The sequence below is a fragment of the Corynebacterium macginleyi genome (assembly GCF_003688935.1).
In the GTDB taxonomy this organism is placed as follows: Bacteria; Actinomycetota; Actinomycetes; order Mycobacteriales; family Mycobacteriaceae; genus Corynebacterium; species Corynebacterium macginleyi.
Genome location: NZ_REGE01000003.1, coordinates 57672 through 115342 on the forward strand (window position 1 = coordinate 57672; position 57671 = coordinate 115342).

The 57671-nt window shown below is 58.2% G+C and carries 50 protein-coding genes and 3 pseudogenes (1 of these 53 only partly in view); 21 read left to right on the plus strand and 32 right to left on the minus strand.

Going from position 1 to position 57671, the window contains the following annotated elements:
• Positions 1–320 precede the first annotated feature (320 nt).
• Positions 321–644, minus strand: coding sequence for a hypothetical protein (locus D9V82_RS03585; protein WP_121911030.1), 324 nt, complete (start codon positions 642–644; stop codon positions 321–323).
• Positions 645–730: 86 nt separating this feature from the next.
• Positions 731–1023 (minus strand): annotated as a pseudogene (locus tag D9V82_RS03590) (transposase); the annotation flags it as partial.
• 233 nt (positions 1024–1256) lie between these two features.
• On the opposite strand from D9V82_RS03590, the gene D9V82_RS03595 reads away from it, so the two are divergent.
• On the plus strand, positions 1257–2156 hold the full coding sequence (locus D9V82_RS03595; protein ID WP_121911031.1) for an ABC transporter ATP-binding protein: 900 nt from the start codon (positions 1257–1259) through the stop codon (positions 2154–2156).
• Positions 2157–2159: 3 nt separating this feature from the next.
• Positions 2160–3329 carry an ABC transporter permease gene (locus D9V82_RS03600; RefSeq protein ID WP_121911032.1) on the plus strand — a complete coding sequence of 390 codons (1170 nt, stop codon included), beginning with the start codon at positions 2160–2162 and terminating at the stop codon, positions 3327–3329.
• 54 nt (positions 3330–3383) lie between these two features.
• Here D9V82_RS03600 and D9V82_RS03605 read toward each other — a convergent pair whose 3' ends face one another.
• The 7 genes from D9V82_RS03605 to D9V82_RS03635 all read right to left on the minus strand — a co-directional run bounded on the left by D9V82_RS03605 (position 3384) and on the right by D9V82_RS03635 (position 12031).
• Complete coding sequence (locus D9V82_RS03605; protein WP_121911033.1) at positions 3384–3587, minus strand: hypothetical protein; 204 nt, start codon at positions 3585–3587, stop codon at positions 3384–3386.
• Between the two features lie 72 nt (positions 3588–3659).
• A complete protein-coding gene (locus D9V82_RS03610; protein ID WP_121911034.1) occupies positions 3660–3980 on the minus strand; it encodes a molecular chaperone GrpE in 321 nt (106 codons plus the stop codon).
• Complete coding sequence (locus D9V82_RS03615) at positions 3967–4473, minus strand: MarR family winged helix-turn-helix transcriptional regulator (RefSeq protein WP_121911035.1); 507 nt, start codon at positions 4471–4473, stop codon at positions 3967–3969. Before D9V82_RS03615 ends, D9V82_RS03610 begins: the two co-directional genes overlap by 14 nt.
• Positions 4474–4478: 5 nt before the next feature.
• Positions 4479–7067, minus strand: coding sequence for an AAA family ATPase (locus D9V82_RS03620; protein WP_121911036.1), 2589 nt, complete (start codon positions 7065–7067; stop codon positions 4479–4481).
• 5 nt (positions 7068–7072) lie between these two features.
• Positions 7073–8188 (minus strand): metallophosphoesterase family protein, encoded by a 1116-nt coding sequence (locus D9V82_RS03625; protein WP_121911037.1) that lies wholly within the window; start codon positions 8186–8188, stop codon positions 7073–7075.
• 2 nt (positions 8189–8190) lie between these two features.
• Complete coding sequence (locus D9V82_RS03630) at positions 8191–9012, minus strand: SWIM zinc finger family protein (RefSeq protein ID WP_121911038.1); 822 nt, start codon at positions 9010–9012, stop codon at positions 8191–8193.
• Between the two features lie 4 nt (positions 9013–9016).
• The gene (locus tag D9V82_RS03635; RefSeq protein ID WP_121911039.1) at positions 9017–12031 is read right to left on the minus strand and encodes an SNF2-related protein; all 3015 of its coding nucleotides are present in this window, start codon (positions 12029–12031) and stop codon (positions 9017–9019) included.
• Between the two features lie 168 nt (positions 12032–12199).
• Between D9V82_RS03635 and putP the strand changes: the two genes are divergently transcribed.
• The 3 genes from putP to D9V82_RS03650 are packed head-to-tail and all read left to right on the plus strand — an operon-like array spanning position 12200 to position 14872.
• A complete protein-coding gene (putP, locus tag D9V82_RS03640) occupies positions 12200–13771 on the plus strand; it encodes a sodium/proline symporter PutP (protein WP_121911040.1) in 1572 nt (523 codons plus the stop codon).
• A 34-nt stretch (positions 13772–13805) separates the two neighbouring features.
• On the plus strand, positions 13806–14372 hold the full coding sequence (locus tag D9V82_RS03645) for an HNH endonuclease family protein (RefSeq protein WP_121911041.1): 567 nt from the start codon (positions 13806–13808) through the stop codon (positions 14370–14372).
• Between the two features lie 56 nt (positions 14373–14428).
• Positions 14429–14872 carry a DUF2269 domain-containing protein gene (locus D9V82_RS03650; protein ID WP_121911042.1) on the plus strand — a complete coding sequence of 148 codons (444 nt, stop codon included), beginning with the start codon at positions 14429–14431 and terminating at the stop codon, positions 14870–14872.
• An 8-nt stretch (positions 14873–14880) separates the two neighbouring features.
• On the opposite strand, the gene D9V82_RS03655 is transcribed toward D9V82_RS03650, so the two are convergent.
• The 4 genes from D9V82_RS03655 to hutU form a co-directional block, all read right to left on the minus strand.
• Complete coding sequence (locus D9V82_RS03655; RefSeq protein WP_121911043.1) at positions 14881–16119, minus strand: HNH endonuclease signature motif containing protein; 1239 nt, start codon at positions 16117–16119, stop codon at positions 14881–14883.
• Positions 16120–16265: 146 nt separating this feature from the next.
• The gene (locus tag D9V82_RS03660) at positions 16266–18134 is read right to left on the minus strand and encodes a DEAD/DEAH box helicase (protein ID WP_121911044.1); all 1869 of its coding nucleotides are present in this window, start codon (positions 18132–18134) and stop codon (positions 16266–16268) included.
• 46 nt (positions 18135–18180) lie between these two features.
• Positions 18181–19350, minus strand: coding sequence for an imidazolonepropionase (hutI, locus tag D9V82_RS03665; RefSeq protein WP_121911045.1), 1170 nt, complete (start codon positions 19348–19350; stop codon positions 18181–18183).
• Entirely contained in the window at positions 19351–21027 is a 1677-nt protein-coding gene (hutU, locus tag D9V82_RS03670; RefSeq protein WP_121911046.1) for a urocanate hydratase, read from the minus strand.
• A 181-nt stretch (positions 21028–21208) separates the two neighbouring features.
• On the opposite strand from hutU, the gene D9V82_RS03675 reads away from it, so the two are divergent.
• Complete coding sequence (locus tag D9V82_RS03675; RefSeq protein WP_239088587.1) at positions 21209–22009, plus strand: SGNH/GDSL hydrolase family protein; 801 nt, start codon at positions 21209–21211, stop codon at positions 22007–22009.
• On the opposite strand, the gene hutH is transcribed toward D9V82_RS03675, so the two are convergent.
• Complete coding sequence (hutH, locus tag D9V82_RS03680) at positions 21990–23540, minus strand: histidine ammonia-lyase (RefSeq protein WP_121911048.1); 1551 nt, start codon at positions 23538–23540, stop codon at positions 21990–21992. The two genes, D9V82_RS03675 and hutH, sit on opposite strands and share 20 nt — an antisense overlap.
• 75 nt (positions 23541–23615) lie before the next feature.
• Complete coding sequence (locus D9V82_RS03685; protein WP_121911049.1) at positions 23616–24359, minus strand: IclR family transcriptional regulator; 744 nt, start codon at positions 24357–24359, stop codon at positions 23616–23618.
• Between the two features lie 62 nt (positions 24360–24421).
• Here D9V82_RS03685 and hutG point away from each other — a divergent pair, with 62 nt between their 5' ends.
• A complete protein-coding gene (hutG, locus tag D9V82_RS03690; RefSeq protein ID WP_121911050.1) occupies positions 24422–25360 on the plus strand; it encodes a formimidoylglutamase in 939 nt (312 codons plus the stop codon).
• Positions 25361–25363: 3 nt separating this feature from the next.
• Here hutG and D9V82_RS03695 read toward each other — a convergent pair whose 3' ends face one another.
• Positions 25364–26710, minus strand: a complete 1347-nt coding sequence (locus D9V82_RS03695) for a YjiH family protein (RefSeq protein WP_121911051.1) — start codon at positions 26708–26710, stop codon at positions 25364–25366.
• Between the two features lie 127 nt (positions 26711–26837).
• Here D9V82_RS03695 and D9V82_RS03700 point away from each other — a divergent pair.
• Positions 26838–27014: pseudogene (locus tag D9V82_RS03700) on the plus strand (NUDIX domain-containing protein); the annotation flags it as partial.
• Positions 27015–27488: 474 nt separating this feature from the next.
• Here D9V82_RS03700 and D9V82_RS03705 read toward each other — a convergent pair.
• Entirely contained in the window at positions 27489–28508 is a 1020-nt protein-coding gene (locus D9V82_RS03705; protein ID WP_121911052.1) for a DUF4928 family protein, read from the minus strand.
• Positions 28492–29700 (minus strand): DNA cytosine methyltransferase, encoded by a 1209-nt coding sequence (locus tag D9V82_RS03710; protein WP_234462014.1) that lies wholly within the window; start codon positions 29698–29700, stop codon positions 28492–28494. Before D9V82_RS03710 ends, D9V82_RS03705 begins: the two co-directional genes overlap by 17 nt.
• A gap of 272 nt (positions 29701–29972) precedes the next feature.
• Here D9V82_RS03710 and D9V82_RS03715 point away from each other — a divergent pair, with 272 nt between their 5' ends.
• Positions 29973–31265, plus strand: coding sequence for an Nramp family divalent metal transporter (locus D9V82_RS03715; protein WP_121911053.1), 1293 nt, complete (start codon positions 29973–29975; stop codon positions 31263–31265).
• A gap of 111 nt (positions 31266–31376) precedes the next feature.
• Here the strand turns inward: D9V82_RS03715 and D9V82_RS03720 are convergent.
• Positions 31377–32615, minus strand: a pseudogene (locus D9V82_RS03720) (MFS transporter).
• 112 nt (positions 32616–32727) lie between these two features.
• On the opposite strand from D9V82_RS03720, the gene D9V82_RS03725 reads away from it, so the two are divergent.
• The gene (locus D9V82_RS03725; RefSeq protein ID WP_121911054.1) at positions 32728–33240 is read left to right on the plus strand and encodes a hypothetical protein; all 513 of its coding nucleotides are present in this window, start codon (positions 32728–32730) and stop codon (positions 33238–33240) included.
• 3 nt (positions 33241–33243) lie between these two features.
• On the opposite strand, the gene D9V82_RS03730 is transcribed toward D9V82_RS03725, so the two are convergent.
• Together D9V82_RS03730 and D9V82_RS03735 are read right to left on the minus strand one after the other, a co-directional pair.
• Complete coding sequence (locus D9V82_RS03730) at positions 33244–34098, minus strand: DNA primase (RefSeq protein WP_121911055.1); 855 nt, start codon at positions 34096–34098, stop codon at positions 33244–33246.
• Positions 34099–34180: 82 nt separating this feature from the next.
• Positions 34181–35884, minus strand: a complete 1704-nt coding sequence (locus D9V82_RS03735) for a carboxylesterase/lipase family protein (RefSeq protein ID WP_121911056.1) — start codon at positions 35882–35884, stop codon at positions 34181–34183.
• A 144-nt stretch (positions 35885–36028) separates the two neighbouring features.
• On the opposite strand from D9V82_RS03735, the gene D9V82_RS03740 reads away from it, so the two are divergent.
• Positions 36029–36766, plus strand: coding sequence for a hypothetical protein (locus D9V82_RS03740; RefSeq protein WP_234458159.1), 738 nt, complete (start codon positions 36029–36031; stop codon positions 36764–36766).
• Between the two features lie 162 nt (positions 36767–36928).
• Positions 36929–40678: a multifunctional oxoglutarate decarboxylase/oxoglutarate dehydrogenase thiamine pyrophosphate-binding subunit/dihydrolipoyllysine-residue succinyltransferase subunit gene (locus tag D9V82_RS03745; RefSeq protein ID WP_411763101.1), complete on the plus strand. Its 3750-nt coding sequence runs from the start codon at positions 36929–36931 to the stop codon at positions 40676–40678.
• 351 nt (positions 40679–41029) lie between these two features.
• Here D9V82_RS03745 and D9V82_RS03750 read toward each other — a convergent pair whose 3' ends face one another.
• Complete coding sequence (locus tag D9V82_RS03750) at positions 41030–41770, minus strand: hypothetical protein (protein ID WP_121911059.1); 741 nt, start codon at positions 41768–41770, stop codon at positions 41030–41032.
• A 100-nt stretch (positions 41771–41870) separates the two neighbouring features.
• On the opposite strand from D9V82_RS03750, the gene D9V82_RS03755 reads away from it, so the two are divergent.
• Entirely contained in the window at positions 41871–43001 is a 1131-nt protein-coding gene (locus D9V82_RS03755; protein ID WP_121911060.1) for an Mrp/NBP35 family ATP-binding protein, read from the plus strand.
• Between the two features lie 12 nt (positions 43002–43013).
• Here D9V82_RS03755 and D9V82_RS03760 read toward each other — a convergent pair whose 3' ends face one another.
• From D9V82_RS03760 to sigE, 3 genes are all read right to left on the minus strand, one after another.
• Positions 43014–43550 carry a twin-arginine translocase TatA/TatE family subunit gene (locus D9V82_RS03760; RefSeq protein WP_121911142.1) on the minus strand — a complete coding sequence of 179 codons (537 nt, stop codon included), beginning with the start codon at positions 43548–43550 and terminating at the stop codon, positions 43014–43016.
• Positions 43551–43571: 21 nt separating this feature from the next.
• The gene (locus D9V82_RS03765) at positions 43572–44027 is read right to left on the minus strand and encodes an anti-sigma factor family protein (protein WP_167449722.1); all 456 of its coding nucleotides are present in this window, start codon (positions 44025–44027) and stop codon (positions 43572–43574) included.
• A gap of 82 nt (positions 44028–44109) precedes the next feature.
• A complete protein-coding gene (sigE, locus tag D9V82_RS03770; RefSeq protein WP_121911062.1) occupies positions 44110–44739 on the minus strand; it encodes an RNA polymerase sigma factor SigE in 630 nt (209 codons plus the stop codon).
• A 151-nt stretch (positions 44740–44890) separates the two neighbouring features.
• Between sigE and D9V82_RS03775 the strand changes: the two genes are divergently transcribed.
• Together D9V82_RS03775 and D9V82_RS03780 are read left to right on the plus strand one after the other, a co-directional pair.
• Positions 44891–45538 (plus strand): O-methyltransferase, encoded by a 648-nt coding sequence (locus D9V82_RS03775; protein WP_121911063.1) that lies wholly within the window; start codon positions 44891–44893, stop codon positions 45536–45538.
• Positions 45539–45741: 203 nt separating this feature from the next.
• On the plus strand, positions 45742–47184 hold the full coding sequence (locus tag D9V82_RS03780; RefSeq protein ID WP_121911143.1) for a GH32 C-terminal domain-containing protein: 1443 nt from the start codon (positions 45742–45744) through the stop codon (positions 47182–47184).
• A gap of 148 nt (positions 47185–47332) precedes the next feature.
• Here D9V82_RS03780 and D9V82_RS03785 read toward each other — a convergent pair whose 3' ends face one another.
• From D9V82_RS03785 to dapE, 7 genes are read right to left on the minus strand one after another with little or no spacing between them, the layout of a single operon-like run.
• Entirely contained in the window at positions 47333–48199 is an 867-nt protein-coding gene (locus D9V82_RS03785; RefSeq protein WP_121911064.1) for a methyltransferase domain-containing protein, read from the minus strand.
• A 9-nt stretch (positions 48200–48208) separates the two neighbouring features.
• Positions 48209–48376 (minus strand): DUF3117 domain-containing protein, encoded by a 168-nt coding sequence (locus D9V82_RS03790; RefSeq protein WP_121911065.1) that lies wholly within the window; start codon positions 48374–48376, stop codon positions 48209–48211.
• Positions 48377–48388: 12 nt separating this feature from the next.
• A complete protein-coding gene (locus D9V82_RS03795) occupies positions 48389–48694 on the minus strand; it encodes a DivIVA domain-containing protein (RefSeq protein ID WP_121911066.1) in 306 nt (101 codons plus the stop codon).
• A 3-nt stretch (positions 48695–48697) separates the two neighbouring features.
• Complete coding sequence (locus D9V82_RS03800; RefSeq protein ID WP_121911067.1) at positions 48698–49420, minus strand: glucosyl-3-phosphoglycerate synthase; 723 nt, start codon at positions 49418–49420, stop codon at positions 48698–48700.
• Positions 49417–50229 carry a dihydropteroate synthase gene (folP, locus tag D9V82_RS03805; RefSeq protein WP_121911068.1) on the minus strand — a complete coding sequence of 271 codons (813 nt, stop codon included), beginning with the start codon at positions 50227–50229 and terminating at the stop codon, positions 49417–49419. Before folP ends, D9V82_RS03800 begins: the two co-directional genes overlap by 4 nt.
• Positions 50230–50243: 14 nt before the next feature.
• Entirely contained in the window at positions 50244–51008 is a 765-nt protein-coding gene (locus D9V82_RS03810; protein WP_121911069.1) for an LOG family protein, read from the minus strand.
• A gap of 2 nt (positions 51009–51010) precedes the next feature.
• A complete protein-coding gene (gene dapE, locus D9V82_RS03815) occupies positions 51011–52099 on the minus strand; it encodes a succinyl-diaminopimelate desuccinylase (protein ID WP_121911070.1) in 1089 nt (362 codons plus the stop codon).
• A gap of 87 nt (positions 52100–52186) precedes the next feature.
• Here dapE and D9V82_RS03820 point away from each other — a divergent pair, with 87 nt between their 5' ends.
• The 6 genes from D9V82_RS03820 to D9V82_RS03845 all read left to right on the plus strand — a co-directional run.
• Positions 52187–53545 (plus strand): amino acid permease, encoded by a 1359-nt coding sequence (locus D9V82_RS03820; RefSeq protein ID WP_121911071.1) that lies wholly within the window; start codon positions 52187–52189, stop codon positions 53543–53545.
• Positions 53546–53562: 17 nt separating this feature from the next.
• Positions 53563–54534 carry a 2,3,4,5-tetrahydropyridine-2,6-dicarboxylate N-succinyltransferase gene (dapD, locus tag D9V82_RS03825; RefSeq protein WP_121911072.1) on the plus strand — a complete coding sequence of 324 codons (972 nt, stop codon included), beginning with the start codon at positions 53563–53565 and terminating at the stop codon, positions 54532–54534.
• Positions 54535–54581: 47 nt separating this feature from the next.
• On the plus strand, positions 54582–55967 hold the full coding sequence (locus tag D9V82_RS03830) for an amino acid permease (RefSeq protein WP_121911073.1): 1386 nt from the start codon (positions 54582–54584) through the stop codon (positions 55965–55967).
• 476 nt (positions 55968–56443) lie between these two features.
• Entirely contained in the window at positions 56444–57289 is an 846-nt protein-coding gene (locus D9V82_RS03835) for a type IV toxin-antitoxin system AbiEi family antitoxin domain-containing protein (RefSeq protein WP_121911074.1), read from the plus strand.
• Positions 57290–57354: 65 nt separating this feature from the next.
• Positions 57355–57564: a helix-turn-helix transcriptional regulator gene (locus D9V82_RS03840; protein WP_121911075.1), complete on the plus strand. Its 210-nt coding sequence runs from the start codon at positions 57355–57357 to the stop codon at positions 57562–57564.
• Positions 57557–57671, plus strand: partial view of a transcriptional regulator gene (locus D9V82_RS03845; RefSeq protein ID WP_121911076.1) — the start only. Its footprint extends 359 nt past the window's final position; 115 of the gene's 474 nt are visible here — the first part of the coding sequence; its start codon is at positions 57557–57559; the stop codon falls past the right edge of the window. Before D9V82_RS03840 ends, D9V82_RS03845 begins: the two co-directional genes overlap by 8 nt.

Below are 57671 nucleotides of genomic sequence, written 5' to 3' on the forward strand. Positions count from 1 at the left end.
TGGCATGTCGGGTTGGGTTTATAGGTATTTTTGGGAGCGGTCAGCTAAGGCCATGTGGTTGATGGCTTGTATCCATCCGAATACTGGACCTGACCCCCACCTGGTGGACACCTGATATCTGACCCGATCAAGTTGGGAAGAAGGTAATATACCAAACAGGGGTTAGGCCCCGCTTCGCGAAATAGAGCCTAACCTAAGAATTAGACAACGGTGGAGCACTGTTCGAACAAACAATCTAGAAGAACAGAAAAGGAACGAAGGTACCCACCTGTTTGAGGTCAATCATTGGCTGCCAGCATTTTGCATTAGAGTCGACAGCTCTATCGTTTCTGCGGCTGTTTTTTGAGTATTGAAAATTCTCCGGCCATGAGATCTATTATCCCTGAGAATATTGCGATGATACCTATCCAAGAACCTGTTATATAGATGAAAAGTGTGCCGAGGAGTATGGCTGAGCAGCTAACTACCTTCAACTGTTTAGCTCTTCTGTCATTGGATTCGTCAGGCTGATAGATCACGGCAACTATGAGATCAACGGCGGCAAAGGCTAGAAAAATATACGAGATGTTTGTGTGACCGATTAAAGCAAAGACTCCCGAAATCACCAGCACGGCAATCCCAGCAAGGCCAATCGAACGGCTCATCAGAAAATCACTCCAAACCTTAGTTTGATAGTAAACGTCTCCTTAACTCTAGGACCCTAACCCCGGAAAATGGACACGTCGGGGGTCGGGCCCGATGTGCCGTTTCTATCTCGTGGAACATCAGTGCTTACTGGCCCGTAGTGAGAATCTACGGTTTTCGGATACGCGCTATTGCGATAATTATCCGTTCCAGCAGTAGCTTTAGCTGGTCTATCACCGGATACATAGCCCAAATGGGTATCCATTTCCGCATTAAGCCTGCGGGTAATTGAAGCGTGCAGCATCCCGCGAACCAAATCATTGGCACCCGTGGTGGAAGTGCCTAGCTCGTCAATAAGCTTCGCCATCTCAGGGTGAACAAGAAGCTCCCTTATTCAATCGCATCAAATTGTGGCTTTACTAGCTTAGGTCTCGTCGTACCACACTAGCCATTCTGGCTTATCGCCTTAAGCAGGCTGGTAACCTATACACAAACCATTAGACACTCTAGGAGAAATTTCATTCTCCCTCATTTTCTGTGACTTTTATGGCTAAACTACTCCATCTATGAAATGCTTGACTACATAGAGCCACGAAAGTTATGCAATATAGGCGAGCCATGGAGGATGCCCCTTGCCCACCTTAGAAATCGACCATCTCAATAAAACATTTGGCAGCGTCCGCGCGCTGCGAGATATGACCTTTAGCGTGCAAGAGGGCGAGATCTTCGGTTTCGTCGGTTCCAATGGTGCGGGAAAATCCACCACCATGCGCATAGCGCTGGGCGTGCTCGCGAAAGACTCTGGTGAGGTTTATTTCGATGGATCACCCATTAATGACGATAACCGCCGCCGCATTGGCTATATGCCAGAAGAACGCGGTCTCTACGGCAAGGAACCGCTGCTCAGTCAGCTCACATTTCTGGGCACCCTGCACGGCATGAGCAAGCAGGCCGCCCAGAAATCTGGCACGGAGCTGCTGGAGCAGCTGGGGTTGGCAGAGCGTCGAGACGATAAACTGGACGATTTGTCCTTGGGTAACCAGCAGCGTGTGCAGCTAGCCGCGTCCCTGATCCACGACCCCGACATGCTGATTTTGGATGAGCCCTTTTCCGGCTTGGACCCAGTCGCGGTCAATGTCATGTCAGACCTGCTGCGCGAGCGCGCCGCCCGCGGCGTACCGGTCATATTCTCCTCCCACCAACTGGACCTGGTGCAGCGCCTGTGCGATCAGGTGGGCATCGTCACGCAAGGCCGCATGGTGGCAGAGGGCACGGTAGATGAGCTACGCACCCAGGGAGCTTCGCGCTATGCGGTGGAAACCCCTGCGCGCGGTTGGTACCCGGAGGGCACTCACTTGGTTGAGGAAACAGATAAGGGCGTTGTGCTTGAAGCCGATGACGGCACCGAGGACCAAGCCATCTTGCGTGCTGCCATGGTAGCTGGCCCCGTTCACTCTTTCGGCCTTAAGGTCCCCGATCTCACCGAGCTTTTCCAAGACGTCGTCACCAGCACCACCACCGAGGAGGCCTAGCCCGTGCAGTATTCGGCAATGAAGACCATAGGGACCGTCGCCAAGCGCGAAATGGCGGTTGCCCTCAAGACCAAATCCGTTGTCATCATGATGCTGCTGCTTTTCATTGGTGCCATCGCCACCCCCATTATCATTGACTTGATTGCCGGTGGTGACGATGAATCAGATTCCGTCGCCGTGGTGGGCATGGAGGAAGACGCATTCGCTGATTCCGGACTGGAGACGCAGGCCGCAGATGACAGGGATAGCGCGGTGCAGCTTATCGATGATGGCGACGTCGACGCCGCGCTCGTGCCCGCCGACGACGAGGGGTGGGAGCTTTTGGCCAACGGCACCGTCTCCGCCACGATCTCCACCACAGTCAATCAAGTGGTCGCGGCGCAGGCGCAGGCAGAAGCCTTGAATACGCTGAATATTGATGCCCAAGACCTTGCCACCGCCACCCCATCAACCAAGGTGACCGCGGTTGATCTGGAAACGGGTGAAGCCTCCGAAGAACAGATGGGCAATGTTGGCATCGTCCTTATCGCCGCCTTCGTGGTGGTCTTTTCCATCATGACCTTCGCCGGGCTCATCGGTGGCCGCGTTACAGAAGAAAAATCCTCGCGCGTGGTGGAAATCATCCTTTCCACGGTGCGCCCAGTGGATTTCTTGGCCGGCAAGGTCATTGGCAATACCATCATCGGGCTGCTCGGCACCTTTCTCGTCCTGGCCGGCGGCGTGGCTTCCCTGGCATTTACTGGCGCAGCAAGCGAAATCCAGCTCGACTATGGCCTAATCGCTGCCCTGTTCGTCGGAGAAATCCTCGGCCTCTTGTTCTTCGGCAGCCTCTATGCCGCAGCCGGCTCCATGGTACAGCGCACCGAGGATCTGCAATCGACGCAGATGCCCATCCTGCTCCTCGTCATTGCCACCATGTATGTCCCCATGTTTGGCTGGATGCACTTGGACGCCACCTGGATGCAGGTCATGGGTTGGGTGCCGCCGGTCTCCATGTTGGTCGCTCCCCTCCAAGTCGCGAGCGGCAATATGAGCTGGCTGGGCTTGGCAGGAAGCTATGCGGTCCTCGCTGTAGTCACCGCGCTGATCCTCATCGTTGTCGCGCGCATCTACCGCCGCGCCATCTTAAATAATGGCAAGAAAATGACCTGGCGCCAGGTACTCAAGAAATAAAAATAATTCCGGCCTCCCACTATCCAAGGGAGGCCGGTTTTCTACTGCGCTGAATTACTCAACAATAAATTCGTTGATGATCGGCTGGGTGATATCCAGGGTGCCGTGCTCGATGTAGTACATGCCAAAGAACATAGCTACGATCGGTACAAGGACCACCAGCATGCAGGGAATCCACTGGACAAAAACAGGAACCCAACCCTCGGATTGCTGCCGGGCCGCCGCCTCGCGTTGTTCTTGAGCCTCACGCTCGTTCATAAAGATCAAACCTCTCGCTTCACCGAAGATTAACTAGAATTATCTTAACAGTTTATGATCTCTGCGGTGGCATTAGATCCCTGGATCTTCGTCGTTTAATAAAGCGTCGAGGAATGCCTCGCGATCTGCGAACATTTTCTCGATGTCCTCTTCCGCGCCCACGATCCAGGTATCGGCATCCTCATCAAAGGTCAACGCGGAATCGGGGTAGGTTTCCAGGGCTTCTTCCATCGCGGCAAGCTGATCGGCGTCGGCGCGATCCTCAGCGAAGGCCTCTGGGTCACCAATGCGCTGGCTCAGCTCCCCCAAAGCCGTTAAACCATACTGTTTGTGCTGCTTTTTGGGGTGCTCGAATAGTTCTTGTCCCATCATGGCAACGTTATTTTCCTCCATTCAATAAAGAATCCGGGACGAATCCCGAATATCCGGGGACATTATTGACCTGCAATACCCCATGGAAAAAACGCTTGAGTGCGGGAACATCGTCCTCGTGGAGATGATCAAAGACCAAACGGCGGACGGATTCCACGTGCTCAGGAGCAGCACGCTCGAGATGATGGAGCCCAGCCTCAGTGATGTGCACGTTGACCCCGCGGCCATCATCAGTGGTCTTTTCCTTGACCAAAAGCCCGCGTTTCTCCATGCGGGTGACCTGGTGGGAGGCACGCGACCGGTCCCAGGCCAGCTCAGTGCACAGGTCGCGCAGGCGCAGGTGCTGATTAGGAGCCTCCGAAAGCGATACCAAGACCGCGAATTCGGAAACGGAGATCTCCCCGCCCGCCTTGAGCGTCTCGTCCATGCCCCTATCTATCTTGCGGGTCGCAGCCAATAAGAGGCGCCATAGCTCCTGTTCATCATCGGTTAACCAGCGGGTTTGTTCAGACATAAGGACTAGATTACCCCCTTCAGCATGGCGATGTCGCGCTCGCTGCGTCCAATTACCCGCGAATAGCGTTGCGGCATGCAGGTAAAGACCAAAACCTGATTCTCGCGGCCCACCTGTGAGAACAAGGTGGACATCAATTGCAGGCGGTGGGCATCGGTAGAGCCCAACGCGTCATCGACGATGACCGGCACGGATTCTTCCCCCGCCACCAAGCGCGCGATGGCAAAGCGGGTAAGGATAGCCAGCTGTTCGCGCGCTCCGCCAGACAGGCTGGTCATGGCCACCGTTTCATCATCGCGGGTGCGTGCGGTGACGGACAAATCTTCTGCCAACTCAAAGCTGATATCCCCGCCGTAAATGGTGTGGGCGAGCTGGGCCAGCGCCGCCATGAAGGGCTCGGCGTAGCGCTGGCGCGCGGCATCGCGATGTTTGAGCAGCAGCTCGCGCAGGTAACGCGCCGCCAGCGCGCGCTTTTCCACGCTTTCTAATACCGCCTGCGCCATCTCTGCAGCTGCTTGGGCCTGCTGCTCGCGTTCGGCCGCACCCGAATGATAGTTAATCTCGCTAGACAGCTTGCCCAGCTCCACCTTGGAATTTTGTACCTGCTTTTGCAGGTACTCTAGGTGCGATCGCGCGCCCTTTACCAAGTCTTGGGCGGTAGCCAGGTCCACGGCCTCCATCTCAGATAGCTGTTCTTCCAGCGTAGTCACCCGCATATCCAGCCGCTTTGTTTCCTCTTCCAACCCAGCATCGGAGGTCTTCTCCCGCGCTTCGGCCAACTCGCGCTGGGCACGCTCGGACTTCTCAGTCGCGGCGTCGAGCTCAGCTTCCAGGCGCACCGCGTCGTGGGCAATGCGGCTTTCGCGAAAGGGAATGAGCTCGCGGTCGAGGGCATCGACAAGCTCACGTGCTTTTTCCTCCGCGTCCTCGGCAGCGGATAAATTCATGGTCGGTGCGTCATCGAGCCCGGAGACTTTCTTCTTGAGCGCCGCGTGCTGGGCACGCAACTCACCCAAATCATCCGGCCCCAGCTCACCTTCGAGTTTGCGCGCGGCCGCATCCAATCCGGCATTTTGCTCGCTGTGCACCTTGTGCAGGGCCTCGGCGGCGGCGATGGACTCCACGCCGGTGGTATCGAAAAGCTCCTGCAAGCGCGCCTCGGCCTGGTCCACCTCGCGCTGGGTTTTATCGGAAGAGTACGCGCCAGCCACGAAGCGGGCGGTGATATTGCCGATGGTGATCTCGCGGCCATCGACAAGCTCAATTGCGGGCTGCTTGGCGATGTCCACCTGCTTTCCATCCACCCCAATCTCCGCACCCTCAGGCCCGGAAAACTCCACCTTGGCGGCAGTAGCATCATGCAGGCGCTTGGCCAGTGACAGATTCGCATCCGCCTTGCGGAGTTCCTCGACATCCGCGGCGGTTATCGCGCGCCCACGCTGGGCGATCTCCGCTTGCGCCTTCTCCACGCCCTGCGCCAAGTCCTCTACCTTGAGCAGACGCTTATCCAAGCGCTGGAAGATCTCCTTGTCCTGATACAGCCGCGCCTGTTTCAGCGCGGCGCGCGCGGTGGCGTAGTCCTTTTTGGCGGTGGCCAGCTTCTTTTCCGCGGCCTCTTTCTTCTCGTTCTCCTCTGCAGCTTTTTCACGAGCGGCCGCGAGATTTTCCGCGGCGGTTTCCTTTGCGGTGCCGGCGGCCTCGAGTGCCTCGGTCATCTCCTGGCGCTTAGACTGCGCATCTTTCGCGCGTTGAAAGTCCTCTTTGGCGCGAGCGAGCTCGGCTTTGTGCGCATCCACCTGGTGCTGGGCCTTCACGGCTTCATCTGCGGCGGACTGTTTCTCGGCGAGATCCTGGCGGGCCGCGGGAAGCTGTTCCTCGGCTACTTCCTGTTGACGTTCCAAGTGCTCATAGCGCTCCACCACAGAATCGAGCCCGTGCACCGCAGCAGTTGCTTCTTCCAGCTCTCGTGTGGCACGCTCCAGGGTCTCCTGGGCCTTCTTATATTCGCCAGTCGCCTTGGCCGCCTTTCCAGTGAAGTAGCGCTTATATTCCCTATCTACCTTGGCCAAAAGCTGGGAATCATCGCCGGATACCTCGTCATCCGCTAGGCCGGTCTCCTGCTCAAGGGCCCGGGTTAACGAGGGAATGCCTGCCGCGGAGATGGCGTCTTTGGAGTCATCCTGGCGCATGAAGAGGACATCCAGAAGCTGGCGATCCATGTTCCGGCTTAAGATCTGTTCCAGCTCGTCATCGGCCTGGCGCTCGGTAAATTGCGCGTGGCGCGGGGACGAAATAACCAGCTCACTGTACTTCTTCTTCAGCCAGCGCTTGGCAATACGAAAGCGGTACTCCCCCACGGAAATATCAGCGATGACCTCCGGCGAGACGTCCTTGCCTACCGGCTGCAGTTCCCGGATGCCGCTAGAACCAGCCGTGTGTTTTTCCGTCAGCACCACATCGAGGGCCTCCACGATGGTGGATTTACCCGCCTCGTTCTCGCCGTGGATGACCACCACCCCAGTTTCTGGAAGTTCATCTAAAACCAAGTGCTCGATGCCGCGAACATTTTTAATCTCTAAGCTGTGGATGCGCATGTGATTTATCCCTCCAAGCGAAATAACAGGTTGGCGGCGTCGCGGGCCACCGGATCCGCGCGGTTATCCAGCATCTCCTGCAGGGCGTCGGCGGCATAGCCAGAAATATCCAGGTTAGCTAGTTCATCGTCGCTAGGCTCCAGAAACAGGTCCATGGTCCGCTCGCGTGGGCGCAGCGAGGCAAAAACCGCCTCCAACTCATCCAACCCACGCTGCAGCCGAGCATGCGCCGCAATGCCGAGGGTCCCCTGCAGGCCGTATTTAATCGCCGTGCGCACCTTATCCGGGTACTCCTCCAGGCTGCGTAAGAAGCGCTCGACATCCTCGGCGGAATTGACGGAGGCATCGAGGGCTTCAAACGTCCAGCGCCCGATGCTGCGCTTATTGATGTCTATATCATCCCCCGCAATCCTTACCACCAGCACATTCCCGGAATCGACCTCGCCGCCACCGGTGGAGCATTCCTTAAAGTCCGTGGTCTCCGGGCTGCCGGAGAACCAGACACGGCCAGTCTTGCCCAGGCTGGCCGTCGAGTGAGTATCACCCAGTGCCAAGTAATCAATCACCCCGCGGTCCAAACACTCCTCTACGAATTCCAAGTCAATGGTATCGGCATCTCCCCCGCTAGTACGCGAATCCACCTGGCCATGGCCCACGGCAATCCGGATTCCCTCCGTAGGCTCGAGCGGCTCCAAGGCCTGGCGTACCAAATCGTGGTTGGCGCGCTTGGACAGGTATGGCGCCCCCACCAATTCCACGCCCTTGCCCACCGCGATCGGCTCTGAATCCGCGATGACGTGCACATTATCCGCGCCGGTGCGATAAAACACCGAGTCCGCGACCAGCGGATCGTGGTTTCCTGGCAGCACATATACCGGAACGGGCAAGCGCTTGAACATTTCGGTGGCACGTGCCAGAATCTCCCGGGAGAGCGCATTGTGTTCAAATACATCGCCAGCCACGACGATGAACTGCGCGCCAACTTCCTCCGCCAGCTGGCCTAGATGCATGATGGCGGACTCGCGGTCATCGTTAAAACGACCTTGCGCCTCCCCTTTCAAGAACCAGCGGGTCATTCCCAGTTGGAAATCGGACGTGTGGATAAAGGTCGTTGCAGTCATAATCAATGCGTTAAATGGTAGTAGAGATCTTCAATATCGGACACGGCACGCAAAAGGTCAATATTAGTATGCGATACGGCCCGCAGGGCCTTACGCAAGAGGTCCGGATCGGAATCTTCTAATGCTGGGGCAACCTTGGGGTGCGGCAGCTTAGGCATTCCACGCCCATTCCAGAACACATCGTTTTTTTCTTCCACAGATAAATCGCTGGCCCCAAAGCTTTCGCGGGAGACCTGCTGCGATTGCTCCATGACGGCCTTTTCCAGGCGCACAAAGTCCAGCCCGCGCATATTAAAAATCACGGCCGGATCCGCATCAGCGCGGGTGGCGAGCCTATCTCCCACCGCGACAACGTGTTTGCACGTATACGCGGAATCCGGACACGTGCAGGATAAACGCAGTTCCTCGGCGTCGCTGGCAAAAAGGGTATCCAGCGCGTCTTCAGATAACAGGCCCTTCCGCGCATTCGCTACAGAATTAGGCGTGCGTGCAAAGTGCCCTGCGAGTGCGGCAATATCGTCATTATCGCGGTACGGCAGCTGAATGAGCACCGAAAACGGCTCGTTCTGGGAACCGGCCACGCGCCCATGAATGGCACCATTGCGAATCTCCAGGCCCACCACGTGCCCGCCTTCGGCATATTGGCGCCCACGACTCAGCCGCCCCCTATCCGCATCGTGGCTAGTGAAAGAGGAAATTCGAGCAGCGGTCCTAGAAAGCAGGCGTCCGCTGCGGTCAACATGGTTGACCTCGTCAGGAGTGCTCACCCGCTTGCGGGTGCCAAAGTTTGCGTAGATGACATTGTCATCGCCCTTGACGGCCATCCGCTTACTCCTTTCCCCGGTAACTCATAAGCTCTGCCAGCTGGTCCGGCTCCAATTCCGTGAGCCAGCCCTCGCCTTCACCCACAACCGCACCAGCCAGCTGCGTCTTGCCATCCAAGATATCTTGAATGGATTCTTCCAACGTGCCAGCGGTAATCATCTTATACACCTGCACATTGCGGCGCTGACCAATGCGGAAAGCGCGGTCCGTAGCCTGGTTTTCCACCGCGGGGTTCCACCAGCGGTCCATGTGTACCACGATGGACGCAGCGGTCAGGTTGAGACCCGTACCGCCCGCCTTCAGCGAAAGGATCATCGCCTGCGGGCCATCCTCGGACTGGAACCCTTCCACCATCCGATCGCGCTTGTTTTTCGTCAGCCCGCCGTGTAGGAAGGGAATTTCGTGGCCCAGCTGCTGGCGCAGGTACGGCTGCAAGATGTCCCCAAAGGCCTTGTACTGGGTGAAGATGAGCAAGCGCTCGCCGGATTCAGTTGCGGCATCAATAATCCGCATCAGTTCTTTTACCTTGCCCGAGCGATGCTTGCCCTTCATAACCACCGGCGAATCATCTCCCAAGTAATGTGCGGGGTGATTGCAAATCTGCTTAATCCGGGTAAGCGAGGCCAAAACGATGCCGCGCTTGCTCATACCCGTAGCATCCTCCAAGCTCTTCTTCACCTCATTGACCAGCGCCTTGTACAGGGCGGCCTGCTCGGTGGTCATGGATACCGTCAAAATCTGCTCAGATTTTTCCGGCAGATCATCGATGATATTGGGATCGGTCTTAACACGGCGCAAGATAAGAGGTGCGGTCAGCGCGCGCAGCCGCTTAGACATCTCCTCATCATTATTGCGCTCGATAGGCTTAGCAAAGTGGTTACGGAAAAAGGACGCCGTGCCTAAAATCCCCGGATTGCAGAAGTCCAAGATAGACCGCATCTCGGACAGGCGGTTTTCCACCGGCGTACCGGTGAGCGCCACGCGGTGTTCAGACGGCAGCGATCGCACCGCCTTAGCGGAACGCGTGGCCGAGTTCTTAATGGCCTGCGCCTCATCGAGGACCACACGCTGCCAAGGCACCTCACCCAAGAGATTGAAATCCCGGCTGACAGTGCCATAGGTCGTAATAACGAGATCTGCTTTACCTGCGGCCTCGAGGAATTTCTCCCCTCCCGGCCGCCCCGCGCCGTGCTGCACCATGACCTCGAAATCCGGCACGAACCGGCGCGCCTCGCGAGCCCAGTTGCCCACCACTGAGGTGGGTGCCACCACCATAGTGGGCCCAGTTTGTTTGCCGCGTTCTTTCTCCACCGCCACAAGGGACAGTAGCTGGAGGGTTTTGCCGAGCCCCATGTCATCGGCAAGCACGGCGCCAATATTGTTACGCGACATCCAATACAGCCAGTCGACGCCCGTGCGCTGGTACTCGCGCAGCTCCGCGTGTACGGTCGCCGGAATCTCCACGCGTTTAGGTGCTACCGTATCCATCCCGCCGAGCAAGGCGGTATGCCACGTAGTACCGGTAAATTCGATGGGTTCTTTGGCCATCGACTCGAGCGCTAGTTCCCGCAGCTCCGCCACCGTAACCTGCTGCTCAATTTTCTCGTTGAACTCTGCACGGCGCCGCTCAACCTCCGCCATGAGCTGCTGCCAGCCAGGTTCGTTAAGTTTCTTGGACATCTCTGCCGCGGCAGCCAAGTGTTCAAGCTCTTTTTTGGCGCGCTCACGGGACTTTTCTGCCAGCTCTTCCATATAGGACGAGACCTTGGATACAACCTGGGTATCGGCCATCACCCATTTTCCACGCAGCTGAATGAGCCCGGACTTGGAATTAACCAGCTCATCCATCTCAGCCTCAGTAAGTTCCACATCACCCACGGACATGCGCCAGTTATAGTCCACCAGCTGATTCATGCCGATGTGCTTCTTCGTCGCTGCCTCCGCGGGGTCTCGCGCGGCGCGGGTTTCCAGCTTGGCCTTCGTATCCATCTGGGCCCACGATTTGGGCAGCATGACGGTAATTCCCCGCTTCTTCAGCTCGGGCACCTCGTGCGCAATAAACTGGGTAAGCTGCTCCGTATCCAGGTAGACATCCCAATCGCCGTCGCCAGGCTGAGACATTTGCGTACTCTGACCCAGACTAGGCGCCGCACGCACGGCCTTGCGGTGATTCTCGCGGAGCTTCTCGATGCTCGCCCTATCCCACTCATCCGCCAACACCGGCCGCGGTGAATCTGTTCCAGAGCGCACCCGCACCCGGATCGGCCACGCCGCGTCTTCCGGCTCCTCTACAATATAGACAAGCTGAAGTTCTACCTGGTAAATGGAATTTTTCCATTCATTAAGTCCACGCAGCAATTGCGCACGACCACGACGGATAGGAGCCGTCGTCAGTAATGCACGGGCGAAGTCGTGCCAGGGCATAGGCCGGGGCTCATTGAGCAGCGGCTGCAATTCCCGGTTGGCAATCCAGTGCGTTAGTTCATCGGCCAGGTCATCCGAAAGGGCCCTATTATTAATATGGAGTATCCCGGGTGCCGCCGCCATCATCTCTGCCAGCCAACCACGCTCGCCCAAACCAGAGGCCAGCTGCCACATGGGGAACCATTCATTGGCCTGGTACGCCAGCCGAAATGTCACTCTGCCTGCGCGGACAAACTTGCTCAGACCGCTATATGCGTGGATAAGCCAGTGTAGATCCGGCGCAACCGATGCCGGCGGCTGGTGATCCAAATACTCCAACTGAGCTAGGGTCTCTACCGCTTCTTCCGGCGCAAACATGGCCATGGGCACCATGAGTGAGACATCTTTGCCCTTTGGGGTTCGTAGTGATACGCGCGCCCGATTCCGGAAAGATTTCTTAGCCAATATGGCTTCGACTGCCTGCGGAAACGTCTTCTCCGGCACAGCCGAAGGCATGACGATCTTGTGCCCTTCTACCTGCTCAATCCATAGACCAAGCCCCGAGACCGGCAGCCACAGGCCATGCACAAGGTAAGAAGCCATAACCGCCAGCATAGCAGCCCGCTATAGTTTTGTTACAAGCTCGTTATATTCACGTCTTTGTCCAGTTAAATGGTGAAAAACATCACTAGAGATTTAAGACACAGCTGAATTTTAGCTTGGGCGAAACTTAAGTCACCGTTAGCGTGTACATAACCGAAAAATCACTAAAAGGAGTGAAACGTGCAAGAATCAACTTGGTACGTCATTGCGATGATCGTGTACTTCCTCGTAATGGCAGCCATTGGCTACTGGAGCTATAAACAAACCGATGAATATGACGATTATGTTTTGGGCGGCCGTGGCCTGCACCCGTTCGTAGCGGCTCTCTCCGCCGGCGCATCCGATATGTCCGGCTGGCTGCTTATGGGTCTGCCTGGCGCACTCTTCCTTTCTGGCTTTTCCGAACTGTGGATGCCTATCGGTCTTATTATCGGCGCATGGGCAAACTGGAAATGGATTGCTCCCCGTTTGCGGGCTTACTCGGAGGTTGCGGGCGATTCGATAACGGTCCCGTCTTTCTTCGAGAACCGTCTACGCGATAAGTCGCGCATGCTGCGTATTATCTCCGCAGTTATCATTATCTTCTTCTTCACCTTCTATGTTTCTTCCGGCATGGTCTCTGGTGGTCGTTACTTCGAGTCCACTTTCGGTGGTGACTACATCACCGGCATGTTGGTCATCGCCTCAGTAACCATTTTCTACACTTTCATCGGTGGCTTCTTGGCAGTGTCCTATACCGACGCTATGCAGGGCATGCTGATGTTCGTCGCCCTGCTGATCGTGCCAATCATGGCACTTTTCGCGCTTGACGATGCCGGCGCGATCTTCTCCTTCGCCACCAACAACGATTACGCCACCGACGGCGTCCTGCCTGCAAACGATAACTACTTATCTCTCTTCGCTGGTGTTTCCGCTGGTGTTATTGTCGGCAACGCCGCTTGGGGCCTTGGCTACTTCGGCCAGCCCCACATCATTGTGCGCTTCATGGCGATGCGTAAGCCTTCTGACGCCAAGCAGGGCCGTTTCTACGGCATCACCTGGATGAGTCTTTCCGTTATTGGTGCTGTCTTCGTTGCGCTTACCGGTACTGTGTACTTCACCCAGTTCGGCGAAACCATCACTGACCAAAAGAACTTCGAGACTATTTTCCTAGACATGGCTCAGGCCATGATGCACCCCTTGCCTGCTGGTTTCGTCTTGACCGCGGTCTTGGCCGCGATCATGTCCACCATGTCCTCCCAGATGCTCGTGGTTTCCTCCTCCCTGATCGAGGACCTCTACCTCATCATCGCAAAGCGCAAGCCTGCCGAGAGCATCCTGATTAACCTATCCCGTACCGCCGTTGTGGCCATCGCGATTATCGCCGCAATCCTGGCTATCAACCCGTCTGACTCCATTCTCGGCCTGGTCGGCTTCGCATGGGCTGGCTTCGGTTCTGCTTTCGGTCCGCTCGTCATCCTGGCCTTGTACTGGAAGCGCCTCAACGCAGCCGGTGCGATCGCCGGCATGGTTACCGGTGCAGTCGTCGCCATCGGCTGGGGCATGTCCCCGCTAAGCGATTCCCTTTACGAGATGGTTCCCGGCTTCTTCTCCGCACTCATCGTTACCGTTCTAGTCACCGTGGCTACCAAAGGTCCGAAACAGGAGGTTCTCGACGAGTTCGAGGAAGCCGAGAAACTTGCCAAGCTCGTTGAGAAGGACGAGTCCTTGGACTTCGAGGAAGCAGCAGAAAAGGTTTCCGATAACAAGTAGGAACCTTCCCGCGCCCCGTGGAGTCCAATAGGACATGAAATCCTATTACTTGGCCGCGCTTTCATGCATAACCATTCTCGTTATCGCATGGTACGCGTGGCCTTTTCCGCGTTTCGAAGTCTCCACGGTGTCAGATCGCACAAAAATGCAGGGCTACAACCGCGACGAATTCGGCGGCTGGCAGCCCAATGGCGCGTGCACCACGCGTGAGGCCATCATAAAGAATCAGGCCAGTGAAGCCCTTTCTGACTGCCGTCCGCAGTCCGGCATGATCTATGACCCCTATGCGGGCGAGATGATTTCAGCCACCTCTCCCATCGAAGTCGACCACATTTTCCCCCTTTCTGCCGCCTTTGACATGGGTGCCGCGGATTGGGACCGAAACACTAAGATTCGCTTTGCCAATGATCCGCTTAATCTGGTGGCCACAAGCCGGAAACTCAACCAGGAAAAGTCCGATTCCCTCCCCTCCGAGTGGTTGCCGCCAGCCAACCGCTGTGATTACTCGCGGCGCTTAGCAGAGATCGCGCAAAAGTATAAGCTATCATTGTCCCGCGCGGACGTTCGGGCCATGAGAAGACAATGTCGGTTCGATTTCTAAAAGGGAAATTTATTAGGGTGAACAAGGCAACTTTTCTTAACTGAAGGGCATCCTCCATGACTACTTTGTTCATCTTCCTGCACGTGGCCGCAGCCATTATCCTACTCGGCCCGGTATGCATTTCTACCTCTATCTACCAGACCCAACTGCAGCGCGCAGCACAGGGCGATAGCACGGCTCTAGGCGCCGCCCGTAACTTGCACAACATCACCAATACTTACGGCTACATTTCCGCTCTCGTGCCAATCCTTGGTCTTGCTGTATTCCTCTCTGATATTGAGACCTTCAAGAGCCAGGTTAACTTCCACATCGCCATCCTCGTGGCCATCATTGCGTGGTGCCTTCTCTTCTTCCTTATCCTTCCTAAGCAGCGCACGGCGCAGGCAGCCTTGGAGTCCGGCGATACCGCCAACCTGGGCTCCATTAAGAAGTCTCTGTCCGCTTTCGGCGGCATCTTCAACCTCCTGTGGGTCATCTGCCTTATCCTGATGTACATCTAGGAAGCTATTTACTTCTCCGGGACAGTGTCATCGCTGTCCCCTTTTTCATCCTTAGAATCCTCCCGAAGTTTTTCTTTTAACTGTTGCGCATCTGCATGCGCATTCTCCCTGCGCTTCTGCGTTGCTTGCGCTACTGTCTGCGCCCACCTGCGGTGCTTGGGCGCTAGTGGTCCGCTCGCGGAGTCATAGACCCACGTAGAGTCCTCAAAAAGCCAGACGATGTCCCCGGTTATCGGGTCCTTGATATAAAAGGCCCTTCCATCGGTCTTTATGTTGTGATGATGCTGGCATAGGCACGTAAGGTTCGCCGCCGACGTCGGCCCGCCGTCTGCGAAATCATGCCGGTGGTCCATCTGGGAAGCCACCGCAGGTCGCGTACAGCCCGGCCACCGACACGTTCCATCCAGTCCCTCCACAAACGCCCTAATATCCGGCGGGGTCACATAGCTGGGGCTCTCCTCCTGACCGGCCTGGTCCATATCCCGTATTGTGGTTGCCCGTGCCTGCAAGTCATCCGCGGTCTGCGGCGATACCCATCCCAGATTCTGTACAAACGCGGGTGCATCTGGCAGGTCGCAACGATACATATTTAACACCACCTTGGCTTTCGGCTGTGCTTTTCCGGTCAGCAGCTCCACTGCGGCCTCGGCCATGGTGAGGTCCTTATCTGCGGCGATATCCCGGATCTTGCGATCAATTATCTCCGCGGTTTCTAGCCCAACGTCTAGACAAACCGCAGCCCACTCCCCGCCGGTAGGTTCCACGCTATAGGATTGCTTTCGGTGGGGATCACGCGCGGCGATGGAGGGATCGAGGCGCACGATGAGCTCACGCAACTTGCGGCGGAGGTTTCGGTGCGAGGGCAGTTTCTGATTGGGACGGGTGGGGGTCAAATAGTTGACCAGTGCATCGTCGATAGTTAATTTCTTCTCCGTATCAATGGCGCCGAGTTTCGCTAGAGTCTGGTCGATCGTGATGAGTCGGTCTAGATCTAAATGGAAGTGCTGTTCTTGCCGGGCCCGCAGCCGCGGCAGCTCCTTTAGTCGTTCGAAGGCAAAGATAATATTTCTAATGCGGGATTGGCGCACCCCGGTTAAATCTGCGAGAGATTGGCTAATAATTTCGATATCCACATCCGGGGCAGGATGGAGCTTCTCCCAGAACTGATATTCCGCCTTCCTAAGCTCCGTAGCAGTACGGGAGGTGAAATTTTCCGGATTGGTATTGGCATAATATGACGAATTCATGAGCTTTCTTTCGACCGATCTACTAGAACATATTTTCGTCATACATCATACAAAACCACTTCGACACGCTACCCCCATTTATAGTAAAAGCGCAGTTCAGAGGGTATGAAAAAAGGGCCTCTAAAGAGAGGCCCTTTGGGGTTTAATTAGTCGTGGAACCTACCACCGTGTTTGCGGCGACCGCCACCATCACGGCGAGGCGGGCGACCAGTATCCTTCTGGATCTTAATAAGTTGACCAGAAATCCTGGTGTCCTTCAGACGCTCCAACACCGCCGGGTCCATGTTCTTCGGCAGATCCACAAGGGTGTGACCCACCGCAATGGTGATGCGACCAAAGTCCTTAGCAGACAAGCCACCTTCGTTGGCGATTGCACCGACAATGGCACCGGGGCGGACATTCTGGCGTTTGCCGACGTCCAACCGGTACGTCTCAAAGTCACCATCCGAGCGCCGGGAGCCGCCGCGGCTCTTGCCGCCACCCCGGAAGTCGCGGTCACGCTTGCGGTCATCGCGATCGCGGCGTTCCTTCTTCGGCTTGGGCAGAGGCTTGTCTTCCAACAGGAATTTCTTGCCACCCTGGTGCATGACGGCCAATGCAGCGGCGATGTCATCCATCGCAACATTGTTGTCTTCCGAATACTTGCGCACCAAATTGCGGAATAAATCAGCCTGCTTGTTGTCCATGGCTTGAGTAATGGCCTGCGCAAACTTTTCCTTGCGCTTCTCATTGACCTCATCGACAGACGGCAGGTCCATCTCTTCGAGGCGTGCGTTGGTCACACGCTCGATGGAGCGCAGCATGCGGCGCTCGCGCGGCGTGACGAACAAAATTGCCTCGCCGGAGCGCCCCGCACGGCCAGTACGGCCGATGCGGTGCACGTAAGACTCGGTATCGTTCGGAATATCGAAGTTCACCACATGGGTGATGCGCTCGACATCAAGGCCACGCGCGGCCACGTCAGTAGCCACGAGGATGTCGAGGCGACCATCCTTTAGTTGGTCAACGGTACGCTCGCGCTGCGCCTGGGCGATGTCACCATTAATGGCACCAGCACTATAACCGCGATCGCGCAGTGCCTCGGCCACCTCTTCGGTCTCATGCTTGGTGCGACAGAAGACGATAATGGCGTCGTAGGTGGTGACCTCGAGGATGCGAGTGAAAGCATCCATCTTTGCGCGGTGCGGAATCAAGAGAAAGCGCTGCTTAATGTTGTCGTTGGTGCGGCGCTCGGACTTAACGGTTACTTCCGCCGGGTTGTGCAGGTATTGCTTGGACAGGCGGCGGATCGCGTTGGGCATGGTGGCTGAGAAAAGCGCCACCTGCTTGCGGTCCGGGGTGCTTTCCAGGATGCGCTCGACGTCTTCCTGGAAGCCCATGTTCAGCATCTCATCGGCTTCATCGAGGACGAGGAACTGCAGTTGGGACAGATCGAGCGAGCCCTTTTCCAGATGGTCGATGACGCGGCCGGGGGTACCCACGATGACCTGGGCACCACGGCGCAGACCAGACAGCTGGATGCCATAAGCCTGGCCACCGTAGATAGGAAGAACTTCGATGCCTTTCAGGGTTTCCGCGAAGGACTGGAAGGCATCTGCAACCTGCAGAGCCAGCTCGCGGGTAGGCGCAAGAACAAGTGCCTGCGGGTGGCGTGCCTGCGGGTCAAGCTGGGACAAAACCGGCAGCGCAAAGGCAGCGGTTTTTCCGGTACCGGTCTGCGCCAGGCCCACGACATCGCGGCCTGCCATCAGGATAGGGATGGTTTCTTTTTGGATGGGGGACGGCTTCGTAAAGCCTACCTTCGCAACGGCTTGCAGAATTTTATCTGGCAGGTCGAGGTGCTCGAACCCCTGGGAGTCGTCGTTGGCCGAGTCCTGAGACTCAGCGCCGGTACCCTCAGAAGTATTCGCAGCCCTGGTCTCCTTATTGACACCTTGCGAGTTGTCCTGAGATTCCGACTTTTTAACATCTTCCGGCTCGTTTACGCCGCCGGTGGCGTTATCGGTAATGCTCATTGCCCGTCCAACCCTACGCGATACCGGCGGCAAACTCCATTCCTGGCTATACCCCCGCCACGAATGTGCGGTAGCTCAGCGGCATGCCCGGCCGGTAGGCCAGGTGCACCGCGCTGGGAGCGTCGAGTACGTGCAAGTCAGCGGCGGCGCCTTCCACCAGGGTGCCCTTCGCGGGACGACCCTGTGGGTCGAGACCATTGCCCACGTTATGGCGGCGCAACGCCGTGGCACCGCCGGTGGTAGCGGCGTAGATGGCCTCATCGACAGATAGATGCTGCTGCAGGACAGCCGTGGTCACGCAGTAGTTCATCGACGAGGTATAGGACGTCCCGGGGTTGAGGTTGGAGGCAATGGCGAGGGTGACGCCGGCATCAAGAAGCGCACGACCAGGTGCCAGGGGCTCGCGGGTGGAAAGATCACACGCTGGGAGCATAGTGGCCACGGTTTCGGACGACGCGAGCTTTTCGATATCGCTATCGCTCAGGTAGTTCACGTGGTCCACCGAAGCGGCGCCGAGCTCTACCGCAAGGCTCACGCCCGGTCCCTCACCCAGCTGATTACCATGCACTCGTAGGCCAAGGCCCAACTTCTTACCGGCTTCAAGAACCCGGCGCGACTGCTCTTCGTTGAATGCGCCGCGCTCACAAAAGACGTCGATCCACTGGACGTATTCGGCAACGCCGTCCAGCATCGGGCCGACGACCTCATCGAGGTAGTCTTCCGCATCCGCTCCTGGCGGCACGAGGTGGGCGCCTAAGAAGGTGACATCATCAACGTGCTGGGCTGCCACGCGCGCGGCTTCTACCTCGGAGTCCGTGTCAAGGCCGTAGCCGGTCTTGGTCTCGAAGGTAGTGGTGCCACCGCGGCGGCCGGCGGCCACGCGCTCGGCGACGAGCTTATCCAAACGGTCTGCCCCCGCCTGCCGCGTGGCATCCATGGTCACCGCAATGCCGCCGGCCTCGTAGGAACCGCCAGACATGCGAGCTTCAAACTCGGCGGAGCGGTCGCCGTCGAAGACCATGTGGGTGTGCGAATCGACCCAGCCGGGCAGCACCGCGCGCCCGCCTAAGTCCACCTGATCATCGGCAGCAGGTGCCTGACTGGCGGGACCAATCCAGGCGATGGTGCCGTGGTCGGCGATAAGGGCGGCATCGTTAAGCGTGCCGTGCCCACTCACCGTGCGCAGTTCAGAAATTCCGGTAAAAAGTGTGCTCATTTAATCCCTGGCCTTAAATTCCATAGGTACGCGAACGCCGCGCTCTGTGGCAACTTCTTTTGCGCGTGTATATCCAGCATCGACGTGGCGGATAACACCCATTCCTGGATCATTAGTGAGCACGGCACGCAGCTTGGCGGCGGCAAGATCAGTGCCATCAGCAACCGAGACCTGGCCCGCGTGAATAGACCGGCCCATGCCAACACCGCCGCCGTGGTGAAGGGAGACCCAGGTGGCACCGGAGGATACGGCAGTCATGGCGTTGAGCAGCGGCCAGTCAGCGACGGCGTCGGTGCCATCGAGCATGGCTTCGGTCTCGCGGTACGGCGAAGCGACTGAGCCGGAATCGAGGTGGTCACGGCCGATGACGATGGGGGCCTTGAGCTTGCCTTCGCGTACCAGGTCATTGAAGAGCAGGCCGGCCTTGTGCCGCTCGTTGTAGCCGAGCCAGCAGATACGAGCGGGCAGGCCCTCGAATTCAACGTATTCCTCGGCGGCGTCCAGCCAGTTGTGCAGGTGCTCGTTCTCCGGGAATAGCTCCTTGAGGGCTTGATCGGTAACCTTGATATCTTCCGGGTCGCCAGACAGCGCTGCCCAGCGGAATGGTCCCATTCCCTCGCAGAATAGCGGGCGGATATAAGCGGGAACGAAGCCTGGGAACTCGAATGCGCGCTGGTAGCCGGCGTGACGAGCCTCGTCACGGATGGAATTACCGTAGTCAAAAACCTCGGCACCTTCGTCCTGGAATTCCACCATCGCTTGGACCTGCGCGGCCATGGATTCCCGTGCCTTTTTAGTAAAGGTCGTGGGATCGGCCTTTGCCTCGGACTGCCAGTCATCCACGGTAATTTCGGCGGGCAGGTAGGACAGTGGATCGTGCGCGGAGGTCTGGTCGGTGACGATGTCTACCTTGAATTCCCCGGCACGCTGGCGGCGCAATACCTCTGGGAAGACCTCAGCGGCGTTTCCTACCAGGCCGACGGAAAGCGCCTTCTTGTCTTCCTTGGCAGCGAGGGCCAAGCGCAGGGCCTCGTCTAAGTCGGTGACTACTTCATCGAGGTAGCGCTTGTGCTGACGGCGGCGCAGGCGGGATTCTTCCACGTCCACGATAATTACCGCTCCACCGTTGAGCGTAACGGCGAGCGGTTGAGCGCCGCCCATGCCGCCACATCCACCGGTCAGGGTCAGGGTGCCGGCCAGGCTGCCTTCGAAGCGCTTCTTAGCCACGGCCGCGAAGGTCTCGTAGGTGCCCTGCAGGATGCCCTGGGTGGCGATGTAGATCCAGGAGCCGGCCGTCATTTGGCCGTACATCATCAGGCCTTCGTCCTCAAGCTTGCGGAAATGTTCCCAGTTGGCCCAGTCGCCCACCAGGTTAGAGTTGGCGATGAGTACACGCGGTGCCCATTCATTGGTCTTCCAGATGCCCACCGGCTTGCCGGATTGGACGAGGAGGGTTTCGTCGCCTTCCAGGTCTTTTAGTGATTCCACAATGGCATCGAAGGCTTCCCAGCTGCGGGCTGCGCGGCCAGTGCCCCCGTAGACCACGAGGTCATCGGGGCGCTCCGCTACCTCTGGGTCGAGGTTATTCATCAGCATGCGCAGTGGCGCTTCGGTTTGCCAGGATTTTGCGTTGAGTTCGGTGCCGCGGGGTGCGCGGACTTCGCGTGGTTCAGACATGGCTTCCTTTCGCTCGTGCTTATTGACGCCGTACCCTACCCCAAGGCCGGTTTCCCGGGGCTGTCTCCCGGGGGTTTGGCGAGCATCACACATAACAATCTAGTGTGATACACAACGTATTCAAGACTTGTGCATTCACCAACTGTCTGGCATTTCAGACTCAGCGGCTACTATGACATCCATGCGCCACGTATTGCCCGCCCTCGCCGCCGCCTGCCTGCTTGCAGGCTGCTCCTTGCAGCCGCAAGAAGCCACAGAAGACCCAGAAAACTATGTGGCCCTCGGCGATTCCTACGCGGCAATGGGCTCGACGACGCTCCCCCTCGATCCGCCCGATTCCTGCGCCAGGGCGCAAGATTCCTACCCAGAACTCGCCGCGCATCAGATAAATACGATTTCTTTCCGCAACGTGGCCTGCCAGGGCGCGAGCACACTGGATGTTTTATCCTCCGCAGGCGAACATCCCGCCCAGGTGGACGCGCTGGCCGCGGATACGTCCCTTGTCTCCTTGAGCATCGGCGGCAACGACGTAAGCTTTGTGCGCTTGACTCGCTGTGCAACGGACGACATATGCCAGGAGGAATCGGGCCCGCAGATAGAACTGGAGCTCCATGATCTGCCGCAAAGGCTGGACAAAGTCTACGAGGAGATCACCCACCGCTCACCTAAGGCAGAGGTCATTGCCACCGGCTATATCCCCCTCATCAACCCCGGCGAGACCTGCCCTTTTATAGAAAAAATCCCGGCCGACGACCGGGAGTGGTTGGCAGATACCATCCAGCGCATCAACAAAGCGGTGCGCGAAGCCGCCGAACGCAACGGCGCCGTCTACGTGCTGCCTGAGGATGCCCCGCAGCACTCCGCCTGCTCGGATGAGCCGTGGGTAGACTTTACTGGGCAGGGTACCGAGTCCTTCCCCATGCACCCCACCCACGCCGGCCAGGTGGCGATGGCGCAGGCAGTTAGCGCAGCTCGCTCGTAGCGGCCTCAACGGCATCGATCAGCGCACCAGACTTGACAAGGCGCACGGTCTCCTCGATTTCCGGTGAAAGGTAGCGGTCGGTCCCTGGGCCCGGAACAGTCGCGCGCAGGGCGTTGATGACCGCACCGGTGCCATTAGCAGGCGTTTCCTCGCGCATGTCGATGGCACGCGCCGCGGTGAGGATCTCTACGGCCAAGACGCGCTGTAGACCATCGACGGCCTTGCGTAACTTGCGGGCGGCGGACCAACCCATAGACACGTGGTCTTCCTGCATGGCAGAAGAAGGAATGGAATCGGCCGAGGACGGGGTAGCCAGGCGCTTTAATTCGCTGACGATACCGGCCTGGGCGTACTGCGCGATCATGTGGCCGGAGTCGACACCGGGGTCACCGGCAAGAAAGGCATTCAATCCACGGTTGCGGGCCGGATCGAGGAAGCGGTCGGTACGGCGCTCAGAAATGGACGCCAGGTCCGCAGCGACGATGGCGAGGAAATCGAGGGCATAGGCCACCGGCGCCCCGTGAAAATTGCCGTTAGAAACCACGCGGCCGTCCTTGGCCACGACTGGGTTATCTACGGCGGCAGCGAGTTCACGCTCAGCTACCTGCGCCGTGTGAGCCAACGTATCGCGAAAACCGCCCGCTACCTGCGGCGCGCAACGCACCGAGTAGGCGTCTTGGACCTGATTCTTCTTGAACTCCTCCAGCGCCGCGGCAAGGATCTCGGAACCGTTCGCAACCTGGCGGATATTGGCTGCGGAGTCGGCCTGGCCCGGGTGCGGGCGCAGCTGCTGCAGGTCATCGGCAAAGACCACGAGGGTGCCGAGTAGGCCTTCTACCGTCATGGCGGTGGCAATATCGGCGGTCTTGGCGGCCGCGCGCAAGTCAGTAATGGCGAGGCAAAGCTGGCCGAGCATGCCATCGGTGCCGTTAATCAGCGCCAGGCCTTCCTTCTCGCGCAGCTGCAGCGGTTCGATGCCGGCTGCAGCAAGGGCCGAACCTGCATCCTGCAACTCGCCGCCCACGCGGACCTCACCCTCCCCTAAGAGCGCCAGGGCGCAATGGGCCAGCGGCGCCAAGTCGCCGGAGCATCCCAGCGAACCGTATTCGCGCACCACCGGCACGATGCCGGCATTAAGTGCCTTGGCGTAAGTCTCTACCACCACGGGGCGCACGCCGGTGCGTCCGGTGCACAGAGTGGACAAACGCAGCAACATAAGCGCGCGGATAACTTCTTCTTCCACCTCAGGGCCGGTACCAGCCGCGTGGGAGCGCACCAGAGATAATTGCAGCTGCGCGCGCATCTCTGCTGGAATGTGGCGCCGGGCAAGCGCGCCGAAACCAGTAGAGATTCCGTAGACAGGCGTGGGGTCCTGGGCCAATTCTTCAACCCGGTCGCGCGTAGAGGCAACCTCATCGAGGGCCTCGGCGGAGATTCCTACCGTGGCGCCGTAACGGGCCACTGCCACGACTTCTTCAATGGTCAGCGCTCCGACGCCGACGGTAACACTGGATGGGTATGCATTAGGCATGATAACTCCTGTTGTCTTTGGGTGCAGCAAAATATAGCTCACGTCACAGCCTAACGCGCTAGCCCGCATGCTACCTCACTTTTCGCGCTGGCGATACATTGTCCCCGCGCATTTCTCCGCGGCCCGGCGCAGCGCCGCGATGAGCTCCTCCACGCTGCCACTCGGTGTGGAGATGGGATAGGTTACCGCGAGTGCCGCCGCGGGTCGCTCCAGGTGGTCCACGATGGGCACCGCCACCGAGGCCTGTCCCCGCGAGATTTCTTCCACCTCTTTTTCCCATCCGCGCGCAAAGGCCCGGTCCAGCTGCTTTTTAAGGACGCCAAAATTTTCCCCGCCCGCGGTATCGAATGCAGCCTTGACCTCTGTTTCCGGCAGATGCGCAAGCATTACCCTGCCCGATGCCGTCTTATGCGCCTGCAGGCGCACCCCCACCTCCGTCACCAAAGAGGTCGCACCCGGCGCGCGGACTTCCTGCAGGTATAAAATCTCCGAGCCCGCCATGCGCGAAATGTGCCCAGATCCGCCAACCAGCCGTGCACAGTGTTCCAGGTCCCGGGTGGCCATGCGCACCAACGGCTGCTGGGTTACATAAGCAGAGGCCATCGAGTACGCCGCCAGCCCAAGGCCGTAGGTTTTGTGCTCAGGTAGGTGGGCAACGAAGCCGGCATCGACCATCTCCGCGAGCAGGTGGTACGTGGTCGAGCGCGGTAGACCGAGCTCGCCTCGGATGCGGGCAGCGGAAATTGGGACATCTATAGTTGATAGCAGCTTGAGGATGTCTAGCGCATGGCGCGCGGCGGGGACCCGGTGAGTACTCACAGCGGTCAATTATATTCCGTCATTGACGGACAAATTCAGCGCACGCTCCTACTATCGGCAGTATGAATACCGAATCAGCCCCACTTTTTACTCCCGCTCCCGAGTGGTCCGGCCGCTCAGATGGTCCCGGCGCCGAGCACGCGCGCTGGCATAGCGTTATCAACCAGGCCGAATCCGCACCCGTGACCCTGCTGGGCTTTGCCTCCGATGAGGGTGTACTGCGCAATGGCGGCCGCCAAGGTGCCGCAGCCGGCCCCGCTGCCTTGCGCGCCGCCCTCGGATCCCTCGCGGTCCACCATGGCCACGCGCTTGCCGATGCCGGAACGATTACTACCCAAGCCGACGATCTCGACGGCGCGCACGAGGCACTGTCCAGAAAAGTCGAAGAACTTGTCCGTGGCGATACCCTGCCCATCATCTTGGGCGGCGGACATGAAACCGCTTTCGGCTCCCACCGCGGCCTGTTCCGCGCCCGCGGTGCTACCCCGATCATCAACGTGGACGCCCACTTCGATCTCCGCCACGCGAAACACGCCACCTCAGGTACACCCTTTACCCAGATTTCCCAGCTCACCGACGACTTTGACTACTGTGTCTTTGGTATCTCGCGGCCCAATAACACGGCGGTGTTATTCAATGATGCCGACAAGCTCGGCGTCAACTACACCCTAGATGAGGAGCTAGTTAACCTGACCCCCGCCGAATGCGGCGTGCTCGCCACCCAGGCCACCACCGCTGCGGAGAACATCCACCTATCCATCGACTTAGACGTGCTTCCCGCCTCCACCGCCCCGGGTGTATCCGCCCCGGCCAGCCTCGGCGTTTCCTACGAGCGCATCCGCGCCCTGGTGGTAGCCATTGCCGCGACGGGCAAGCTGGCGCTTGTCGATGTCGTCGAACTCAACCCCACCTTCGACATAGATAACCGCACCGCCAAGGCAGCGGCGCGGCTTATCGATGACATCGTTACTGCTCACCTCACTGCGATAAGCGGGCAGTAATACTCAAAACAGGAGGTGCGCAATCGGAGTCGCAATTACGATAGTAAGAGCGACCCGCTCAAACCAGATGATGACCAGGTGGGACAGCTTCACCGGAATCTTGGTAGCCAGAATACAAGGCACCAAGGCCGAGAAGAAGATGATGGCGGAAACTGCCACGACCCCGATAACAAATTTCAGTACCATGCTGTCGCTGCCTGCCACTGCGGTGGCGGGCAGAAACATTTCCGCAATACCCATGGCTGCGGCCTTGCCCCCAAGTTCCGGCTCCGGCAGCTGCACTATCCGGGCAAAGGGATAAAACAGGTAGCCAATCCATTCAAAGACCGGGGTAAACCGCGCCAGCAGCAAACCAATAAGCCCCACCGACATGATGGACGGCACGATGGCCGCGGCCATGCGCACGCCATCGCGGAGGTTATCCCAAACGGCCTGCGGCAACGACGGCGCGCGCTGCAAGGCCAGCATCGCCTCCCGCCACGCATTCTTAAACCGCGATCCTTCCACCGGCTTTTCCGGGTCTGGTTCTGCATCCTCGCAGTATTCATCCGGAATCATCCGCAGTGGCGGAATGCGCACGGTAATGGCCGTAACCAAAAATGTCACCACCAGCGTGACGGCGAAGTACGTACCCCAGATATTCATCAAATCCAGCTGCTTGGCCACGATAACCATAAACGCCGCCGATACCGTGGAGAACCCGGTCGCGATAACGGCAGCTTCCCTGCCGGTATAACCGCCCTTTTGATATACGCGGTCCGTGACCAAAATGCCCAGCGAGTACGAACCGACGAAGGAGGCCACCGCATCGATCGCGGAACGCCCCGGCGTCTTCCACAGCGGGCGCATAATCGGTTGCATCAGTACCCCAACAAACTCTAAGAGCCCAAAGCCAATAAGAAATGCCAGGAAGGTACCCCCAATGGGTACGATCAGACCCACCGGCGTGGCAATGGAGTTCCATAAGAAAGGAACCAAGTCTTCATCGCCTAAAAACCACGGCAGTGCGTCAATGACCATGAGGAAGGAAATGACCGCACCGGCGATGTTGAGGACTGCAAAAACCGCCTGCAGCGCGCTCTGCTTGAACGCCCCAGTGCTAAAACTGCGCACCGTTCCATACACGGATAGCGCAAAAATGAGCCACGGCACCACCGCCGGAATGCTATCGCGCACGATGGTGACTATGTGGTCCAAAGGAATGGAGTTCTTTCCCTTGTAGGTCACAGGAAAGAAGAACACGAACGCGCCGATAGCGCTATAAACAAAAAGTTTCCACCGACCCCCAGGCCGCGGGACTTCCCCGTCATGGCTCTGGAGGGAGGAATTAACTGATTCAGTAGAAGTCACGACAGACCGCCCCTCAAGCTTTCATGATTATCAAGCCCGCGCGACAGCCTAACGCGAACATTGCGATTATGTTACCCAAATAACATATTGTTGTCTAGTGTTCCCTAGCTCAAGGCACAATAGAACTATGTCTAACCCCATCCGCGTCGTCGGTGCTGTCTTCCACGATGGCGACCGATTCCTCGCCTGCCGCAAGAAACCCGGAAAACCCCTGGAAGGCCATTGGGAATTTCCGGGCGGAAAAATCGAACCGGGAGAATCACCCGAGCAGGCGTTAGCCCGCGAAATTCGCGAGGAGCTCAACTTCACCTAACCAGGCGCTCCACCGTAAACTTACAGACGAACGAAAGGTTCGAACCTAAACATCACTCCCAGGGCAAACTCGATCCACACCCAAATTGCAAGGTTCGGCTTTCCAGACTGTCAAAATCTCTATAGTTTCCATCCTTGCCACCCGTTTACCAGTATTAGTAAAAAATACATTTTGACTTTCATTAAAGATACTCGATTTAATTAATTAACGTAAATTATCAACCCTCTAAATTGGACCAGTAATATTAAAATTACGTCACAGGTAAACAGATTTAAAAGCGATAATCTTACAATCCAAAGGACTTAATGTTAATTTTTTATGCTAAAATATTTATTGTCGTTTTTTAAAATTGTTATCCATCTTATCATCGTTAAACTTTCACGTCATTTCACAGCTTTTCGACTCGACAAAGCCAAGAATAGCGTCAATCAACCTTCACTCTGCTACACTTTTAGCCCCATCGGTTTAGCCTTCAAACTTAACTCCAGCCATCCATTCGGGTTCTTCAATCTGTAGCGAGACATCAGTCTCCGAACTTCGAATCCGCTGATTGTAGGAACGAATTAATTCTGTTAAAACTACGCGAATATTTTCAGTGTCATAATGAGAAATCTCCTCAATATTTGTGCCAATATATGTTTCGGCGTCTATTACTGAAACCAACTCACCTATTCCAGCCATTTCGGCATTGTCTCTAGCGCCAGCAACCCGCCTTAAAGGAACAATCAACACTGGACGGTACCCTTCACGAAGGTTTTCTTTACACCGTTCAATTACCTTTTCACTCGGTGCCATTGTTACATGAAAAGCGGTAGTTTTTACTTGGAAGTCCCCTTGCCTTCCGGTTTGTTCATCGGCAGCATTTGAATGATCAGTACCAATTGCAAAATCAGGAAATCGTAACTGAAGCTTTGCACCGACGAGGTGCTGAAGCACTGAGCCTGCTGGTCTATCTGGTCTAGCACTAGCAGCGCTAATAATTTCTCGAACTGTAACCGCAACAGGTTTTAAGGGGTCCAACGTCACAGAGATCCGCTGCTTATTAAAATAATCTTCACGGACTTTCTTAACGAAAAATTTTTCTAACTCGTGCGAAAGTTGTCGCATGTCCGCATTGCCAACATCAACTCTGTTCCATCGCTCAGCTAGGTCCCGCGCCTTGGGCAACGTTGCCCGAGATGTTCTTCCACCCTCTGAAGTAAAGCGTCGATCTTCATTATGATCATGGAGAATCTTTTTTACCCTAGCTCCAGAGAGTCCTTTCACCTGACTCTTATTAGGAGAAACGAGCCGTTCCTCGGTAATCGGCAACCCTTCTACAACCATTCGCGAAACTACTAGTCCTGCGTTCATAGTGTTGGTACGCGGGGATTTGTCAATCTTTCTATGGTGCTCATACCATGCCTTAGCTTGACCCAAAAGTTCTTCGAGAGCTCTCTCAGTCGAACTTTCACTTGAATTCCTGTTTTCATTTTGTTGGTCCATAGCGCTCGTCCTCCCTAGCTTTTAGAGCTAATGGTACAAGACACTCACGAGCCAACCATGAGACCACAGGAACAGCGACTGCGTCGCCGAAACCATATTGGATTTGGGACTCAGATAAACCACCGAGCTTATACCAGCCCGCTCCCATCAATCGGGCATATTCAAGTCCAGTCATCCAGCGGACTTGAAATTTTCCCTGTCCCATAACAGCTACAGCTTGTTTGGAAGAGCCTCCACGAGCTGTACGCAAACATCCCGCAATATCCTCGGCTCGCATTTCCCACATAGGGATACCTTTACGTGTTCGCCGATATGCGGTTCTTGCAGTGACTGTATCCGATAGGATAAAGGTTTGAGCGCGGTCCCTCTGCGTTGATGACATAGATTGCAAAAACGCGTCTGTTCGAGCCTGTTCCCACCATCGAGAATCCTCTGAACTTAATTTTTCCACGGAGGCAGTGAAACCATTAGCGAGCAAATCTGGGACTTTCGGAAAAGGAAAACTAAATGTGCGCAGCCCTTTTTCCTTGTGGACCCATGCCAACCAATCGGGACGCAGTAAGGTGTCATGCGTGCCGCCATCGATGGGATCACTTGACGCTATTAGGAACAACCGCGGGCGTGATTGTGGTATAAATCGTCGAGCATCAATAGTTACCGCATCTACTGCATATCCGAGACTATTGAATTCTCTAATTGCCGCGCGCAGGTCGTCTCCACTATGCGACGATGCCAAACCATTGACATTTTCTAATACAACCACCTTAGGTTGTCGATCCTTCATATCGCGCAAGGTTTGGATAAACCCGAAAAAAGCGGAAGACTCCTTACCTGCAATTCCAGTACGTTTCCCTGCGAGTGACAGGTCTGTACACGGAGACGAAGACCATGCGATATCAACTTCGGGCACTGCACTGGCATTGATCGCAAACACATCTCCCAAGTGAAAATGGTCATTTCCCCACTGTCCAGTGTACATAGACTGCTTTTTCACGTCATAGTCATTTGCCCAAACCGTACTGATTCCAGCTTTGGACAATCCAGCTCGTGCTAAGCCAATTCCTGCAAAAAACTCAATAGCGGTCAACGGCTGGGCTAAAGACACTAATTTTTGCTGAGACACTTCTGAAATCTTACACATCGAGGTTTGAAAAAAATCCAGTATAGCAACAACACTTGTCCTGACCATCATTAATGACAATATTTCATTTTACCTCTTGGACCGATAATTGATATTTAGAAATTATCTTGTATAGCACTTAATGTGTTGTCACAATTTCAGGGCCCGCTCGCGTTCGATCTCTGCATATTTCATTTAATCAGCACACCATGCCAAAGGCGTTGCACACTGCTGGTCGGACCGTCGCTTAGCACGCATAGTTGAATAATTGGACTGCATTTTACCCGTCAAGAGTGATACATTTCCCTTAAGTGATTCACACCACAGCAACTTAAGGAAGTGTCATGAGCCAATCCGATAAGCACACCGGCGCACCATCCGCCGAAGGCCAACAGACACACAACTCTGAGCCACAAGCCAAGGTGAAATGGACCCTCGTTGGCCCGGGTTTGGTCGCCGCAGCCACCGGTGTCGGTGCCGCTGACTTGGTGGCAACCATGATTGCCGGCCAGCGCTACGGCTATGCACTATTGTGGGCTGTCATCGTCGGTACGATTATGAAAATCGTGCTGGTGGAGGGCGTCGGCCGCTATAGCTTGGCCACTGGAAACACCATGTTCCACGGCTGGCGGGAACTAGGACGCTGGACCTCTTGGTACTTCGCGCCCTACATCGTCATCTGGGGATTAGTCTATGGCGCCGCGGCAATGTCCGGCACCGGCTTGGCGTTAAGCGCACTCTTCCCCGGTACTAGCTTGACCATGTGGGCCATCCTGACCGGCGTGTTGTGCTTTGCACTTACGTGGCTGGGTCAATATCAACTGTTTGAAAAGCTTTCCGCCATCTTGGTTGGCATCATGTTCGTCACTGTGGTGGGCATCGCCGCAATTACCGCGCCTAATCTGCCAGAGATTCTGCGCGGCCTAGTGCCCACCATCCCGGATGGGTCTTTCCTTTACGTTCTCTCCATCGCCGGCGGTGTCGGCGGCACCATTACCCTAGCAGCCTACGGCTACTGGCTGCGCGAGAAGAAATGGTTCACGCCCAAGTGGATGAAAGTTATGTGCATGGATAACTCGGTGGCCTACGCCGTCACCGGTATTTTCGTAGTGGCTACGCTCATCCTTGGTGCCGAGCTTTTATACAGTGCCAATGTCGCGGTATCCAATAATGATCGAGGCCTGGTGGATATGGCCGACGTGTTAGAAGCACGCTATGGAGCCTTTATTTCCAAGTGGTTCATCGTCGGATTCTTTTCTGCCGCTTTCTCTTCCGGCTTGGGTGTGTGGAACGGTGTATCCCTCATGTTCGCTGACTACGTTGGCCACCTGAAGGACCTTCCACAAGGCCACCCCAGCACCAGCACGGGCGGTAAGTACTACCGCGCTTACCTCATCTGGTTGACCTTCCCGCCAATGTTGCTCCTGCTGCTGGGCAAGCCCACCGGGTTAATCATTGGGTACGGCATCTTGGGTGCATTCTTCATGCCCTTCTTGGGACTCACACTCTTGGTGCTGCTTAATACCAAGCACACCCCAAAGGAATGGCGCAATGGCTGGTTCATCAATACCCTGATGGGCATCATTTCGGCGGCCTTTGTTTACCTGTGCGTGTCCCAGGTCGCCGGGCTCTTCTAGCCCTGCTGTTCGTAGTCTTCAAGGTACGCGCCAATTATCCGTAAGCTCTCCACCTCCTGGGAAAGGATACGCCGGCGCGTACCATCCTCGAGGCGGCGCGGAGTAATTTCATTAGCTATTTTTCGGCATGCGCTCTACTTCCACCGTGCCCTCCTCACGGGGCTCACGGCCGAAGAGCCAGGCGATGATGCCGAAAAAGGCAATGGCGCCGCAGACGGTGAAGGCGGTGGGAAAGCCATAGACATCGGCAAGCAGCCCGATGAGCATGGGGCCCACGATCTGGCCGAAGTCTCCTGCCATCTGGAACGCGGACAATACCTTACCGCCAGAGCGCTCGTTACCCACGACGTCTGCCACCGCGGCGGTTTGGGAGGGATTAATAAGGCCAGACGCTGCGCCGGCAAGCGCGGATACAAGCAAGAGGAACCACACGCTGGTAGCCAGGCCCATCAGCACCATGAAGATGGCGGAGCCTACCAAGCCAATAAGGATAAGAGGCTTGCGGCCGTGGAAATCGGACCACTGTCCGGAGAATTGGAGAACAACCGCATTGCCTGCTGCAAACGTCGCGAGCGCCAGGCCCGAGGCCGCAGCGCCGTTATGGAAAATGGCGGCGGCGAAAAGCGGCAGGACGGACACGCGTACGCCCATATTGATCCAACCGTGGGCGAAGTTAGATGTCAGCACCGCGCGGAAAGCAGTATCACCCCAAGCCTCCTGCAGGCGCATGGGCGGCAGATCCGAGGTAGTGGCGTGGGAATGGTTGACCCGCGGCATCTGCCACCACACAACGAAAGCGGCAAGCATCACGCCGATGCCTTAGATGAAAAATGGCCAGCGAAACCCCAGGAAGGAAAGGCCGGCACCGAGGACTGGGCCGACAACATTGCCCAGCAGGAAAGCCGTGGCATAGGTAGCAGAACACTTACCGCGAATTGCCGGTGGGGACAAGCGCACGATAAGACCCATCGCGGAGACAGTAAACATGGTCGAACCAAGTCCTGCCAGGGCGCGCAGCACCACAATGTGCCAATACTCCTGGGCAATAGCAACCAAGCCTGTAGTCACGGCAACAGCCATCAGGCCCACCAGGTAAACACGGCGTGAGCCCACGCGATCCACTAGCGAACCAGACACCGGGGCGAAAATGAGCCGGGAGGCAGCGAAGATGGATACCACGAGGCCGGCGGCGGCCATCGATACATCGAAGCTGACCACGAACTGCGGTAAAAGCGGGGCGATCAGGCCATAACCTAAGGCGATAATAAACGCCGCCGTTACCATGACCCAGATTTCCCGCGGCACCGTGGGCTTTTCATAGGAAGCCGGTTCCGCATTAGCACTTTTCATAGCACGTGCAACCTTATGCCTTTGAAGGCCTGAAAGCTATTTAACCCATACGTTCGAATATGTGTTTGACTTATTCGGACCTGTGTCCGCCTTACCGTTTAAGGTGTGTGCCATGCACAATGTAAATAGCAGCTTTTCGCACACAGTACCCAATGAGCCCAGCGCCAAGGCGGCGGAAATCGCCGCCGCCTTGGCCTACTACCATCATGAAACCGTCAGCTCCATTTCCGCCATCATCCACCACCCGCGGTCCTTGGCTCGCCCCACCCCAACGTGGCGCCCGCCCATACAGCAACTGCCACCTACACCTAACGGCGGGGACTACAGCATGAGCATTACCCGCCACCGCGTGGGAGCGCGTGTAAAGGCGCGGATTCGCGGGTTCGGCGAAAGCCGCATCCCTGCCTACCTCATCACGATTCGCATCACCGGTAATTTTGGGCAGGTCGTCGATCCCGCCACGTCAGAAGGGTGGATACGCACGCTTATTCCCGCTGAAGAAGCTGGCGCAGTCCATGAGATCTCCCGCGGGCCAAATGCCACGTACGTGTGGCTGGTAGACAGCGCCTTCCAACCCGTGCACTCGCCGGAATCCCTTTTCGCTGGATTCCAGCAAGCGGCTTAGGGCTTAGTTGTTGTCGCTCTCGTCGTCAGCGTCAGTATCATCGTCTTCGGTGAAAGTGTCGAAGAATTCAAGGTCCTCGTCGTCATCATCGTCGGCATCTTCGGAAAAGATGTCGTAGACGTCTGGTTCCTCGAAGTCATCCTCATCAAAGTTGACGAGCTGAGCCTCCCAATCCAGGGCCTGTTCCGAGACCAAACCGAGCACGTCAAAGAGGCGGTCAAAATCGGTGTAGGTGCCCAGTTCTAGGGCCTCAGCGGGGACTTCCACGATGGGAATGTCATCGGAGCCGGTGTTGCCAAAGAGGGCGAGGCGCTCGTCTTCATCGAGGTCGTCGCCTTCTTCATCCACTCGCCATAGCTCCGTGACGGCCTCGTCTTCGAGCTCTTCAATGTCTTCTTCGTCGAAATCAAAAGCGAGAAAACGCACGATGGCAGAGGGCACACCGTCGATTGTTTCTACCAATACGCGCAGTTCAGAATCATTGCCAACGTCCGCCACCACAAGGTGCGGGTTAAATTCATCCTGATCAAACTCCAATTCCGCGATGCGCTCATCGGTGCCTTCCAAGAGATCCCGCAAGACGGTGACGACCTGGTCGGTGGCGATGTGGCGGGAGACGGCTTCTACAGCGTCTTCGACAGAAAAGGCAACAGAGACCAAGACGGCCTCAAATTCTTCATCGTCTTCATCCACATCCGCGGCAGCGATGTACACGTTAGCGGCCGGCAAAAGAGGATCGATTTCGACAAACTGGATTTCCAAATCAGAGGTGATTGGAACGAACATGACGTCTTCGTTGACGCGGGACTCGATGCCCTCAGCGTCCAACGCGGAAGCGATATCTTCGAAAAAGCTCATGGTGGTGTAAAAATCCATCCTTCGGAAGCAGAGGTCCCCGCGGTGGGCAAGACGCCACCCGCGGTCACTGTGGAGTCTACCGCTAATCTTGCCGAAGTGGTTCAAAACCAAGAGAACGCAACAACTCTGGGCGCCCACTTCCCCACTCCACCATGCGGTAATTCTCCCATGCCCTGCGGCGCTCGTCGTTGGGGGCGTCGAGGATATAAGCCTGCTCATCAAAGATCATGGTCGCACGCTCACCGCTGTCATAGCGCGGCCACTGCGCCTTGGGGCTGCCGCCGTGGATGAACGCGGCCCAGTGATCCTGCATAGTAGAGGTCAATTCCTCCATCTCAGAGCGCGCGCCCCAGCCGGTTAGCAAAGAGGCGCGCGAAGACTGGGGATCGCCAAAAATGTTGCCCAATTCCATTGAGTGCATGGCACCTAACCCCAACCACTTCAAGACGGCGGAGGCGAAGTCGAAGCGGTACATCCACGTATCGTTGTCTTGAGAATGGGCACTGGCGATGCGGGTAGAGGGCGCCCAAAAGAGGGCATCGGCAAGCAAATGTGCAAAATCCTGCCTGCGAATCGCGCCCCCGTAAGCGGCGACGACCTCAGCGGCATGGTGGGGATCGTAGGAGGCCAAGAGCCGCAAGGCGGCGCGCTCGCGGGTGCTTTGGCGCTGAAAGAGGAATTTACCAAAGCTCGCTTCATCCGAATTCGTGCCAATCAGCAGCGGTATTTTGTGCTGGTGGCCTTGTTCAAAGGCGGTGATGGGGTGCTCCGGCAAAAGCTCACCATCAACCGTGGGCGCATAGCAGGAGTTAAGGTGCAGTAGCTCGCCGGCGCGCCACATCATCGATTGGCCCGAGCGCACCACATCCGCACAGTCTTCCTGGCGCAGGTCATCCACGCTCACCCGGCGTGGAAGGCCGACACGGCGCGCAAGTTCGCGGGCCCACAAGGTGGATTGAGCGCGGGAATGAACCAGTGCAATGGGCGGGGATTGGGCAATCGCGCGGTGGAAAAGCCCCTCGGCCGGTGGGCTGGTCATTAACGCTAGCACCGCGGCGCCGCCGGCGGATTCGCCCATGAGGGTGACCGAATCTGGGTTCCCGCCGAAAGCGGCGATATTATCTCGCACCCATGTAAGAGCCAGAATCTGATCGGCCACGGCGGGATTGGCGCTGCACTCGCCGCCGAGGCTTCGCAAGTCGAGATACCCCAGGGCGTTGAGGCGGAAGTTGATGGATACATAAACCACGTTCATGCGGGTGGCGAGCTCAAACCCGCGCAGCATGAGCATGTGGGACGAGCCCAAGATGAAGCTGCCGCCATGCAGATACACCACGACGGGCAGCTTGTCCTCCGTGCGTGGGCGCACGATGTCGAGGTACAAGCAATCCTCAGAGCCGACGATACGGTCGGTCCAGGAATACGTTGGCTGTGGAGCAATCGGCCCGAATTGGCTACAATCGCGCACCCCCTCCCAATGCGGTGCAGGCTGTGGGGCGCAAAAGCGACGGTCCCCCGCAGTGGAGGCACCGAAGGGAATGCCGCGCCAGGTGCGCACCGGCCCGGCGCTAATGGGGCGATCGACCCGCAGGTCTTCTTCGATGACCCCGCGCACCCAACCGGACGCGGTGCGCACGGTGAGTTCATCCGCGTAAGCATTCTGCGCCCGCTCATGGGCCTGGCGGGCACGCTCGTGAGCGCGCAGGGCTCGCAAACGCGCGGCAGCAGTAGGCTCTTCGGAATACGAGTCCTCCCTGTCGCGTTGTGTACTTTGCGGGTAAGGCATACCCCCTAGCTTAGGTAGGTTGCACGCTGGTCGCGATTCGAATCGCACCGGGCTACCTCCCTCCTTCCAAGGTCAGGACTATGCTAGATAAAAATTCCATCGATACCACTGCCCCAACGAACAAAGATTGGTGTGGGAAAAGGCATGTCCATATTTAAAAAGTCCACCCCGGATGAAACAGCTAATAACACATACGACATCGATCCGGAGCACAGCGGACGCTTTACCAAGGCGTTGCTGAGCTCTCTGGACCGCGCCGTGTCCGTGCAATCCGGAGTTATTTCCAAGTACGTCGAGAATCTAAAGAAGCGCCACCCAGATGCCACTGACCAGGAGTTGCAGGGCTTTATTGATAAGCACTTCATCTCTATCACTACCGGCACGGGCGCGGCCGCCGGCGCTTCTGCTTCTATCCCCGGCATCGGTCTCATTACGGGTGCGGCCGCCATCGGTGCGGAATCCGTGGTTTTCCTTGAGGCCGCGGTGTGGTACATCCTGGCCTCCGCTTACCTGCGCGGTGATGACATCTCCTCGCCCGAGCGCCGCCGCGCGCTAGTACTGGTGGTATTGACAGGCTCTAAGGGGTCCGCAGTGGTCGATACCTTCGTTGGTGACCTCGGCACGGTCACGGGGGCGCGCTCCGTTGCCTCACTCTCCCGATTTTCCGGGCCCACCCTGTCAGGCATCAACGGCCGCCTAACCAAGGTATTTACCAAGCAGATTACCAAGCGCATGAAGTGGGCCTGGGTGGGCAAACTCATGCCCATGGGCATCGGGGCTGTCATTGGCACGAAGGCCAATCGCAAACTGGCCAATCAGGTCATCGAACACGCCCGCCAGCAACTCTCCCCTCTTTCTCACACAAATGCGGGCACCCCATGACCGTTTAGAGCGGATCCACTACCCCTGACGTAGTGAAGGGGAGGGCTTAGTCCGTATCATATAGGCAGACACTTTGGCGGATGAGATATGCGCTCGTGCAAAGTCCGGACTAAAGTCGAATAAACGACCATTTAAAGCAGAGAAATGAGGCGAATACCTGCCGTGAGCACATCGAGCATCTTCGGCCCGAATGCGTGGCTGATAGACGAGCAGTTCCAGCAGTACTCCAAGGATCCTAGCTCCGTAGACAAGGAATGGCGCGACTATTTCGAAGCAAACGGTGCGCCTAAGGCACAGCCAGAAGCTAAGTCTCCTTCGAAAGCATCTCAGCCACAGAAGGCGAAGGCAGAGTCCACGTCCTCAGCCAAGAAGACCGAAGGTACCACCACCGCCCGCAAGCAAGAGGCCCGCGATACCAATGTGAAAGAATCGGTATCGAAGACCGCGGAAAAGACCGCGAAGGCTAAGCGTTTTGCCGGCACCAATACGCAGTCTCCGCTGGATGACCTAGCAGATTATAAGGGCGGCGAAGAGCGCCAGCTCAAGGGCATGTTCAAGGCGATTGCTAAGAACATGGAAGAATCCCTCGAAATTCCTACCGCTACCACCGTGCGCGATATGCCGGTCAAGCTCATGTGGGAAAACCGCTCTATGATCAATGACCACCTCAAGCGTACCCGCGGTGGCAAGATATCCTTTACCCACATTATTGGCTATGCCATGGTCAAGGCCGTGCAGCTGCACCCGGGTATGAACGTGCGTTACGAGGAAAAGGACGGCAAGCCCTTCGTCGTCGAGCCAGAGCACATTAACCTGGGCCTAGCCATCGACCTCCCGCAAAAGGATGGTTCTCGCGCACTCGTAGTCGCCGCCATCAAGAAGTGCGAGACCAAGTCCTTCGCCGAATTCATTGAGGCTTACGAGGACATCGTTACCCGTTCCCGTAAGAACAAGCTCACCATGGATGACTTCTCTGGGGTCACCATTAACTTGACCAACCCGGGCGGCATCGGCACCCGCCACTCCGTAGCCCGCCTGACCAAGGGCGCCGGCTCCATTATCGGCGTTGGTTCCATGGACTACCCGGCAGAATTCGCCGGCGCCTCCGCCGACCGTCTGGCTGACTTGGGCGTCGGCCGCCTGGTCACCTTGACCTCCACCTATGACCACCGCGTCATCCAGGGCGCAGAGTCCGGCGAGTTCCTGCGCACCATCGGGCAGCTTATTGTTGATGACGCCTTCTGGGACGAGCTCTTCGAATCCATGGGCGTTCCCTATGAGCCCTTCCGCTGGGCACAGGACATACCCAACTCTGGCGTGGACAAGAACACCCGCGTCATGCAGCTCATCGAGTCTTACCGCTCTCGCGGGCACTTGCTTGCCGATGTCAACCCGCTCGGCTGGAGCCAGCCTGGCCTGCCCAGCCCGGATCACCGCGATCTCGACATCGCTACGCACGGCCTGACCATCTGGGATCTAGACCGCGTCTTCAATGTCGGTGGATTTGGTGGCAAGGAACAAATGACCTTGCGCGAAGTGCTTTCCCGACTACGCGCTGCCTATACGCTGAAAGTGGGCTCCGAGTACACCCACATCCTTGACCGCGACGAGCGCAGCTGGATGCAGGACCGCCTCGAAGCCGGCATGCCAAAGCCTTCCAATGCCGAGCAGAAGTACATCCTGCAGAAGGTCAACGCCGCCGAGGCATTCGAGAACTTCCTGCAAACCAAGTACGTAGGCCAGAAGCGCTTCTCCCTCGAGGGCGCCGAGACCCTTATTCCTTTGCTGGATTCCATCATCGACACTGCTGCGGGCCAGGGCCTCGATGAGGTCGTTATGGGCATGCCACACCGCGGCCGCCTGAACGTGCTGTTCAATATCGTAGGCAAGCCGCTGGCAGATATCTTCGGAGAGTTCGACGGAAACTACAAGGGCGGCCAGCTCGGCGGCTCCGGTGATGTCAAGTACCACTTGGGCGCCGAGGGCGAGCACCTGCAGATGTTCGGCGACGGCGAAATCAAAGTCACCCTTGCTGCCAACCCATCCCACCTCGAGGCAGTCGACCCAGTTATGGAGGGCATTGCCCGCGCCAAGCAGGACATCTTGGACAAAGGCAAAGACGGCTACTCCGTAGTTCCCGTCATGCTGCACGGCGATGCGTCCTTCACCGGCCTTGGCGTTGTGCAAGAGACCATCAACCTATCCCAGCTACGCGGCTATACTAACGGCGGTACCATCCACATCGTGGTCAACAACCAGGTCGGCTTTACCACCACCCCGGATTCTGGCCGTTCTACTTACTACGTCACCGACCTGGCCAAGGGCTTTGACTGCCCGGTCTTCCATGTCAATGGTGATGACCCCGAAGCCGTTGTTTGGGTAGGACAGATGGCCGCCGAGTACCGCCGCCAGTTTGGCAAGGATGTCTTCATTGACCTCGTGGTCTACCGCCTGCGCGGCCACAACGAGGCCGACGACCCATCCATGACCCAGCCTCAGCTGTACTCGGTCATCGAAAACCACAAACCAGTGCGAGAGCACTACACCAACGAACTCATTGGCCGTGGCGATCTCTCCGCCGAAGACGCCGAGGCAGCGGCACGCGACTTCCACGACCAGATGGAGTCCGTATTCACCGAACACAAAGAGGCGGAAAAGGCAGGCCCCAAGGAACAGACCGGTATTACCTCTTCGCAAGAGCTTACCCGTGGTCTGGATACCTCCATCACGGCTGAAGAATTAGCCGAGCTTGGTGATGCCTATGCCAACCCGCCCGAAGACTTTGAGTATCACAAGCGCGTGGCCAAGGTGGCTATGGACCGCGCGAAGTCAGTCCGCGAAGGCGGCATCGACTGGGGCTGGGGCGAGCTGCTCGCCTTCGGTTCCCTGGCTAACCAGGGCAAGGTCGTACGCCTAGCCGGCGAGGATTCCCGCCGCGGTACCTTCACCCAGCGCCATGCCGTTACTTTCGACCCCCGCAATAGCAACGAGTACAACCCGCTCAACTCCTTGGCCGTGTCCAAAAACAACGGCGGTAAGTTCATGGTCTATAACTCCGCGCTGACCGAGTTCGCCGGCATGGGCTTTGAATACGGCTACACCGTGGGTAACCCCGATGCCCTCGTGGCGTGGGAGGCTCAGTTCGGTGACTTTGCTAACGGCGCCCAAACCATCATTGATGAGTACCTGTCTTCTGGTGAGGCTAAGTGGGGCCAGCTATCCAGCCTAGTTCTCCTTCTGCCGCACGGCTACGAGGGCCAAGGCCCGGACCACTCCTCCGCCCGCATCGAACGCTACCTGCAGCTATGTGCGGAAGGTTCTATGACCGTGGCCCAGCCCTCCACCCCGGCTAACCACTTCCACTTGCTGCGCCGCCAGGCTCTCGGTGAAATGAAGCGCCCGCTGGTCGTCTTCACCCCGAAGTCTATGCTGCGGAACAAGGCCGCTACCTCCTCCGTTGAGGAGTTTACTGAGGTCAAAAAGTTCCGCTCCGTTATCAATGACCCACGCTTCGTGGATGTCAATAACCAGAGGGTCAGCGACACGGACAAGGTAAAGACCATCATGCTAGTCTCCGGCAAACTCTATTGGGACCTGGAGAAAAAGCGCGAGGCTGATGGCCGCGATGACATCGCCATCGTTCGCGTGGAAATGCTCCACCCGATTCCGTTCAACCGCCTGAGCGAGGCATTCGGTATGTACCCGAATGCCACCCAGGTCCGGTTCGTGCAGGACGAGCCCGCCAACCAGGGACCGTGGCCCTTCTACAACGAGCATCTGCGCGACCTTATTCCGGACATGCCGGAAATGGTCCGCGTTTCTCGCCGCGCCCAGTCCTCCACGGCTACAGGTAACGCCAAGGTTCACCAGATTGAGCAAAAGAACCTACTTGAAGAGGCCTTCGACGTTTAATCGCAGAAACGGCACCTAGCGCGCTGCAGTGCTGAATGCCCCGGTGAGGTAAATTCCTCACCGGGGCATTTTCAGGCTCTGTCGACTTTCTCCTCGCATGACTCTTCTTGCCCCGCTGCTGTCGCCTCACACCGGCCATCTCCCCGCCCGTCGCGCTCACCGGCGAGGTGTTGGAGCATCGGCAAGCAGCGCGGGTGAGCGCCAAGGGCAAGGTACCGAGGAAGTTGCACCACGGCGTAGACTCCCGCTCTACTCCACCTGCCCTTCGCGCTCACGGGAATGACGATCGCGTGCTAGGGGGCGCCTTCCGGTGAGCGCGACGGGCGGCGGGGCTAAAGCGCGAGGTAAACCTTAGGAGCTCGTCAGGTCCGAACCCCCGGTGGAAGCGGAATCGCCCTCGCCCTCGACGACGGTGCCGCCGGGGGATTTCATCCATTCGCGGACGGCCTTTTCCACACTGCCTGTATCCTTGGCATCTTCAGCCAAGTCAGAGAGGTCTTTTTGCGTGATGAACTTGGTAAGGGAAGCAAAGGCATTTTCTTCTTCACGATCGAAAAGCCCCTTCCGATAAAGCACCACGAAGTTTTCGGGCAGCTCCGGCTGCGCGTCTTCGCACCCATAGGCCCCGGAAGGTTCTACTGTGGCAAGATCCGTAGGTAACGCGGACATCAATGCGATGTGGGTACGAGCCAGGAAGTCTTCCCCACCTACCTGGCTGTCACTTACGGATTTTTTATACTCCCGCGAAATGTCGCGGGCCTCACTCGGGTTTAGGTAGTTGAGGAAATCGCCTGTACAGCCAACATAGAAGTTGCCCGCCGGAGTGAAGCTGCGGCCTTTGTCCCCGTGAGTCTGGTATAGGTCCTCTTTCACCACGGTGGCCTCACGACCTTCCCGCGCGAGGATCTGGCGGTAGATCTCGCCCAGTACCACTTGGTCGGTTTCATCTGAGTCGATCACGATGTCGACGGGTTCGCGGTCGCTTGACTCCGCGGAGGGCTCGATAACGACGTGATCAGTACACCCTGCCAACAACGTGGCACTGAGGACAGCTCCGACACTGGCAGAGATAGGACGGGCGAGGCTGCGCATGGTTGTAGACGTTCTCCTTTACTAAAGCAACGACGTTGAATGAGTCTACCGTGGCAGCATGTTTACCTCAGGTTGCGCCGTGACTAAGATAGGAGAAGTTATGTCTAGCTCCATCACTGAATCAGCCGTACGCGAGGCATTATCCCACGTCCAAGATCCAGAAATCGGCCGCCCCATCACCGAACTCAATATGGTGAAATCGGTCGATATCGAAGGAAACGACGTCACCGTTGGCATTTATTTGACCATCGCGGGCTGCCCCATGAAGTCCACCATTGAGACCAATACCCGCGCCGCAGTCGAGGATATCGAGGGCGTTGGTAAGGTCACCGTGACCATGGACGCGATGAGCGATGAACAGCGCCGCGAGCTGAAGCAAAAGCTGCGCGGCGGCCAGGCCGAGCCCGAGATTCCTTTTGCCAAGCCCGATTCGACTACGCGCGTATTCGCAGTAGCCTCGGGTAAGGGTGGTGTCGGAAAGTCCTCGATGACCGTCAACCTCGCCGCCGCGCTGGTGGATAAGGGCTTGAAGGTAGGCGTTGTCGATGCCGATATTTACGGCCACTCCGTGCCCAGCTTGCTCGGCTCAGCCGACGGCCCAACTATGCTTGATGATGAAATGCTGCTGCCGCCTATCTCCCACGGCATTAAGCACATCTCGATTGGGCAGTTTGTAAAGGGTAACGCGCCCATCGTCTGGCGCGGGCCCATGCTACACCGCGCGCTGCAGCAGTTCCTGGCGGATGTCTTCTGGGGCGATCTCGATGTCCTGTTGCTTGATCTACCTCCGGGCACCGGCGATGTGGCGCTGTCCGTCGCGCAGCTCATCCCGAATGCGGAGTTGCTCATTGTCACCACGCCGCAGGCTGCCGCAGCGGAGGTGGCCGAACGTGCCGGTTCGATTTCCCAGCAAACGCGCCAACGCGTAGCCGGCGTAATTGAGAACATGAGCGCCATGGTCATGCCGGATGGTTCCACCATGGATGTCTTTGGTGAGGGCGGCGGCCAGTTTGTCGCAGACCGCCTCGGCGTCATTTTGGGCCACAAAGTGCCACTGCTAGCCTCCGTGCCCCTAGATCCAGCCTTGAACTCGAATAGCGATGCAGGCACGCCCATCGTGCTTGAATCCCCCGACTCCCCTGCCGCCAAGGAAATCAGGGCGGTTGCTGATAAGCTCGCCATTCGCTCCGATTCCCTCGTGGGCAAAAGCCTCAACTTGGGCGTGAACTAATAGCGTGTTGTATTAGGTAACATCGCTCCACGCAGAGCCGCCGGTGGAATTTTCCCCACTGAGCTGCAGTTTTTGTTGTTTTTGCGGTGGCTGGTTCGTGGTTTCGACGACTTTGGTCGTGTCGCCATATACCTCGGCATAGTTAAAGGTGGGCCGGGCAGAGCCTTCTTTGTCTGGCACGGATTTCACGCGTTGCTCGGGCTCCTTGGGCGCGGTGCTGGATTTGATGTCTTCCGCCATCTTCTTGGGGTTGAAGTCATCCCAAGCGGAATCATCGCCATCAAAAAGTGCTTTTGTAATGGCGCCCTTAGGCCCCAGCCGCGTCCACTGCGCCGCTTGATTGATCGGGCCGCGGATATCGTCGAATTCGGCAGAAAAGGAACCCATCTCGCCGTTAAGTTCCGCCTTCGCATTATTGATGGCCTTGCGGGCAGCATAGACCGCCGCGCGGACATCCTTTATGACCTCCGGCATGCGCTCCGGGCCGATGATGACGATGCCGAGTAGGACAATGACAATAATCTCGGGCCAGCCTATGGAAGAAAACACGGTTAGATTCACCCCCTCCGTTTAGCGCTGCCCGCGCTGATTGTGTTTGATCGCGCGTACCACCGTCTCGATTTTATCCAGAAAATCTTGCTCCGGTCGGTGCGCCGGAGTCGACGCATCGGGGCCTGGCGCCACGCCCTCCGTGGCCATTCCAGCGAGCTTGGCTAATAAAGATTGCGGGGCCTTTACCGCGGAATCATCACTGCAGTGCCGCACCCACTCGGAGGCATGACGTTGGTGATGCACATCAGCGCGGCACTCCGCACAATGGACAAGATGGATGCGCACCCGGTGCATGGCTTTGGGTTCCATCTCCCCGTCTACGAAGGCGACGACGGCTTCAGGACCGAGGTGGCCGATAGAATCGCTGCGCCGCGCCCGTGCCTTTGCCTTATCCCGTGCCTTCGCCTGGTCTGGGGTAAAGTCGCAGCGCTCACTGAGACTGGAGAAAGTGCGGCGCCGTCGTATTGAGTCCATCGACACTCTCCTCACGTTCAAGCCACCGTTGGTTTACTCACGCTTAAGCCTCCTGCCGCGCGGCAGGGGCGACGATTCGATTCTAGCGCGTGCGCAGCAATATGCGCGCTTCCGCATTAGTTTGTGCCTCTTTCTCTAACGCCGTACGCAATTGAGAGCGGCCGCGGTGGATGCGCGAGCGCACCGTACCCATCTTCACGCCGAGAGTTTCAGCGATTTCGTCGTAGCTCATACCCTCGACATCACAAAGAACCACTGCAACACGGAAATCCAGTCCCAAGCTATCTAGTGCAGACTGCAGCACGGGATCCAGATTAGACACGTTGTAGGCCTGCTCTGGGGTCATATCCGTGCCCGGAACACGCTCATAGTCCTCAGGTAAGGATTCCATGCGGATTTTGGAACGGTGGCGCACCATATCCAAAAAGAGGTTGGTGGTAATGCGGTGCAGCCAGCCGCCAAAGATACCCGGTTGGTATTTATCCAAGGAACGGAAAACACGCATGAAGGTCTCTTGGGTGAGATCCTCTGCATCCTGCTGGTCACCGGATAACCGGTAAGCCAAGCGGTACACGCCATCAGCGTGCTCTGCCACCAAGTCTGCCCACGAAGGCATTGTGGCTTCGCCCGCGTCGAACGCCGCGGTACCGGTCAACTCCACGTTCAGATCGGTGGAGGGAACGGACTCGCCATCGCGCTTCGTTTCTGTCATGGATGTTATTTTTCTACACTTAACCTAGAAACTCCAGCCACTGCACTAATAATATGCTGTGAGTCCGTCACACACTCCCCATAAACCACAATTTCGCTGGCTGAGCGCGTTTTTCCCACCGCATAGCGCAACTTTACCTATTGTTCTATTTGTGACTACTACCGCATATGAAGCACTGCGCTCTTATATCGATTCCACCAGTGAGCCTTCGGCGGCTCTCCGCGGCGCCCGTGACCACGCCGAGGAATACGGCCTGCCCATCCCAGATGAACCCACCGGCCAGCTTCTCACCACGCTGACGGCGGCCTCCTCCAGCGGAATAAACCGTCCCCAGGCCGTGGCGATTACCCCCGCTGCCTCCGTCGTGGGCCTCTACCTGTTTGCGGGCATGCCAGACGCTGGCGTCCTAACCTGCATCGACCCGGAAGCCGAGCACCAGCGCAGCGCCAAGGCCGCCTTCCACGAGGCCGGTTACGCCTCCAGCCGCGGCCGCTTTCTGCCTTCGCGCCCCCTCGACGTGCTCGGGCGCCTCGCCACCGAGGCTTACCAAATCATTTACGCGGACGTTGCCGCCCTCGATCTCCCCGCCCTAATTAAGGCAGCATGGCCGCTGCTGCAGCAGCACGGCACGCTGGTACTTGCCAACGCGCTTCTTGACGGCACCGTTGCCGATACCTCCCGCACCGATCGCGATACCGCCGCCGCGCGCGAAGCCGATGAATACCTCCGCGAGCTCGAAGGTGCCACCGTGACACGGCTCCCGCTAGGTTCGGGGCTGACATTGGTGACGAAGCTTTAAGAGAGACATCGGCAAGCGCGGACGCTGCGCGCGATTAAAGTTATCCGTATTCTGGGTGTACGTGACAGCCGGACACTGCCCAAAAGCCCCTGCCCATGAGCGGCGGCACAACCACCGCGTTGCAGGTCAACGATTTTCCTCCCGGCGTGGCTACCGCCACAATCCAAGCCCCTAACCCACACCTGATTCAAGAGAGGAATGCCGTGACGACTCACCGCCCCGAACTCCACTTCACACCCGATGCTGGCATCCTAGATGCACCCGCCGGCGTCCTTCGCGATGGCGATACGTGGCATATGTTCCACCAATATCGCCCCACGCCCGATGCTCCGGCACGTTGGGGACATACGTACTCGGAGGAAGCGCCGTTTAACTGGCTGGACTGCGATGATGTCCTTGCTCCGGCTGGCGGAGAGCTGGCCCTCCGCGCCGGGTCGGTGGCCCAGAGTGGGGACGCTATCAACCTTTATTTCACCTCCGTGACCGCAACCGGCACCTCTGTTGTCCTTGCGCGCTATTCCGGCATCGACGATATCTGCGAGGTTTCCGATGACTCCTTGGCCCTCGACCCCAAGGTCGTGCGCTTTGGCGAGGTGGCCGGCAACACCACCGACCACACCCGTTTCCGCTCGCCTTCCGTCGTACCTGATTGGGCCACCGATGACCGCGAAGACGGCCACGAAGGTTGGCTCATGCTGGCGCTTTCCGGGCGCACCGACACCCCACAGCCAGTCATCCTAAAAAGCCACGATGGCGTCTCATGGTCCTTGCGCGGCGGCCTTACCTTCGAGGGTGATCCCGGCTTCCTCGACGGCGAGGTTCCCACCGACTCCCCGATTCCTCCGGTTGTTTCCCCACGCATCGTGCGCCTGCGCGATGAAATCGACGAAGAAATCTACGACGTCCTCTTTGTCACCCTCGAGCGCGACGGCCGCGATGTCTCCGGCTACCTCGTGGGCCAGCTGGAAGATACCACCTTCACGGTAGTCTCCGGTTTCCGCCGCGTGGACTTCGGCCACGATTTCTCCCGCCCGCGCAATACAAACGTGACGGTAGGCACGATTCCGAAAGAACAGCGCTACGAGCGCGCCGTCATCCTCGGCCTGCTCAACGGCAATGGCCGCGGCGACGACGCCACTCAGCACGCCTCCTGGGACACCGAAGGCTGGGCAAATGCGCTCTCCCTGCCACGTCAGGTCACGCTCGAAGGCGGCGTATTGTACCAAGCACCAGCCATCGGCCTGCCCGAGGCAGTCCAGCTTTCGGATTACGCACGCTCCTGGACCGGCGTCCTGGAGGTTCCCACCGGCTCCAGCGTCACCATCACCCTGCGCGATGGCAACGGCGACCCCGCCGCCACCATCTGCCACTCCGGCGAGAAAATCAGCCTCGATCGTTCCATGAATAAGGCCTTCGACAACTACTTTGCCGATTCGGCTCCCGCCACCGCCACGCTTGCCGATGGCGACTCCGATACCCTCACCATCATCCAAGACGGCTCCACCGTAGAGGTCTTCGTCGACGGCGGGCTCATCGCCATGGCATCCCGCGTCTATTTCGACGGCGGCTGTTCCGGCATGGATGTCAAGACCACCGGTGCAGCGGTCCTCGAACAAGACTGGCAGCGCTCCGGCTCCAAGCTCTAATACGCCCCTGCCCTTCACTTACTACCTTCCCTTCGCGCTCACCGGAAAGGGAAAAGAACCGCCCCACACGCTGCTGGTGAGCGCGAAGGGCGGTTCGCAAGAGATGGATCGATAAGGGACGGATGTGCAGTTAAACCTGCCGCACCGATTAGACAGCGCGAAGGCGGTCCAGCCGGGCGCGAGCGGTGACCGTCAGCGTGGGAGGCAGGGCCGCCATGCGCTCTGCCAGTTCATCGGCGCTGATGTGGCGGGCGGACGGGCTCATTCCTACCTGCGCGGCGATGTCCGCTTTATCCAGCTGGATGGGGAAAGAAATATCTACCGGGTCGGCCGCTTGCTCCAGGTAACCTTCCGCTTGCTTATACATGCGGTCAACCTTGCCCTCTTCCACACCGATAATACCGAGGGGATTGCGCAGTTCATCGAGGTGCCCAGCGCCCGGAGTCAGTACGATGACTTGACCACCGGGGGCAAGGACGCGTTGAAATTCTGACGGGTTGCGTGGGGCGAAGACAACAGAAATGGCGTCGATAGATTCATCGCGGATGGGAAGTCGCTGCCAAACATCCGCAACCACTGCACCTACGCGCGGGTGACACTTGGCCAGATGCTTAGCCGCATGAGGGGAGATATCGAGGCCGACGCCGCGCGCGCCGTCAATAGAATCAAGTGTGTGGGCAAGATAGTAGCCGGTTCCGGCGCCAACTTCGAGAAGCGAGGCGGGCGTAGATGCAGACAGCGAGCCTGCATCGAGCGCATCTTGCACTGCGCCGGTCACAGACTCGACAAAGGGCGCGAAATGGCCGGTGGCTAAATACGCCTCGCGGGCGTTGACCATGTCCATGTCGTCGCCTTTGTGCTTCAGGCCAGCACCGGCCACTAAGGTCACATACCCTTGTTTGGCCACATCAAAGGAATGGCCAGACTCCGAAACAAGGCGGGAAAAATTATCAGCACCGGAAAGCACCGTGCCGTCATTCGGATCGGCCAGAATGTCGACGATATGAGAGAGCATGTATACAGACTAGCTAGAAACCTCGGTAAGTAAAGAACCGAGCTCCGCGGCCTCTTCCTTGCTCAGCTCGATGACGATGCGCCCTCCGCCGTCAGACGGGATGCGCATAACGATCTTGCGGGACTCCACAACCGCTTCCATTTCTCCGCCGGTGGTACGTGGCTTCATTGCTGCCATGGCAAGGCTCCTTTAACTATCTTCGTTTCTTTCCAGCCTAGTCTCTTTTTGTCCACTTTTCCGCGCGGCCGCGAGTTCTTGCTCCAGGTGCGCGAGCAGATCATCGACCTGGTCCTGGCGGTACCCACGCGGAACGACCTCGAAATGCACATCATCAAAGCGACCCTGAGCTGCGGCGACGCGGTTATTTTCCAGGACCCTCTGTGGCTCGTCGGGTGGGTCCATTACGGTCCCGGGCCCAAAAATTGAACCCCACACCCACGTTCCGATCACTATGAACGCGATGAGCACCACGATAAGCACAATCCAGGACAGCATGGATTAAATCTTACCTAGCAGCGGCGGACGCTGAGCAATCGGCGCGCTTACCCCGGCGCGCGAGAGCAGCGTGCGCGCCACGATATCCGCCATTGGGGCGAGCTCTTTAAGCGGCCGGTTGCGGTGGACTCGGGTGCCTAGGTCTACTTCCGTCAGCCCGCCGCGCTTGCCGATGTCCACCAGCAGCCCCGCTTCCACCCCATAGCCCTCCACGAAGGGCACTGCTAGCGCGGCCGAACGGCGAACGGCGTATTCGCCGCCCAAGGGTTGATCGATGTGGGCTAGTTCTGGGAAGAATTGCCGGATGAGCGGCTTGGCGGTCAATTCAGTTACGCGCCCTCCGCCGCTGGGCTGACCATTGAGACTGCGGCGGTAGCGAGCTTTGACCATATTCACGCTGGGATCTTGCAGGGGCGCCGCAAATGCTGTGACCATGCCGGGCGCTGCGGATTCTAGGTCGGCGTCGATAAAGACCACGATGTCCCCGCGCGCGGCAGCGACCCCGCGCCACAGTGACTCGCCTTTGCCGGGGCGCGGCGGCTCAGGCAGGATATCGCGCCAGTTGCGCACATCGGCCCCGGCGGCGCGGGCGATGGCGGCGGTGTCGTCGGTGGAGTCGGCATCGATGACGAGTACTTCAAGGGGGTCATCGGCAAGGCAGGCGTGGATTACGCCGGCCACTGTAGATTCCTCGTTAAGCGCCGGAATGATGACGGAAACGCTCATGCCAGTCCGCGGGTAGTGTCGAGGGGAGCGGCCGTGCCCCGAATGGCGGCGGTCATGCGGATCACGTCGACGGTTTCTGCAACCTCGTGGACGCGGAAGGCGGCCACCCCGTGCGCTGCGGCCCAGGCGGTGGCGGCTAGCGTCCCGGCTACCCGGTCTCCTACCGCGCGCGCGAGGGTTTCGCCCACGAAGTCCTTATTGGAAAGCGCCATGAGCACAGGCCAACCGGTATCGACGATCTCGTCAATACGCCGCAAGAGCTCCAGGCCATGATAAGTGTTTTTACCAAAGTCGTGTGTGGGATCGATGAAGACGAGCTCTTCCGGGCAGCCGAGCCTCGCGGCCTTTTCTGCCAGAGCGGTAGTCTCTGCTATGACGTCGGCGACGACGTCATCAAAATGCACGCGGTGCGGGCGGGTGCGTGGGTTAATCCCGCCGGTATGCGAGCACACGTAACCCACGCGGTGGTGGCCGGCGACCTCGATAAGCTGCGGATCCCAGCCTGCCCAGGTGTCGTTGACCAGTCTGGCTCCGGCGGCGATGGCGGCCTCGGCAACATCGCTGCGCCAGGTATCTACGGAAATCAGCGCATCCGGGTGGCGCTCATGTACGTGGGCTATGGTGGGCACGACACGGTCGATTTCTTCCGCGCTATCCACCTCCTCGCCCGGGCCGGCCTTAACCCCTCCGATATCGATGATGGAAGCTCCTGCCGCAATGACCTCGTCGCAGCGCTTTAGGGCGGTTTCCATGCCAAAGGTAGCCCCCTTGTCATAAAAGGAGTCCGGGGTGCGATTGACTATCGCCATCACGCGCGCGAGGCTCAACGCGGCTCCTTAATGCGCTTATCGCTCATGACCTTGTGGCGCTCAATGATGTGGGAGACTGCCACAGCGGGGTCATCGGTAAGCAGGAAAAGCTCCTGGTCATCTTCGTTGATGTACCCGTCGGCGGCAAGGGTATTTTTCATCCACTCCAGCAGGCCGGACCAATACTCGGTACCCATGAGCACGATGGGATAATTGGTGACTTTTCCGGTCTGGACCATGCAAAGTACCTCGAAGAACTCGTCCATAGTGCCCATCCCACCGGGCAGGCAGACAAAGGCCTGGGAATATTTCAAAAACATCGTCTTGCGGGCGAAGAAGTAGCGAAAGTTCAGGCCCAAGTCCACGTACTTGTTGAGGCCCTGCTCGTGCGGCAATTCGATACCCAAGCCCACCGAAAGGCCATCGGCCTCGTGCGCGCCTTTATTGGCCGCCTCCATGATGCCGGGGCCGCCGCCGGTGATGACGGCATAGGCAGATTCGGCGAGCTTACGGCCGAGCTCTTCAGCCAATTTATAGCTCGCATTCTCAGGTTGAGTACGAGCCGAACCAAAGACCGTCACGGCCTTGGGCAGCTTGGCAAGCGCATCGAAGCCGGCGACGAATTCGCCTTGGATGCGCAGAACGCGCCAGGGATCGGCGTGTTGCCATTCGTGATCCGCGCCGGATTCCAGCAGGCGCTGGTCAAAGGTGGATCCTTGTTCTCCCTCGCTGCGTAGCAAGAGCGGGCCGCGCAGGGTACGCATGTGATCAGGGGTCATGTTTATCCCTTCAGATAGTTCAGGAGTGCGGTAGAAACTTCTGTGATTTGTGCCGTAGGCACCTGCTCGTCCTTCTTATGTGCAAAGCCCGGATCACCGACGCCGAAGTTCACGGCGGGAATGCCCATTTCGGCAAAGCGCGAGACATCAGTCCAACCAAACTTGGCGCGGACGTTGCCACCGACGGCATCGACAAGCGCACGCGCCGCGGGTTGCCCCAGGCCAGGCAGGGCGGCACCGGCGATGTCGTCGATTTCTATGGTGACGTCCTCATGCTTGCCGATGACCTCTTTAATGTACTCCAATGCCTCCTCCGTGCTGCGGTCTGGGGCAAAGCGGAAGTTGACAAACATCCAGGCTTCGTCCGGCAAGGTATTGGTGGCCACACCAGCCTCCAGGCGGACGATGTTCAGACCTTCGCGGTAGGTGCAACCATCGATGGTGACCTCGCGTGGCTCGTAGTTCGCAATGCGTGTCATGACGGGAGCTAGTTTGTGCGCGGCGTTGGACCCCAACCAGGAACGGGCCGAGTGCGCGCGGGTACCATTGGCCGTCACGCGCAGGCGAATCGTGCCCTGGCAGCCAGCTTCCACCATCGCGCCGGAGGGCTCACCCAATAGCGCAAAATCGCCCTGTAGCCACTCAGGGTGCTCCTTTTGCAAATGGCCCAGCCCATTAAATTCAGTGGATACTTCTTCCCCCTCATAAGCGATGACGGTTAAATCATGCTGGAGCTCTGCAGATTCGTGCAGGTGAGCAAAGGCGTTAAGATATACTGCCATGCCGGATTTCATGTCCACGGTGCCGCAACCAAACATAATATCGGCGCCGTCTTCGGTGGTGTCCATGCGATGCGGTACGTTATCTGCCAATGGAACGGTATCGATGTGGCCGGCAAGAATCACGCGGGAATTCATCCCGCGGTTCGTGCGCGCACACACCGTATTGCCAAAGCGGGCGACCTCCACGTCTAGACCACGCAGGGCTTCTTCCACCGCATCCGCGATGGCCTCCTCGTGGTGGGAGGGGCTCGGGATATCGACGAGTGCCTTGGTCACTGCGATGGGGTCGGCGAATAGATCTAAAGTCACAAGCCGCCATGGTAGCGTCCCGCTGGATCCGTTGCATTGTGTAATGTTCATTTCACTGCAAAAATAACCTCTCACAAGGCGGTAATTATGGCCGAAGCCACACAATTAAAAACACGACACCTCACCATGATGGGCCTTGGCTCCGCGGTGGGTGCCGGCCTCTTCTTGGGTGTCGGGTTGGGAATACAAATCTCCGGCACCTCGGTACTCATCTCCTATGCCGTCGCCGGCGCTCTCATAGCACTCATTATGTGGATGCTCGGGGAAATCGCCGCGGCCCGCCCCTCACTCGGCTCCTTTTCTACCTACGCCGGCCAAGCCTTCGGCCACTGGGCACGCTTTACGATGGGCTGGATCTACTGGTTCATGCTCATCATGGTCATGGGTGCCGAAATTACCGGCGCTGCCGCCATCATCAGCAGTTGGTTCGATATCGCGCCATGGATCCCCGCGCTTATTGCAGTAGGCTTTTTCGCCGTAATAAATTTCGCCGCCGTGCGCGGCTTCGGTGAATTCGAGTTCTGGTTCGCCATCATCAAGGTCGCCGTCATCGTCGCCTTCCTCGCCATCGGACTCCTTATGGCGCTTGGCATTCTGCCCGGCATGGATCTCTCCCGAGCCGCAACCAACTTCACCGATAACTTCCTGCCCAATGGCATGCCCGGCTTCGCCGCGGGCCTACTCGCCGTGGCCTTCGCCTTCGGCGGAATCGAGGTAGTAACCATCGCAGCCGCCGAGTCCGAAGACCCCGCCCGCAACGTAGCCACCGCGGTACGCGCGATCATCGTGCGCATCATGATCTTCTACATCGGATCGGTCGTGGTTATCACCATGGCTCTGCCGTTTAGCCAGATTCAAGACGCCGATGCTGCAGCCGATTCCCCCTTCACTCTGCTGCTCGAGGCGGCCAAAATCCCATTTGCCGCGGGCTTTATGGAAGCCATCATTGTGCTGGCCCTGCTGTCCGCCTTCAACGCGCAAATTTACGCCACTTCACGCTTCGTCTTCGACATGTCCAAGGACCACTGCGCGCCCAAGTTGTTCCTCAAGACCAACCACTCCGGCTCCCCCGTCAATGCCGTCATCTTGTCCATGGTCTTCGCCTTCGCCTCGGTGGGCCTCCAGTTCTGGAACCCGCCAGGACTGCTAGCCTTCCTCTTCAACGCCGTCGGCGGCTGCCTGTTGGTCATCTGGTCCTTCATCGTCGCCTCCTTCCTCAAGCTGCACCCGCAGTTGAAGGCGAATGGCGAAATCAAAGGTATCCGAGTCCCCGGCTACCCCTGGTTGCCGTGGGCGACCGCCGCCGCACTCGCCGCCCTGACCATCTCCATGCTCTTTGATCCCTCCGCCCGCAGCCAAGTCATCGCCGTCATCATCCTCTCTGCCGCGCTCTTCGCCGTGTCCTTTGTGGTTCCCAAGGGCAAGCACGAACAAGTCCGGCAGTAATTGCTAAGCTAGCCACCATGACTTCTGCATCTGCACGTGGCCTGGCAACCATTACCCACGACGGCACCGTTTTGGACGTTTGGTTCCCAGCAGTTCACACTGATAAGCCAGTAGACACCACCGGCACGACGCGCCTGGAGGAGACTCCGCAGCAGTTCTCCGCTCTGGTCGGCCCCGATGAAGAGCGCGGCGTGGCCCGCCTGGCGGTAGAAACCACCATCGCTGACCTCGACGAGGCCCCCATCGATACCTACGACGCCTACCTGCGCCTCCACCTACTTTCGCACCGCGAGGTCAAGCCGCACGGTCTCAACATGGACGGCATCTTCGGCCACCTCAACAACGTGGTCTGGACCAACTACGGCCCCTGCGCCATCTCCGATTTCCAGATGGTGCGCGGCCGCCTCGCCTCCCGCGGCCCCGTCGTGGTCTACTCCGTAGACAAGTTCCCCCGCATGGTGGACTACGTCGTCCCCTCCGGCGTACGCATTGGTGACGCCGACCGCGTCCGCTTGGGTGCCCACTTGGCAGAGGGCACCACGGTCATGCACGAGGGCTTCGTCAATTTCAACGCCGGCACCTTGGGTGCGTCCATGGTGGAAGGCCGCATTTCCGCGGGCGTCGTCGTGGGAGATGGCTCCGATATCGGCGGCGGCGCCTCTATCATGGGCACCCTGTCCGGCGGCGGTAAGGAAGTCATTTCCATCGGGAAACGCTGCTTGCTAGGCGCTAACTCGGGTATCGGCATTTCACTTGGCGATGATGCCGTTGTCGAAGCCGGCCTCTACGTCACCGCTGGCACCAAGGTTGCCGTATTTGGCAAGGTGGCCGAAGCCTTGGGCGTTAGCAATGGCGAGGCCGTCAAAGGCTCTCAGCTCTCTGGCGCCTCCGGCCTGCTGCTACGCCGAAATTCCGTTTCCGGCGCCGTCGAAGCCGTGGAGTGGAACTCTGAGGCAGTCGCACTGAATGAAGACCTGCACAAGAATTAACCCCACCCCAATTACGGCGCCCTGAGGGTAGAAAATACGATGAAAAAGTGTCTGATAACTCTTCTACCCTTGGTTCTGGCTTAAGGGTCCGCCACCTCTCCATGATGGGGCTCGGCTCCACCATTGGCGCCGGTCTCTTCCTCGGCACGGGCGTCGGTATTTCCGCCGCCGGCCCAGCGGTGCTCATCGCCTACGCTATCGCCGGATTCCTCGCCGTCCTCGTAATGCAAATGCTTGGGGAAATGGGAACGGTCATCCCCGCCTCCGGTTCCTTTTCCGAGTACGCCGAACACGGCATCGGCCGCTGGGCGGGATTCACCCAAGGGTGGATCTATTGGTGCGCCACCGTCGCCGTCCTCGGCGCCGAAATTACCGGCGCGGCAGGTTTCATCGGCTCCTGGTTTAACGTCCCGCCCTGGATACCCGCCGCCATCTGCGTCGCCATCTTCGGCCTCGTCAATCTGCTGCGCGTGCGCGCCTTCGGCGAATTCGAGTACTGGTTCGCGCTCATCAAGGTTATCGTCATAGTCGCCTTCCTCATCATCGGCGTGCTACTAATTTTCGGTATCCTGCCTGGACACACCCTCATAGGCACGTCCGTCTTCCTTGCCGATGGTTTCATGCCCAACGGCCTCGGCGGCGTCAGCGCCGGTCTGCTCGCAGTAGCCTTCGCCTTCGGCGGCATCGAGGTCGTCGCCATCGCCTCCGCCGAATCAGAGAAACCCGAAAAATCCCTGGTTAAAGCCGTGCGTTCCACCATCCTGCGCATCTGCGTGTTCTACCTGGGCTCCGTTCTCGTTATCTCGTTCCTGCTTCCCTATTCCAGCTTGGACGCCGCCTCCACCGCCGCCGAATCACCATTCACCATGGTTCTCGACCGCGCCGGCATCCCCGGTGCCGCCGGCATCATGGAGGTCATCATCGTCCTCGCGCTGCTGTCCGCCTTTAACGCGCAAATCTTCGCCTCCTCCCGCATGATGCACTCCCTCGCCTCCCGCGGCGAGGCCCCGCGCATCTTCGCCGCCACCAATCCCCAGGGCGTTCCAACCTCCGCCATCGCCCTGTCCGTGGTGCTCTCCGCCCTCATGGTCGTCCTCAACTACGCCGATACCGGCTGGTTGCTCACCTTCATGCTCAACGCCGCCGGCGCCTCCCTGCTCATCGTCTGGGTCTTCATCGCCGTCAGCCAGCTGCGCCTGCGCCGACAACTCGAAGCCCTGCATCCACTCCCCATCCGCATGTGGGCATTTCCCTACCTCACCTGGTTTGCGCTGGCCCTCTTCGCAGCCATTGGGACGCTCATGCTTTCCGATGCCACCGCCCGCACCCAACTCCTCTCCGCCGCCGCCATGTTCGCGGTGCTCGCCCTCGCGGGTGTGCTTAATTCCAAAGCCCGCGGCATTAACCCAACCTCCACCCTCCCGCTGACCTAGCGGTGCATCCAACCCCGTCCTTCGCGCCCTACACCACCTCACACCCAGCCCGCCGCACCTGCCGCCCCGCCCTTCGCGCTCACCAGCGCTGGGCGGGGTGCTGTATTTTCTCCTCCCCGTGAGCGCAACGGGTGCCGGGCCATCCTTCGCGCTCACAGGGAGGAGAGCTGGGCATCGGAGAGCGTGGGCGGTGAACGGCAAGGGATCTGGACGAGAGGCTCGCTCCTCGCGGTCGCCGCCACGCCCACGTTTTAATGCTTCGTGCGAGGCTAACCGCCACGAACGCCCCTCGCGGTCACCAGGAGCCACTGTAGGGCTCACAACTGGTAGACGGTGAGCGCAAAGGGAGGGGTGAGGGGAGGTTATCCACAGGGCAGCGACGGAAATGGGGCGCGAGGCCGCTAATTAGGCGAGTTATCCACAGGCTGGCGTAACTCGTCTGGACGGCGAGGCAACCGGCTCTTTAGGTTGAAGCCATGGGGGCATGGACGACCGCGCAATTGCGCGAGCAGGGATTGGGCAAGGAAGCGATTCGGAGGCGGGTACGTGCAGGGAGGCTGTACCGCGTGCACCGGGGGATTTATACCGACGAGTGGACGCCGCTAGCCGTGGCGAAGGCGCTGGCGCATGGACTGAGCCGCATTCATTTTACGGGCAAGACCGCGCAGGAAATTCACCTTGACCGGCCGCTTACGTTTCCGTTAGAGGCGGAGGGGCCGCGCACGCTGCAGGGTAAGAATTTCCGGGTTTCGCATTCTCGCCTCAAGGCAACAAGCCTGGTCAAGGGATTGCCGGTGGTGCAGGTTCTGTGGGCTGCGCGGAAGATTGCCAGGGCCTGTGGCCCGCTACTGGAAGAGTTCTATCGCGGCGAAAAGGGACACGGCCGACTGGAGCGCGACCGCAAGCGAATGGGCCGGGCGCCGCGGGCGTTGCAGGAGACGATTCGGCTTTCGGCGATCGGGGCGGATAGTCCGCCGGAGCGGAAGGTGAGCCGTGCCCTGCGCGCCGAGGGAATTTTCCCTGTTCACAACGCCCGCGTTTGCGGATATCGCTTCGATCTTTTGATGGGCAAGCTCATCGTGGAGATCGACGGCTGGACCTACCACAACCACAGCCTCGCTTTTCAGGCCGACCGCTCCAAACAAAACGCCGCGACCGCGCATGGGTACACGGTTTTGCGCTTTACTGCCGATGACGTCACGCACCACCTGGACCAAGTCATCCTCCTCATCAAAGCCACCCGTGACCTGCTCAAGGGCCGCAAGCCACAGCTTCCGATTTCCGCCACGCAGCCGTATTGGAATTGGCATTTATGTGTTTAACCCTTGCCATAGTGTAAAGTTTGCTTTACATTAAGTCATGTAAACACGACGGGAAAGGTGATGATGTGGCCGGCCAACCCAACATGGTCCGCAAGTGGCGGCGCTGGCGCGAATGGTCGCAAGGCGAACTAGCAGAGCGCGTCGGCGTCTCCCGGCAAACTATCGCAAATATCGAACGCGGCAACTACTCCCCGTCCGTGCACCTCGCATTGGACATCTGCCATGAACTAGACAAAACAGTCGAAGAAATCTTTGGAGCTGAACAACATGATTAACGCCATCGCCACCATGTCCCTCAACCACATCGAGCGCGCCTCCACCGACGAGTTCGAGCGCGACATCCTCACCAAGGCCTCCGCCATCACACTGACCCCAATCACCT

Coding starts and splice junctions, on each gene's coding strand:
- D9V82_RS03705 (WP_121911052.1), bottom strand. CDS start 28,508: ATGGACCAACAAAATGAAAACAGGAATTCAAGTGAAAGTTCGACTGAG.
- D9V82_RS03735 (WP_121911056.1), bottom strand. CDS start 35,884: ATGCCTTACCCGCAAAGTACACAACGCGACAGGGAGGACTCGTATTCC.
- D9V82_RS03835 (WP_121911074.1), top strand. CDS start 56,444: ATGGGGGCATGGACGACCGCGCAATTGCGCGAGCAGGGATTGGGCAAG.
- D9V82_RS03730 (WP_121911055.1), bottom strand. CDS start 34,098: ATGAGCTTTTTCGAAGATATCGCTTCCGCGTTGGACGCTGAGGGCATC.
- D9V82_RS03715 (WP_121911053.1), top strand. CDS start 29,973: ATGAGCCAATCCGATAAGCACACCGGCGCACCATCCGCCGAAGGCCAA.
- D9V82_RS03790 (WP_121911065.1), bottom strand. CDS start 48,376: ATGGCAGCAATGAAGCCACGTACCACCGGCGGAGAAATGGAAGCGGTT.
- D9V82_RS03660 (WP_121911044.1), bottom strand. CDS start 18,134: ATGAGCATTACCGATAACGCCACCGGCGGCGTAAACGAGCCGGAAGAT.
- D9V82_RS03810 (WP_121911069.1), bottom strand. CDS start 51,008: ATGACCCCTGATCACATGCGTACCCTGCGCGGCCCGCTCTTGCTACGC.
- D9V82_RS03800 (WP_121911067.1), bottom strand. CDS start 49,420: ATGAGCGTTTCCGTCATCATTCCGGCGCTTAACGAGGAATCTACAGTG.
- D9V82_RS03630 (WP_121911038.1), bottom strand. CDS start 9,012: ATGGCCGTCAAGGGCGATGACAATGTCATCTACGCAAACTTTGGCACC.
- dapD (WP_121911072.1), top strand. CDS start 53,563: ATGACTTCTGCATCTGCACGTGGCCTGGCAACCATTACCCACGACGGC.
- D9V82_RS03635 (WP_121911039.1), bottom strand. CDS start 12,031: ATGCTGGCGGTTATGGCTTCTTACCTTGTGCATGGCCTGTGGCTGCCG.
- D9V82_RS03750 (WP_121911059.1), bottom strand. CDS start 41,770: ATGCGCAGCCTCGCCCGTCCTATCTCTGCCAGTGTCGGAGCTGTCCTC.
- D9V82_RS03765 (WP_167449722.1), bottom strand. CDS start 44,027: ATGGACTCAATACGACGGCGCCGCACTTTCTCCAGTCTCAGTGAGCGC.
- D9V82_RS03610 (WP_121911034.1), bottom strand. CDS start 3,980: ATGGAGGAAAATAACGTTGCCATGATGGGACAAGAACTATTCGAGCAC.
- D9V82_RS03740 (WP_234458159.1), top strand. CDS start 36,029: ATGTCCATATTTAAAAAGTCCACCCCGGATGAAACAGCTAATAACACA.
- hutU (WP_121911046.1), bottom strand. CDS start 21,027: ATGTCTGAACCACGCGAAGTCCGCGCACCCCGCGGCACCGAACTCAAC.
- folP (WP_121911068.1), bottom strand. CDS start 50,229: ATGGCGATAGTCAATCGCACCCCGGACTCCTTTTATGACAAGGGGGCT.
- D9V82_RS03615 (WP_121911035.1), bottom strand. CDS start 4,473: ATGTCTGAACAAACCCGCTGGTTAACCGATGATGAACAGGAGCTATGG.
- D9V82_RS03795 (WP_121911066.1), bottom strand. CDS start 48,694: ATGCTGTCCTGGATTGTGCTTATCGTGGTGCTCATCGCGTTCATAGTG.
- D9V82_RS03620 (WP_121911036.1), bottom strand. CDS start 7,067: ATGCGCATCCACAGCTTAGAGATTAAAAATGTTCGCGGCATCGAGCAC.
- D9V82_RS03785 (WP_121911064.1), bottom strand. CDS start 48,199: ATGCTCTCTCATATCGTCGACATTCTGGCCGATCCGAATGACGGCACG.
- D9V82_RS03625 (WP_121911037.1), bottom strand. CDS start 8,188: ATGACTGCAACGACCTTTATCCACACGTCCGATTTCCAACTGGGAATG.
- hutH (WP_121911048.1), bottom strand. CDS start 23,540: ATGCCTAATGCATACCCATCCAGTGTTACCGTCGGCGTCGGAGCGCTG.
- D9V82_RS03710 (WP_234462014.1), bottom strand. CDS start 29,700: ATGATGGTCAGGACAAGTGTTGTTGCTATACTGGATTTTTTTCAAACC.
- D9V82_RS03605 (WP_121911033.1), bottom strand. CDS start 3,587: ATGAACGAGCGTGAGGCTCAAGAACAACGCGAGGCGGCGGCCCGGCAG.
- sigE (WP_121911062.1), bottom strand. CDS start 44,739: ATGACAGAAACGAAGCGCGATGGCGAGTCCGTTCCCTCCACCGATCTG.
- D9V82_RS03655 (WP_121911043.1), bottom strand. CDS start 16,119: ATGAATTCGTCATATTATGCCAATACCAATCCGGAAAATTTCACCTCC.
- hutG (WP_121911050.1), top strand. CDS start 24,422: ATGAATACCGAATCAGCCCCACTTTTTACTCCCGCTCCCGAGTGGTCC.
- D9V82_RS03675 (WP_239088587.1), top strand. CDS start 21,209: ATGCGCCACGTATTGCCCGCCCTCGCCGCCGCCTGCCTGCTTGCAGGC.
- hutI (WP_121911045.1), bottom strand. CDS start 19,350: ATGAGCACACTTTTTACCGGAATTTCTGAACTGCGCACGGTGAGTGGG.
- D9V82_RS03820 (WP_121911071.1), top strand. CDS start 52,187: ATGGCCGAAGCCACACAATTAAAAACACGACACCTCACCATGATGGGC.
- D9V82_RS03585 (WP_121911030.1), bottom strand. CDS start 644: ATGAGCCGTTCGATTGGCCTTGCTGGGATTGCCGTGCTGGTGATTTCG.
- D9V82_RS03755 (WP_121911060.1), top strand. CDS start 41,871: ATGTCTAGCTCCATCACTGAATCAGCCGTACGCGAGGCATTATCCCAC.
- D9V82_RS03725 (WP_121911054.1), top strand. CDS start 32,728: ATGCACAATGTAAATAGCAGCTTTTCGCACACAGTACCCAATGAGCCC.
- D9V82_RS03645 (WP_121911041.1), top strand. CDS start 13,806: ATGAAATCCTATTACTTGGCCGCGCTTTCATGCATAACCATTCTCGTT.
- D9V82_RS03650 (WP_121911042.1), top strand. CDS start 14,429: ATGACTACTTTGTTCATCTTCCTGCACGTGGCCGCAGCCATTATCCTA.